55 protein-coding genes and 3 tRNA genes (1 of these 58 only partly in view) are annotated in these 54033 nt (G+C 64.9%); 27 read left to right on the top strand and 31 right to left on the bottom strand.

Annotation, left to right across the window (positions count from 1 at the left end):
• Positions 1-887, top strand: the 3' portion of a protein-coding gene (locus HNS03_RS17700) for a 2-hydroxyacid dehydrogenase (RefSeq protein WP_367197214.1). The gene continues 109 nt to the left of window position 1, outside the view; the window shows 887 of its 996 coding nt (coding positions 110-996); its start codon lies off the left edge, out of view; the stop codon is at positions 885-887.
• A gap of 122 nt (positions 888-1009) precedes the next feature.
• Here HNS03_RS17700 and HNS03_RS17695 read toward each other — a convergent pair whose 3' ends face one another.
• Positions 1010-1594, bottom strand: a complete 585-nt coding sequence (locus tag HNS03_RS17695) for an N-acetyltransferase family protein (RefSeq protein WP_367197212.1) — start codon at positions 1592-1594, stop codon at positions 1010-1012.
• Between the two features lie 415 nt (positions 1595-2009).
• Between HNS03_RS17695 and HNS03_RS17690 the strand changes: the two genes are divergently transcribed.
• Positions 2010-2531, top strand: coding sequence for an AprI/Inh family metalloprotease inhibitor (locus HNS03_RS17690; protein WP_367197210.1), 522 nt, complete (start codon positions 2010-2012; stop codon positions 2529-2531).
• A gap of 39 nt (positions 2532-2570) precedes the next feature.
• Entirely contained in the window at positions 2571-2978 is a 408-nt protein-coding gene (locus tag HNS03_RS17685) for a carboxymuconolactone decarboxylase family protein (protein ID WP_367197208.1), read from the top strand.
• Positions 2979-3095: 117 nt separating this feature from the next.
• On the opposite strand, the gene hslU is transcribed toward HNS03_RS17685, so the two are convergent.
• The 5 genes from hslU to dnaK form a co-directional block, all read right to left on the bottom strand.
• Positions 3096-4397, bottom strand: coding sequence for an ATP-dependent protease ATPase subunit HslU (gene hslU, locus HNS03_RS17680; RefSeq protein ID WP_367197206.1), 1302 nt, complete (start codon positions 4395-4397; stop codon positions 3096-3098).
• A 129-nt stretch (positions 4398-4526) separates the two neighbouring features.
• Positions 4527-5087, bottom strand: a complete 561-nt coding sequence (gene hslV / locus HNS03_RS17675; protein WP_367197205.1) for an ATP-dependent protease subunit HslV — start codon at positions 5085-5087, stop codon at positions 4527-4529.
• Positions 5088-5272: 185 nt separating this feature from the next.
• On the bottom strand, positions 5273-5911 hold the full coding sequence (locus tag HNS03_RS17670) for a class I SAM-dependent methyltransferase (RefSeq protein WP_367197203.1): 639 nt from the start codon (positions 5909-5911) through the stop codon (positions 5273-5275).
• Positions 5912-5965: 54 nt separating this feature from the next.
• Positions 5966-7102 carry a molecular chaperone DnaJ gene (gene dnaJ / locus HNS03_RS17665; RefSeq protein WP_367197201.1) on the bottom strand — a complete coding sequence of 379 codons (1137 nt, stop codon included), beginning with the start codon at positions 7100-7102 and terminating at the stop codon, positions 5966-5968.
• A 204-nt stretch (positions 7103-7306) separates the two neighbouring features.
• The gene (dnaK, locus tag HNS03_RS17660; protein ID WP_367197199.1) at positions 7307-9220 is read right to left on the bottom strand and encodes a molecular chaperone DnaK; all 1914 of its coding nucleotides are present in this window, start codon (positions 9218-9220) and stop codon (positions 7307-7309) included.
• A 277-nt stretch (positions 9221-9497) separates the two neighbouring features.
• Here dnaK and HNS03_RS17655 point away from each other — a divergent pair, with 277 nt between their 5' ends.
• On the top strand, positions 9498-10112 hold the full coding sequence (locus tag HNS03_RS17655) for an alpha-ketoglutarate-dependent dioxygenase AlkB (protein ID WP_367197197.1): 615 nt from the start codon (positions 9498-9500) through the stop codon (positions 10110-10112).
• A gap of 52 nt (positions 10113-10164) precedes the next feature.
• On the opposite strand, the gene HNS03_RS17650 is transcribed toward HNS03_RS17655, so the two are convergent.
• From HNS03_RS17650 to HNS03_RS17640, 3 genes are read right to left on the bottom strand one after another with little or no spacing between them, the layout of a single operon-like run.
• A complete protein-coding gene (locus HNS03_RS17650) occupies positions 10165-11457 on the bottom strand; it encodes a TRAP transporter large permease (protein ID WP_367197196.1) in 1293 nt (430 codons plus the stop codon).
• A 7-nt stretch (positions 11458-11464) separates the two neighbouring features.
• On the bottom strand, positions 11465-11983 hold the full coding sequence (locus HNS03_RS17645) for a TRAP transporter small permease (protein ID WP_367197194.1): 519 nt from the start codon (positions 11981-11983) through the stop codon (positions 11465-11467).
• On the bottom strand, positions 11980-13014 hold the full coding sequence (locus HNS03_RS17640) for a TRAP transporter substrate-binding protein (protein WP_367197192.1): 1035 nt from the start codon (positions 13012-13014) through the stop codon (positions 11980-11982). The genes HNS03_RS17645 and HNS03_RS17640 overlap by 4 nt, the downstream gene beginning before the upstream one ends.
• Before the next feature lie 525 nt (positions 13015-13539).
• On the opposite strand from HNS03_RS17640, the gene HNS03_RS17635 reads away from it, so the two are divergent.
• From HNS03_RS17635 to HNS03_RS17615, 5 genes are read left to right on the top strand one after another with little or no spacing between them, the layout of a single operon-like run.
• A complete protein-coding gene (locus tag HNS03_RS17635) occupies positions 13540-14463 on the top strand; it encodes a branched-chain amino acid ABC transporter permease (protein WP_367197294.1) in 924 nt (307 codons plus the stop codon).
• Positions 14460-15455: a branched-chain amino acid ABC transporter permease gene (locus tag HNS03_RS17630; RefSeq protein ID WP_367197190.1), complete on the top strand. Its 996-nt coding sequence runs from the start codon at positions 14460-14462 to the stop codon at positions 15453-15455. The genes HNS03_RS17635 and HNS03_RS17630 overlap by 4 nt, the downstream gene beginning before the upstream one ends.
• Positions 15448-16197 (top strand): ABC transporter ATP-binding protein, encoded by a 750-nt coding sequence (locus HNS03_RS17625; RefSeq protein ID WP_367197188.1) that lies wholly within the window; start codon positions 15448-15450, stop codon positions 16195-16197. Before HNS03_RS17630 ends, HNS03_RS17625 begins: the two co-directional genes overlap by 8 nt.
• A gap of 23 nt (positions 16198-16220) precedes the next feature.
• A complete protein-coding gene (locus tag HNS03_RS17620; RefSeq protein ID WP_367197293.1) occupies positions 16221-16922 on the top strand; it encodes an ABC transporter ATP-binding protein in 702 nt (233 codons plus the stop codon).
• 27 nt (positions 16923-16949) lie between these two features.
• The gene (locus HNS03_RS17615; protein ID WP_367197186.1) at positions 16950-17186 is read left to right on the top strand and encodes a hypothetical protein; all 237 of its coding nucleotides are present in this window, start codon (positions 16950-16952) and stop codon (positions 17184-17186) included.
• Between the two features lie 59 nt (positions 17187-17245).
• Here the strand turns inward: HNS03_RS17615 and HNS03_RS17610 are convergent, their stop codons facing one another.
• Together HNS03_RS17610 and HNS03_RS17605 are read right to left on the bottom strand one after the other, a co-directional pair.
• Positions 17246-18472: a glycoside hydrolase family 3 N-terminal domain-containing protein gene (locus HNS03_RS17610; protein ID WP_367197184.1), complete on the bottom strand. Its 1227-nt coding sequence runs from the start codon at positions 18470-18472 to the stop codon at positions 17246-17248.
• A gap of 142 nt (positions 18473-18614) precedes the next feature.
• Positions 18615-20957: a bifunctional salicylyl-CoA 5-hydroxylase/oxidoreductase gene (locus HNS03_RS17605; protein ID WP_367197183.1), complete on the bottom strand. Its 2343-nt coding sequence runs from the start codon at positions 20955-20957 to the stop codon at positions 18615-18617.
• A gap of 253 nt (positions 20958-21210) precedes the next feature.
• Between HNS03_RS17605 and HNS03_RS17600 the strand changes: the two genes are divergently transcribed.
• The 6 genes from HNS03_RS17600 (at position 21211) to HNS03_RS17575 (ending at position 26807) form a co-directional block, all read left to right on the top strand.
• Entirely contained in the window at positions 21211-21948 is a 738-nt protein-coding gene (locus tag HNS03_RS17600; RefSeq protein WP_367197181.1) for an SDR family NAD(P)-dependent oxidoreductase, read from the top strand.
• Positions 21948-22469 (top strand): MarR family winged helix-turn-helix transcriptional regulator, encoded by a 522-nt coding sequence (locus HNS03_RS17595; RefSeq protein WP_367197179.1) that lies wholly within the window; start codon positions 21948-21950, stop codon positions 22467-22469. The genes HNS03_RS17600 and HNS03_RS17595 overlap by 1 nt, the downstream gene beginning before the upstream one ends.
• A complete protein-coding gene (locus HNS03_RS17590; protein ID WP_367197178.1) occupies positions 22466-23299 on the top strand; it encodes an enoyl-CoA hydratase family protein in 834 nt (277 codons plus the stop codon). Before HNS03_RS17595 ends, HNS03_RS17590 begins: the two co-directional genes overlap by 4 nt.
• 3 nt (positions 23300-23302) lie before the next feature.
• Positions 23303-24487: an acyl-CoA dehydrogenase family protein gene (locus HNS03_RS17585; protein WP_367197176.1), complete on the top strand. Its 1185-nt coding sequence runs from the start codon at positions 23303-23305 to the stop codon at positions 24485-24487.
• A 73-nt stretch (positions 24488-24560) separates the two neighbouring features.
• Positions 24561-26204 (top strand): AMP-binding protein, encoded by a 1644-nt coding sequence (locus HNS03_RS17580; protein WP_367197174.1) that lies wholly within the window; start codon positions 24561-24563, stop codon positions 26202-26204.
• Between the two features lie 150 nt (positions 26205-26354).
• The gene (locus tag HNS03_RS17575; protein ID WP_367197292.1) at positions 26355-26807 is read left to right on the top strand and encodes a RidA family protein; all 453 of its coding nucleotides are present in this window, start codon (positions 26355-26357) and stop codon (positions 26805-26807) included.
• Positions 26808-27045: 238 nt separating this feature from the next.
• Here the strand turns inward: HNS03_RS17575 and HNS03_RS17570 are convergent, their stop codons facing one another.
• Positions 27046-27240, bottom strand: coding sequence for a DUF1192 domain-containing protein (locus HNS03_RS17570; RefSeq protein WP_367197172.1), 195 nt, complete (start codon positions 27238-27240; stop codon positions 27046-27048).
• A gap of 219 nt (positions 27241-27459) precedes the next feature.
• Here HNS03_RS17570 and HNS03_RS17565 point away from each other — a divergent pair, with 219 nt between their 5' ends.
• Together HNS03_RS17565 and HNS03_RS17560 are read left to right on the top strand one after the other, a co-directional pair.
• Entirely contained in the window at positions 27460-28461 is a 1002-nt protein-coding gene (locus tag HNS03_RS17565) for an NAD(P)H-quinone oxidoreductase (RefSeq protein WP_367197290.1), read from the top strand.
• Between the two features lie 179 nt (positions 28462-28640).
• The gene (locus tag HNS03_RS17560) at positions 28641-29360 is read left to right on the top strand and encodes a DUF1013 domain-containing protein (protein WP_367197171.1); all 720 of its coding nucleotides are present in this window, start codon (positions 28641-28643) and stop codon (positions 29358-29360) included.
• A gap of 254 nt (positions 29361-29614) precedes the next feature.
• Here the strand turns inward: HNS03_RS17560 and HNS03_RS17555 are convergent, their stop codons facing one another.
• The 6 genes from HNS03_RS17555 to lgt form a co-directional block, all read right to left on the bottom strand.
• Complete coding sequence (locus HNS03_RS17555) at positions 29615-30547, bottom strand: ribose-phosphate pyrophosphokinase (protein WP_367197169.1); 933 nt, start codon at positions 30545-30547, stop codon at positions 29615-29617.
• 130 nt (positions 30548-30677) lie between these two features.
• The gene (locus HNS03_RS17550; protein ID WP_367197167.1) at positions 30678-31205 is read right to left on the bottom strand and encodes a hypothetical protein; all 528 of its coding nucleotides are present in this window, start codon (positions 31203-31205) and stop codon (positions 30678-30680) included.
• Positions 31206-31357: 152 nt separating this feature from the next.
• A complete protein-coding gene (locus HNS03_RS17545) occupies positions 31358-32512 on the bottom strand; it encodes a M24 family metallopeptidase (RefSeq protein WP_367197165.1) in 1155 nt (384 codons plus the stop codon).
• 63 nt (positions 32513-32575) lie between these two features.
• Entirely contained in the window at positions 32576-33349 is a 774-nt protein-coding gene (pgeF, locus tag HNS03_RS17540) for a peptidoglycan editing factor PgeF (protein ID WP_367197163.1), read from the bottom strand.
• 160 nt (positions 33350-33509) lie between these two features.
• On the bottom strand, positions 33510-34586 hold the full coding sequence (locus HNS03_RS17535; RefSeq protein WP_367197161.1) for a class I SAM-dependent methyltransferase: 1077 nt from the start codon (positions 34584-34586) through the stop codon (positions 33510-33512).
• On the bottom strand, positions 34583-35470 hold the full coding sequence (lgt, locus tag HNS03_RS17530; protein WP_367197159.1) for a prolipoprotein diacylglyceryl transferase: 888 nt from the start codon (positions 35468-35470) through the stop codon (positions 34583-34585). The genes HNS03_RS17535 and lgt overlap by 4 nt, the downstream gene beginning before the upstream one ends.
• 204 nt (positions 35471-35674) lie before the next feature.
• Here lgt and HNS03_RS17525 point away from each other — a divergent pair, with 204 nt between their 5' ends.
• The 5 genes from HNS03_RS17525 (at position 35675) to HNS03_RS17505 (ending at position 38836) form a co-directional block, all read left to right on the top strand.
• Positions 35675-35995 carry an accessory factor UbiK family protein gene (locus HNS03_RS17525; RefSeq protein ID WP_367197157.1) on the top strand — a complete coding sequence of 107 codons (321 nt, stop codon included), beginning with the start codon at positions 35675-35677 and terminating at the stop codon, positions 35993-35995.
• A 177-nt stretch (positions 35996-36172) separates the two neighbouring features.
• Positions 36173-36673, top strand: coding sequence for a YbjN domain-containing protein (locus tag HNS03_RS17520; RefSeq protein ID WP_367197155.1), 501 nt, complete (start codon positions 36173-36175; stop codon positions 36671-36673).
• Positions 36670-37485 carry a pyrroline-5-carboxylate reductase gene (proC, locus tag HNS03_RS17515; RefSeq protein ID WP_367197154.1) on the top strand — a complete coding sequence of 272 codons (816 nt, stop codon included), beginning with the start codon at positions 36670-36672 and terminating at the stop codon, positions 37483-37485. Before HNS03_RS17520 ends, proC begins: the two co-directional genes overlap by 4 nt.
• 160 nt (positions 37486-37645) lie before the next feature.
• On the top strand, positions 37646-38308 hold the full coding sequence (locus HNS03_RS17510) for a TetR family transcriptional regulator (RefSeq protein ID WP_367197152.1): 663 nt from the start codon (positions 37646-37648) through the stop codon (positions 38306-38308).
• A gap of 168 nt (positions 38309-38476) precedes the next feature.
• On the top strand, positions 38477-38836 hold the full coding sequence (locus HNS03_RS17505; protein ID WP_367197151.1) for a tRNA-binding protein: 360 nt from the start codon (positions 38477-38479) through the stop codon (positions 38834-38836).
• Positions 38837-39071: 235 nt separating this feature from the next.
• On the opposite strand, the gene HNS03_RS17500 is transcribed toward HNS03_RS17505, so the two are convergent.
• The 3 genes from HNS03_RS17500 to HNS03_RS17490 all read right to left on the bottom strand — a co-directional run bounded on the left by HNS03_RS17500 (position 39072) and on the right by HNS03_RS17490 (position 41842).
• The gene (locus HNS03_RS17500) at positions 39072-40472 is read right to left on the bottom strand and encodes an ATP-binding protein (RefSeq protein ID WP_367197150.1); all 1401 of its coding nucleotides are present in this window, start codon (positions 40470-40472) and stop codon (positions 39072-39074) included.
• Between the two features lie 120 nt (positions 40473-40592).
• Positions 40593-41303: a response regulator gene (locus HNS03_RS17495; RefSeq protein WP_367197149.1), complete on the bottom strand. Its 711-nt coding sequence runs from the start codon at positions 41301-41303 to the stop codon at positions 40593-40595.
• Positions 41300-41842: a MarR family winged helix-turn-helix transcriptional regulator gene (locus HNS03_RS17490; protein WP_367197147.1), complete on the bottom strand. Its 543-nt coding sequence runs from the start codon at positions 41840-41842 to the stop codon at positions 41300-41302. Before HNS03_RS17490 ends, HNS03_RS17495 begins: the two co-directional genes overlap by 4 nt.
• A gap of 228 nt (positions 41843-42070) precedes the next feature.
• Here HNS03_RS17490 and HNS03_RS17485 point away from each other — a divergent pair, with 228 nt between their 5' ends.
• Positions 42071-42973, top strand: a complete 903-nt coding sequence (locus HNS03_RS17485; RefSeq protein WP_367197145.1) for a branched-chain amino acid aminotransferase — start codon at positions 42071-42073, stop codon at positions 42971-42973.
• Positions 42974-43354: 381 nt separating this feature from the next.
• On the opposite strand, the gene HNS03_RS17480 is transcribed toward HNS03_RS17485, so the two are convergent.
• The 6 genes from HNS03_RS17480 to HNS03_RS17455 all read right to left on the bottom strand — a co-directional run bounded on the left by HNS03_RS17480 (position 43355) and on the right by HNS03_RS17455 (position 49233).
• Positions 43355-44347: a branched-chain amino acid ABC transporter permease gene (locus HNS03_RS17480; RefSeq protein ID WP_367197143.1), complete on the bottom strand. Its 993-nt coding sequence runs from the start codon at positions 44345-44347 to the stop codon at positions 43355-43357.
• A 100-nt stretch (positions 44348-44447) separates the two neighbouring features.
• Positions 44448-45317 (bottom strand): branched-chain amino acid ABC transporter permease, encoded by an 870-nt coding sequence (locus HNS03_RS17475; protein WP_367197289.1) that lies wholly within the window; start codon positions 45315-45317, stop codon positions 44448-44450.
• A gap of 102 nt (positions 45318-45419) precedes the next feature.
• Entirely contained in the window at positions 45420-46136 is a 717-nt protein-coding gene (locus HNS03_RS17470) for an ABC transporter ATP-binding protein (RefSeq protein ID WP_367197141.1), read from the bottom strand.
• Positions 46137-46155: 19 nt separating this feature from the next.
• Positions 46156-46920 carry an ABC transporter ATP-binding protein gene (locus HNS03_RS17465; RefSeq protein WP_367197139.1) on the bottom strand — a complete coding sequence of 255 codons (765 nt, stop codon included), beginning with the start codon at positions 46918-46920 and terminating at the stop codon, positions 46156-46158.
• Between the two features lie 79 nt (positions 46921-46999).
• Complete coding sequence (locus HNS03_RS17460; protein ID WP_367197137.1) at positions 47000-48214, bottom strand: ABC transporter substrate-binding protein; 1215 nt, start codon at positions 48212-48214, stop codon at positions 47000-47002.
• Between the two features lie 566 nt (positions 48215-48780).
• A complete protein-coding gene (locus HNS03_RS17455) occupies positions 48781-49233 on the bottom strand; it encodes an Lrp/AsnC family transcriptional regulator (RefSeq protein ID WP_367197135.1) in 453 nt (150 codons plus the stop codon).
• A gap of 176 nt (positions 49234-49409) precedes the next feature.
• On the opposite strand from HNS03_RS17455, the gene HNS03_RS17450 reads away from it, so the two are divergent.
• Positions 49410-50867, top strand: coding sequence for an aminotransferase class V-fold PLP-dependent enzyme (locus HNS03_RS17450; protein ID WP_367197133.1), 1458 nt, complete (start codon positions 49410-49412; stop codon positions 50865-50867).
• A 289-nt stretch (positions 50868-51156) separates the two neighbouring features.
• A complete protein-coding gene (locus HNS03_RS17445; protein WP_367197131.1) occupies positions 51157-51558 on the top strand; it encodes a YbaN family protein in 402 nt (133 codons plus the stop codon).
• Positions 51559-51629: 71 nt separating this feature from the next.
• Here HNS03_RS17445 and HNS03_RS17440 read toward each other — a convergent pair.
• The 3 genes from HNS03_RS17440 to HNS03_RS17430 all read right to left on the bottom strand — a co-directional run bounded on the left by HNS03_RS17440 (position 51630) and on the right by HNS03_RS17430 (position 52841).
• Positions 51630-51705 (bottom strand) — tRNA-Thr (locus HNS03_RS17440).
• A gap of 64 nt (positions 51706-51769) precedes the next feature.
• Complete coding sequence (locus tag HNS03_RS17435; RefSeq protein ID WP_367197130.1) at positions 51770-52558, bottom strand: TrmH family RNA methyltransferase; 789 nt, start codon at positions 52556-52558, stop codon at positions 51770-51772.
• A gap of 124 nt (positions 52559-52682) precedes the next feature.
• Entirely contained in the window at positions 52683-52841 is a 159-nt protein-coding gene (locus HNS03_RS17430; RefSeq protein ID WP_367197128.1) for a hypothetical protein, read from the bottom strand.
• Between HNS03_RS17430 and HNS03_RS17425 the strand changes: the two genes are divergently transcribed.
• A tRNA-Tyr gene (locus HNS03_RS17425) sits at positions 52842-52926 on the top strand.
• A gap of 192 nt (positions 52927-53118) precedes the next feature.
• Here HNS03_RS17425 and HNS03_RS17420 read toward each other — a convergent pair.
• A complete protein-coding gene (locus HNS03_RS17420; protein WP_367197126.1) occupies positions 53119-53466 on the bottom strand; it encodes a VOC family protein in 348 nt (115 codons plus the stop codon).
• A gap of 283 nt (positions 53467-53749) precedes the next feature.
• Here HNS03_RS17420 and HNS03_RS17415 point away from each other — a divergent pair.
• A tRNA-Gly gene (locus HNS03_RS17415) sits at positions 53750-53823 on the top strand.
• The last annotated feature ends 210 nt before the right edge of the window (positions 53824-54033 follow it).

The following is a 54033-nucleotide window of genomic DNA, read 5'->3' as shown; positions in this document are numbered from 1 at the left end:
TGACCCAGGCCGAGCTGGTGGAAGCCGTGAAGACGGCCGACGTGCTGGTGCCCACAATCACAGATAAGATCGACGCTGCGGTTCTATCTCAGGCCGGGGACAGCCTGCGGCTGATCGCCAACTTCGGAAACGGCGTCGACAATATCGACGTGTCCACGGCGAACAATCGCGGCATCACCGTCACCAACACGCCGGGTGTTCTGACGGAAGATACCGCCGACATGACCATGGGCTTGATGCTGGCGGTGCCGCGCCGGCTCGCCGATGGCATTCGGGCGATCGATTCGGGCGATTGGGGCGGCTGGTCGCCGACCTGGATGCTCGGCCGGCGGATTTCCGGCAAACGGCTCGGAATCGTCGGCATGGGGCGGATCGGCACGGCGGTCGCGCGCCGGGCCAAGGCCTTCGGCATGTCGATCCACTATCACAATCGCCGTCGTGTCGCCGCGAGCTTGGAAGAGGAGATGGAGGCGACCTATTGGGACAGCCTCGATCAGATGCTCGCGCGCATGGACGTGGTGTCGATCCATTGCCCGCGCACGCCGGCAACCTTCCATCTGCTGTCCGCGCGTCGGCTGAAGCTGATGCGGCCGGAGGCCTATATCGTCAACACGGCCCGTGGCGAGGTGTTGGACGAGACCGCCCTCGTGCGCATGCTGGAATCCGGCGAGCTGGCCGGGGCGGGGCTCGACGTGTTCGAGCACGAGCCGGCGATCAATCCGAAGCTGATGGCGCTGGCCAAGGCCGGCAAGGTGATCCTGCTGCCGCATATGGGGTCGGCGACCATTGAGGGCCGCATCGACATGGGCGAGAAGGTCATCATCAACATCCGGACCTTTATGGACGGCCATCGCCCGCCGGATCGCATCCTGCCCTCAATGCTGTAATCCGGGCGACGCCCGCATGGGTTTTGCGCGGGCTTTGTTCGGTGTCCTCACGAAGCCGAGCGGGAAGCGAACCGGTTGGAGCGGAAAGAAAAATAATTGTTTCCGCTTCGCCTGGAATCGCTCTACCGCGCCGTGAAAGCCCGACCGGCATCGAACATGACGCTCGCGACGCCGTAGCTGTCCTCGATCGCCTCGCGGGCGTAGGTGAAGGCCGTCGGACGGGGCGTTGCCATCTGGCCGACGACCTCGTCGCCCAGGATTTCGAGCTTGGCGGAGAACGCGGTCGCCAGCCGGCGCATGGTCCGGTTCGACGCCTGGCAGGTGACGATCACCCGCTCGATGTTGCGGGCGCAGGCGGCCGACAGGATCCGCTCCATCAGCGTGCTGCCGATGCCACGGCCCTGCCAGTCGGCTTCGACGGAGAAGGCGGCCTCTGCGGTGGCGATGTCTTGCCCCGTGAGCGGGTGCAGTTCGGCCACGCCGCGCAGGACTCCGTCTTCGAAATAGCCGTCCAGCACGGCATCGCTCGTGGCCGTTGTCGTGGCGTAACCGGCAATGAAGTGATCGGAAACCGCCAGGCCGAACCGACCGCGACGGGTTACGGGGTCAAGGCGCAATAGATGGGCGCGATAGGCGTCCTCGTCGCTGCGCCGGAGACGGCGATTGATCCCGGACACGGCCGGGTCGGATTTTGTGCGGTGCGGCATCATTTACTCTAGCATCCGTGGGCAAACAGCCGCTCCTCGGAGATGTTCCTACCTATTTTTCGCAGAATGGCGGGAAAATTCCCGGAATCCGCGGACGCGAACCGAGTCGTCGCGCACCGTTGGATATATTGTGCAATGCACCCTAAAACAATGGCGAGAGAGCGGTGCGGAGGCCTGATGTGCACCGATTGCATGGCTTTGAAGCCATGGAAGCGAAACCGGATCTGCGCGTCGGCCGCAGGGCTCCAATTTCCATCCCGCGTTGCGACTTGATTTGGGTTATGGTGCCCACCCGCGCCGGCAAGCTAAGGACGCAGGGCGAAAGCGATACGTCGCGTCAAGAATAGGTAAACCTTATCCGGTCACACACGTTGTCGGGTCGGTTACGGCAAGCGGAAACGGGAACTCGATTATTATGGCCTGCAAGACTTGGATCCTCGCCTTCGCAGCCGTCGGCGTCGCCGTCGGCGGGTGCTCGAGCACGTCCGGAAGATACGCCTCGCCGCTGCCGGCAGCGCCGAGCCAGCCGGTCGCGTCCGGCCAGCTTCAGCCGATCGAGCCCGCGCCGGCGCCGGTCGAGCAGCCGTTGGAAGAGCCGACCGATACGGGAATGGAGACCCAGGTCGCGTCGCTTCCGGATCAGACCTCGGCGCTTGAGCTGCAGAAAAACGATCTCCTCGGCGGCTGGGGCATCACCTCGGCGGGGGAGACCTGCCAGCTCTTCATGACGCTCACCACGTGGACGGGCGGCTATCGTGCCTCCACGCGCGGCTGCCAGGGCGAGGAGCTGTCGACCATCTCCGCCTGGGAGCTGTCGGGCAAGCAGATCGTCTTGAAGAATGGCGACGGTGCCAACGTGGCGACGCTGCTTGCGATCGAACCCGGCAAGTTTAACGGCGCCACGGTTACCGGCCGCGGGATTACGGTGTTCCGCTAAAGCGCTGCCAGGATGTGCGGCGAAAGGGAGGGCACTGCCATGTCAATCATGCCGGTCTTGAGCGACGAGGAGGCGGGCGCTGCCGCCCGCGCCGTATTCGACGACATCCGGGACACGCGCCAGACCGATTTCGTCAACAATTTCTGGCGCGTGCTGGCCAACGATCCGGCCTTGCTCGCGCGAACCTGGGACAAGCTCAAGGCGGTGATGGGGCCGGGATCGATCGATCCGCTGGTCAAGGAGATGATCTACGTCGCCGTCTCGGTGACGAACGGTTGCCAATATTGCATCCACTCGCACACCGCTGCCGCCCGCGCCAAGGGCATGACCGACCAGCAGCTTATGGAGTTGATGGCCGTGGTCGGTGCTGCCAACGAGACCAACCGGCTGGTCAACGGCCTTCAAGTCCCTGTCGACGAGGCCTTCTTGAGCGATCCGAAGGCGTGATCGAAGGCTTCGATGTTTTGGAGATCGTGCGCAGCCAGCGCGCGACCGCGCGCCGGCCGGGCAGACCGCCCCCTCGCGGAGCCGCGAGCGGAGCGAGTTGGTGTGAGCGAATAGGTCCTAAAGGATAAACCGGCTCAGGTCGGTGTTCTTGGCGAGCTCGCCGAGATTGTCGTGCACGTAGGCTGCGTCGATGGTGACGGTGTCGCCGGCGCGGTCGGAGGCGGTGTAAGAGATCTCGTCCAGCACCCGCTCCATCACCGTCTGCAGCCGCCGGGCGCCGATATTCTCCACCGTCGCGTTGATCTCGACCGCGACCTCCGCAATGGCGTCGATGGCGTCCTCGGTAAAGACGAGAGTTACGTCTTCCGTCTTCATCAGCGCCACCGACTGGCGGATCAGGCTTGCCTCGGTCTCCGTCAGGATGGCGCGGAAGTCCTCGCGGGTGAGCGGTTTCAGCTCGACGCGGATCGGCAGCCGGCCCTGCAGCTCCGGCAACAGGTCGGACGGGCTGGAGACATGGAACGCGCCTGAGGCGACGAACAGGATATGGTCCGTCTTGACCGCGCCGTGCTTGGTCTGAACCGTGGTGCCTTCGACCAACGGCAGGAGATCGCGCTGCACGCCCTCTCGAGAGACGTCGCCGGAGACCTTGCCGCCACGGGCCGTCACCTTGTCGATCTCGTCCAGGAACACGATGCCGTTGCCCTGAACCTCCGCGATCGCTTCCTGGGTCAAGCTCTCTTCGTCGAGCAGCCGGTCGGACTCCTCGTTGATAAGCAACTCGTAGGAGGCCTTCACGGTGGTCTTGCGGGTCTTCTTGACGCCGCCGAACGCCTTGCCCAGCACGTCGGAAAGGTTCATCACGCCGACATTCGCGCCCATGCCCGGAATGTCGAAACTCGGCATCGAAGGCGCCTGAGTCACCTCGATCTCGATCTCCTTGTCGTCGAGCTCGCCGGCGCGCAGCCGCTTGCGGAAGGAGTCCCGCGTGGCAGGGCTCGCATTTTTGCCGACCAGGGCGTCAAGCACGCGCTCTTCGGCCGCCAAGTGCGCAGTTGCGCGCACGTCCTTGCGGCGACGTTCGCGCACTTGCGCAATCCCGATCTCCAACAGATCGCGAATGATAGATTCCACGTCGCGGCCGACATAGCCGACCTCGGTGAATTTGGTGGCCTCCACCTTGATGAAGGGGGCGTTGGCGAGCTTGGCGAGACGGCGGGAGATCTCCGTCTTGCCGACACCCGTCGGACCGATCATCAAGATGTTCTTCGGCATCACCTCGTCGCGGATGTCGTCTTCGAGCTGCTGCCGACGCCAGCGGTTCCTGAGCGCGATGGAAACGGCGCGCTTGGCGGCATGTTGGCCGACGATGAAGCGGTCCAATTCGGAGACGATCTCGCGCGGGGAGAAATTGCTCATAGTCTGCGTCTCCGTTCGATCCGAACCGGGCTGCCGCTCGTGTCCGGTCGGCTCGTCGTCCTCGATGTTCGGTGCAAGTGCCATATCGGCCTTTCCGTCGGGCTGTTGTTTTGCGGGCAGGGCGGGCCTCTAGCCGCTGGCGCCGAGGCGCTCCACCACCAGGTGTCCATTGGTGTAGACGCAGATATCGGCGGCGATCGCCATGGCGCGCCGCGCGATCGCTTCGGCGTCCATGTCGGTGTCCATCAGCGCGCGGGCCGCGGACAGCGCGTAAAGTCCGCCGGATCCGATGCCGACGACGCCGTCTTCCGGCTCCAGCACGTCGCCGTTGCCGGTCAGCACCAGCGTCTGCTTGCGGTCGGCGACGATCATCATCGCCTCCAGGCGGCGCAGATAGCGGTCGGTGCGCCAGTCCTTGGCGAGCTCCACGCAGGCACGCAGGAGCTGCCCGCGATACTGGTCCAGCTTCTGTTCCAGCCGCTCCAGCAGCGTGAAGGCGTCGGCGGTGGCGCCGGCGAAGCCGGAGATCACGTCGCCGTCGCCGAGCGGGCGCACCTTGCGCGCGTTGTTCTTCATCACCGTCTGGCCGAACGAAACCTGGCCGTCACCGGCAATCACGATCTCGTCGCCCTTGCGGACGGCCAGAATCGTGGTGCCGTGCCAGCCGATCGGATCTGCGGGAGACGTCATCTGGACCTCGCGTTGAACGCAGGAAGAAGGCTCGGGCGAGATGCCCGGAACCAAAGGGTCGCGACCTGATGTATGTTTGCTGCCGCAGAATGCAAACGCCAGGACACCGATGGGCGGGGGGAACGCAGTTCCATTCAAGATGGAAGGCGGCTTTCCGTCCGCAAACGACATCGGCCGGCGAAGCGTCAGGCCGCGACGAGGGAGGAGCCGTCGGCCTTGTCGACCACGCGGCGATAAAGCCACACGCGCGCCGGCGGCACGTTGCGCACCACCCAGGAGGTGCGGGTCACGCCATATTGGCCGTCGACTTCCGGCACAGGCGGCACCAGGGCATAGGAGAACTGGATGAAAGGCGCGCCGGGCGACATCAGCTCCAGTGCGTCCTCGATCAGCTTTTGTCGCATCTCCAAAGGTCGGGTGAAGAGCGGGAGGCTGGAGACCACGCCGGCAAGCGAACCGGAAACCGGGTTGCCGATCACATCGGCCATGGCATAGGCGTCGCCCTGGATCACGGTTGCCCGCGGGAAGCGCTCCGACAGGAGCGCGCAGAAGTCCGGGCTGTACTCGATCAGGATCAGCCGCGCTTCGTCGATGCCGCGCTTGACCAGCGCGTCGGTGACGACGCCGGTGCCCGGACCCAGCTCGACGATCGGTCCGGGACAGTCGGCATCCACGAAGCTTGCCATCAGCCGCGACAGGGTCGCTCCGGAGGGGGCGACGGCGCCCGTGGTGAGCGGCCGCTCGACCCACGCTCGCAAGAACCGTACTTCGTCGACGAAGCGGTTGGAGAAATTCCGGGCGTGGGTTCGGGCAATGGCGAGCATGGGTAGCCTTCGTGTTCCAATCGGCGGATCCGGCAGTACGCCGGCGACAACCTGTTATCCTCCCAGGCTGTCGAAAAAGTCCTTCACCCTGGAAAAGAAGCCGTGTGAATCAGGATGATTATCCTGAGAGGCCTCTTCTTCAAAGGCTTCTAACAGCTCACGCTGTCGTTTGGTCAAGTTGCGCGGCGTCTCGACAACAACCTGGATGTACATATCGCCGAACTGGGGGCTGCGAATGATCGGCATCCCCTTCGACTTCAGGCGGAACTGGCGCCCGGTCTGGGTGCCTTCCGGCACCTTCACGCGCGTCTTTTCGCCGGAGACGGTCGGGACCTCGAATTCGCCGCCGAGCGCCGCCGTGGTCATCGAAATCGGCACGCGGCAGGCTATGTCGGCGCCTTCGCGCTGGAAGAAGGCGTGCGGCTTGATCGACAGGAAGATGTAGAGGTCGCCCGCGGGTCCGCCCATCGCGCCGGCTTCGCCTTCCCCGGCCAGCCGAATGCGCGTGCCGTCTTCGATGCCGGCAGGAATGTTGACGGACAGCTTGCGCTCTTCGGAGATGCGACCCTGGCCGGAACAGACCTCACAGGGATCGGTGACGATGGAGCCGCGCCCGTGGCAGGTCGGGCAGGTCCGTTCCAGCGTGAAGAAGCCCTGTGTCGCCCGCACCCGGCCGGCGCCCTTACAGGTCTGGCAGGTGGTGGGGGAGGTGCCCGGCTTGGCACCGGAGCCGGAGCAGGTCACGCAGGTGACGGAGGTCGGCACTTCGATCTCCACCGTCTTGCCGGTGAAGGCCTCTTCCAGCTCGATTTCGAGATTGTAGCGCAGATCCGCGCCGCGTTCGCGCCCGCCGGCGCCGGAGCGGCGGCGCTGGCCCATGCCGAAAAATTCGTCGAAGATATCCGACATCGCCGAGGCGAAGTCGCCGTTGAAGCCTGGTCCGTCGCCGCCGCCGAAGCCGCCGCCCTCGAAGGCGGCATGCCCGAATCGGTCATAGGCGGCCCGCCGCTGCGGATCCTTGAGGACGTCGTAAGCCTCGCTGATCTCCTTGAAGCGGTGCTCGGCGTCTGCGTTCCCCGGATTGCGGTCCGGGTGATACTGCATGGCGAGCTTGCGGTAGGCGCTCTTCAACTCGGTTTCGGTCACCTGAGCGTGGACGCCGAGAACCTCGTAGTAGTCGCGCTTGGCCATCGGGTTCGTAACTCTGCTTGCGAAATATCGGGCCGCGTGAGCGAAATCCGGGCTGAGATGGGGGCTTGCGCTCCACCCGCCTCGTCCACCCGGGACGAGGTCATCCCTCGGAAGATACGGCCAATACGTGAAACATCAGTTCATATGAAAGATGCGGCACACCGCTGACGGTGTGCCGCATCCGAGACTTATCCGCGGAAGCCGTTATGCGCTCCGCTTGTCGTCGTCGTCCTTCACCTCTTCGAAGTCGGCGTCGACGACGTCCTCGTTCTGCTCCGAGCCGGCCGAACCCTGCTCGGCCGACGCCTGACCTTCGTCGCTCTGGTAGAGGCTCTCGCCGAGCTTCATGGAAGCCTGGGCCAGCGCCTGGCTCTTGGTCTCGATCGCGGCCGGATCGTCGCCGGCAATGGCCTGCTTCAGGTCGTCAAGCGCAGCCTGAACCGTCGACTTGTCGGACTCGGCAAGCTTTTCGCCATTCTCCGAAAGCATCTTCTCGGTCGAATGGACCAGCGCCTCGGCCTGGTTGCGGGCCTCCACGAGCGAGCGCCGCTTCTTGTCCTCGTCGGCGTGGCTCTCCGCGTCCTTGACCATCTGCTCGATGTCGGCGTCGGAAAGGCCGCCGGAGGCCTGGATGCGGATCTGCTGCTCCTTGCCGGTGCCCTTGTCCTTGGCGGACACGTTGACGATGCCGTTGGCGTCGATGTCGAAGGTGACCTCGATCTGCGGCACGCCGCGCGGAGCCGGCGGGATACCGACGAGATCGAACTGGCCGAGCATCTTGTTGTCGGCCGCCATCTCGCGCTCGCCCTGGAACACGCGGATCGTTACCGCGGTCTGGCCGTCTTCGGCGGTGGAGAAGGTCTGCGACTTCTTGGTCGGGATCGTCGTGTTGCGGTCGATCAGACGGGTGAATACGCCACCCAGCGTCTCGATGCCCAGCGACAGCGGCGTCACGTCGAGCAGCAGCACGTCCTTGACGTCGCCCTGGAGCACGCCGGCCTGGATCGCCGCACCGATGGCGACCACCTCGTCCGGGTTCACGCCCTTGTGCGGCTCCTTGCCGAAGAACTGCTTCACCTGCTCCTGGATCTTCGGCATGCGGGTCATGCCGCCGACGAGAACGACCTCGTCGATCTGGCCGGCCTGCAGCTCGGCATCCTTGAGGGCGTTGCGGCAGGGCTCGATGGTACGCGCAACCAGATCCTCCACCAGGCTTTCGAACTTGGAGCGCGAAAGCTTCATGGTGAGGTGCTTCGGACCGGACTGGTCGGCCGTGATGAAGGGCAGGTTGATCTCGGTCTGCTGGGCGGACGACAGCTCGATCTTCGCCTTCTCAGCAGCCTCCTTCAGGCGCTGCAGCGCGAGCTTGTCCTTGCGCAGGTCGATTCCCTGCTCCTTCCGGAACTCCTCGGCGAAATAATCGACGAGGCGCATGTCGAAGTCCTCGCCGCCGAGGAAGGTATCGCCGTTGGTCGACTTCACCTCGAACACGCCGTCACCGATCTCCAGGATCGAAATGTCGAACGTGCCGCCACCGAGGTCGTAGACCGCAATGGTCTTGCCCTCGGTCTTATCGAGACCGTAGGCGAGCGCGGCCGCGGTCGGTTCGTTGATGATGCGCAGCACTTCCAGGCCGGCGATCTTGCCGGCGTCCTTGGTGGCCTGACGCTGAGAATCATTGAAGTAGGCGGGAACGGTAATGACGGCCTGGGTCACCTCGGAGCCGAGATGGGCTTCCGCCGTCTCCTTCATCTTCTGCAGGATGAAGGCGGAGATCTGCGAGGGCGAATAGGACTTGTCGTCCACCTCGACCCACGCGTCGCCGTTGTCGGCGCGCACGATCTTGTAGGGAACCAGGTCCTTGTCCTTGCCCACCGTCGGGTCTTCGAAGCGGCGTCCGATCAACCGCTTCACCGCGAACAGGGTGCGCTCCGGGTTGGTCACAGCCTGGCGTTTCGCCGGCTGGCCGACCAGGCGTTCGCCTTCGTCGGTGAACGCGACCATCGACGGCGTGGTGCGCATGCCCTCTGCGTTCTCGATGACCTTGGCCTGTTTGCCGTCCATCACCGCGACGCACGAGTTCGTCGTGCCGAGGTCGATGCCAATGACCTTGCTCATGTCAGTCTCTCTCCTTCTGGCAGACCGGTCGGACCCGGAACGGCGTCCGACTTTGCCGACGAGATCGTCGGCCGGCCCCCTTGTCGTTTCGGCGCAATACCAATGATGCGGGGCCCCGATGGGCCAAATCGCTGGGAGCTATATAAGAAGGTGGAAAATCGGCCGCAAGCCGGGCAGGGCGGGAAGTGTGCCGCGCCCACAAGCGGATCTTACTTTCCAGCCGCCGTCGTGATCTTCGATGGTGGACCTTTTTATTGTCGGGCCTCAGATAGAGGCCATGAGCGTTGAGATCTATCCCGAGCGCCTGGACAAGGCGACCCAGCGTGCCCTGCTTGCCGATCTGATCTCGGTGGTCGACGAGGCACCCTTCTTCCTGCCGCGAATGCCGCGCACCGGCAAGCCGTTCTCGGTCCGCATGACCAATTGCGGGTCGCTCGGCTGGGTGTCGGACGTGGCCGGCTACCGCTACCAGCCAACCCATCCGGAGACCGGCCGACCGTGGCCGCCGATCCCGGAGCGGCTGTTGATCCTCTGGCACGAGGTGGCCGGCATCTCCGCGCCGCCGGAGGCCTGTCTCGTGAACCAATATGCCGCAGGCGCGCGCATGGGCTTGCACCAGGATCGCGACGAGGAAACCTTCGCCGCACCTGTCGTGTCGGTGTCGCTCGGGGACACGGCGGTGTTTCGGATCGGAGGCACCACCCGCAAAGGGCCGACCCGCTCGCTGCGGCTTGCCTCCGGCGACGTCATCGTGTTCGGCGGCGACGACCGGCTCGCCTATCACGGCATCGACCGCGTGATCGCCGGATCCTCGAGCCTTCTTCCCGAAGGTGGGCGCATCAACCTGACGCTCCGCCGGGTGACGAAGTTCGGGGACTGCAAGGGCCGCTGAATCCGGCTTTTGGTTCCGGACGGCGACCCGGTTGCGGCTTCGCCGGATTTATCTACCCCATCAGCGTCGGCAGCCCGAGCGCAAGGACCGGGAAGGCGAGCAGCAGCACCATCCGCAGGATGTCGGCGAGAATGAACGGCATCACGCCCTTGAAGATCGTGCCGACGGGTACGTCCGGCAGCACCGTCTTCAAGACGAACACGTTGAGGCCGACCGGCGGGGTGATCAGCGAAATTTCCGTCATGATCACCACCACGATCCCGAACCAGACCAGATCGTAGCCCAGAGAGCCGATCAGCGGCGCGAAGATCGGCACCGTCAGCAACACCATCGACAGGCTCTCCAGCACCATTCCGAGCAGGAGATAGACGAACAGGATGCCGAGGAGAATTACGAACGGCGGCACGTCGGCGCCGGTGGCGAAGGACGTCAGGTCGTCCGGCAGGCCGGCGATGTTGACGTAGTTGGCAAACACCAAGGCGCCGATCAGGACGGCGAACATCATCGTGGTGGTGGCAGCGGTCTCCGCCAGGATCTCGCCCAGGATCCGCAATGTCAGCGCTCGCCGGGCGAGGGCGATCAGGAATGCTCCGAACGCGCCCATGCCGGCCGCCTCGGTTGCGGTGAAGGCGCCGACATAGATGCCGCCGATGACCAGCACGAACAGGCCCATGATGCCGAGCACGCCGCGCGTCGCCCGCAGCTTCTCCGCCATCGGGACGAGCGGGCCGCGCGGTCCTTTCTCCGGATCGAGCGCGCACACCACGCGCACGGCGCCCATGTAGCAGAGAATGCCGATCAGGCCCGGCACGATACCGGCGACGAACAGCTTGCCGATGTCCTGCTGGGTGGTGACGCCGTAGATGACCAGGATCACGCTCGGCGGGATCAGGATGCCGAGCGTGCCGCCGGCCGCGATGACGCCCGAAGCCAGGCTGTCGTCGTAGCGATATTTCCGCATCTGCGGCAGCGCGACCTTGCCCATGGTGGCGGCGGTGGCGAGCGAGGAGCCGCAAACGGCGGAAAAGCCGCCGCAGGCCACGGCCGTCGCCATTGCCAGCCCGCCGGGTCGGCGGCCGAGCCAGGCATGGCAGGCGGCATAGAGCTCGTCGGACAGGCCGGCGCGGGTGACGAAATTCCCCATCAGGATGAACAGCGGCACCACGGACAGGGAATAGGATAGGCCGGTGTCGAAGATGGTCTGGCCGACCATCGCGAGCGCGCCTTGCGGGCCGATGATGACGATGAGACCGACTGCTCCCACGAGACCCATCGCGATCGCGATCGGCACGCCGGCGAACAGCAGGGCGAGAAGGGCGATCAGCCCCGGAACCCAGGCATCCATGGGCGGATCAGGCCTCTTCGCTGCGCTTGAAGACGGCAATCGCTGCGACGACGGTCGCGATTGCGCAAAGGGCGGACATGGCGAAGGCGACCGGTGCGAGCGGGATACGAAGAATCACGGTCGTGTCTCCATAGGAGGTCAGCTCGACGGCCTTGTGGTAGAGCAGCCAGCTCGCCACCCCGAGGCCGAACGCCATCAGCACCCGCGCCCCCATGCGCAAGATGGCTTGAAGGAAGGGCGGGGTCCGGTCGTAGAAAAGCAGCACCGAGACGTGCTCGTTTCGGGCCGTCACGATCGGCAGGCCCACGAACACGATCAGCACGAGCATGACTTCCGTCGCCTCGAAGGCGCCGGGAACGGGTGCGGTGAAGATGTAGCGACCGATCACGTCGACGACGGTCAGAAGCATCATCGTGAACAGCAAGATGCCCGCGATGACATTGAGGAGGCCCGCGCAGATGGCGGGAAGACGCGCCGCGAAAGGGCGGCGCGTCTGATGCGAGTGGAGCGCGTCGTTCGCGTTCACTTGCTTTCCTTGGCCACTTCTTCCTTAAGCATCTTCAAGGCGGCCTCACCGTCGACGCCCTTTTCCTTGGCGGCGTCGAGGAAGACCGACTGGATCCCGTCCAGCTTCTCGTGGAGCGTCTTCATGAAGGCGTCGTCCGCCTCGATGATCTTGATGCCCTCCGATTCCATCTTCTTCACGCCCGCGGCGTCGGCGTTGTCCCAGGCCTGGCCGGCGATCCGCGCCAGCGCCTCACCGGAGACCTTGTCGATCGCGGCCTGATCCTCCGCCGACAGGCTGTCCCAGGTCTTCCGGTTCATGATGATGAAGAAGCTGGTGTTGTAGAGCCCGCCGTCGACGCTGGTGCCGTTCTTGATCACCGTGTCGATCTTGAAGAAGGGCACGGATTCCGCCGGGAACAGGATGCCGTCGGCCACACCGTTCGACAGGATCTCGTAGACCTGCGGCGAGGGCGCGCTGACCGGCACGATGCCGAGATCCTCAGCCACCGTGTTGGCGAGACCGCCGCCGACGCGGTACTTCGCGCCTTCCAACTGGCTCGCTTCGGTGACCGGACCCTGGGTGGTGTAGATTTCGCCGGGGCCATGGGTGAACAGGGTGATCACCTTCACCCCTTCATGCTCGTTGGCGGCCTTCAGATACTTCTCGTAGACGCGCCAGTAGGCGACGGAGAGCGCCTCCGACGTGTTGGACTGGAACGGCAGTTCCACCAGCGAGGTCAGCGAGAAGCGGTTCGGGGTGTAGCCGTGCACGCCATAGGCGACATCGGCTGCACCGTTGCGGATCAGGTCATACTGGGCCGGCGGCTTGCCGATCGGGGCCTTCATCACGTCGACCGTCACCCGGCCGTCGGTGGCTTCCGCAACCTTCTTGCCCCAAGGCTCGATGATCTCCGTGACCAACGGATGTCCCGGCGGCAGCCAGTTCGAGACGCGCAGCACGGTATCGGCGTTCGCCTGGCCGACAGCGGCCGCCAGGCTCATCGCGACCGCGATGGCGCCAATCCTCATTCGGGTTCCAACGACGGACATGCTCCGATTCTCCCTCTGTCCGGTTGCAATCAATCTTGTCCGCGTCGCCTGCAACTCGTGCGCCATATCCGGGTGCGAGGCGGATGGCGTCGGCGAGCAAAGCTGCGCGCGGGGCTTCACAACAGAGATATTTCAAACCTAAAATGTCGACGGTGTCGACCGGCGAACGTCTAGTTTCGCAAAATGCGTAAGCAGACGGTGTGCCGCACAAAAAAACAGCAGGCACCTTCCAGAGAACCGTGGGGATCGACTGTCATGTCGGAAGTGACGAAAGGTGGGGTCGCGTCGCCGACCCGGATACCGAGCCGGATCGGTGTCGGTTGTCGTGCCAGGATCGATCGAAAGACGGCGCGGGCACATGCCGGCCGGCGATCGCACAAGGCGAGCCCAATTCTCGACAGGCCGTAGCCGCGGCCCCCGCCCGCTTCTCGGGCGCTTGGCCCCGGCCATGCAAAAGCTGCGCGAGATCCGGTTCGCGACGTCGCATCCGCCTCATTCGTTTCCAGCGAGGTTTCCCCCTTGTCGATGATGCTTTTCGCCGTTCAGCTTTTGAACGGCCTGCAGCTCGGCGTGCTCCTGTTTCTTGTCGCCGCCGGTTTGACGCTGGTGTTCGGCGTGATGGATTTCGTCAATCTCGCCCATGGCGTCCAATATATGGTCGGCGCCTATCTCGCGGTGCTGTTCACCGGGCTGGTGGGGAACTTCTTCCTGGCCCTGCTTCTGGCCATGGCCGCAGCCCTTGTGATCGGCCTGCTTCTTGAGGTGCTGATCTACCGCCATCTCTACGAGCGAGATCATCTCGACCAGGTGCTCGCGACCTTCGGCGTCATCCTGTTCTTGAACGAGGCCGTGCGTGTTCTGTTCGGGTCGGCGCCGCTGTCGGTGGCGATGCCGGAAACGCTGTCCGGCGGGGTCGTCCTCATGAACGGCCTGCTCTACCCGGTGTACCGGATCGCGCTCATCCTGGTCGGCCTCGGCGTTGCCGTGCTGCTGTGGGTGCTCGTTACCCGCACGCGGATCGGAATGCTGGTGCGGGCGGGGGCGACCAACGCCCAGATGGTTTCCGCGCTCGGGATCAACATTCGCCGCCTGTTCATGATCGTGTTCGGCTTCGGGGTGATGCTGGCCGGCTTTGCCGGCTTTCTGGCCGCGCCGATCCTGTCGGTCGAGCCCGGCATGGGCGACAGCCTGCTGATTCTCGCCTTCGTGGTGATCGTGATCGGGGGGATTGGCTCGATACGCGGCGCCTTCTTCGCCGCCATCATCGTCGGGCTGGTGGATACGCTGGGGCGCACCTTCATGACCGACATTGCCAAGCTGGTCATGTCGCCGTCGACGGCGACGGACGTCGGCCCGGCGGTCGCCTCCATGCTGATCTACGTATTGATGGCTGCGGTCCTGTTCTTCAGACCCACCGGGCTTTTCCCCGCAAAGGGGCAGCAGGCATGAGCGACACGCCAACCCTGACCACCGCCTCTGCCGGTCGCACTCCCGCGAGCCCGCGCCTTTTGGGATTGCGGCTGCCAATCGCGATTTTCGTTCTGCTGGCGCTGGTGCCGGCGCTCGCGACCGTGCTCGACGACAGCTTCATCACGTTGTTCGTCATTCGCGTCATGATCTTCGCGATCGCCGCCGTCAGCCTTGATCTGATCCTCGGCTACGGCGCGCTGGTCTCGTTTGGGCATGCCGCGTTCCTGGGGATCGGCGCCTACGGCATCGGCATTCTATCGGCCGAGGGCATCTATGACGGGCTGGTGGCGATCCCGGTCGCGCTCGTCGCAGCAGGCCTGTTCGCGCTCGTCACCGGCGCGATCTCGCTGAAAACCCGTGGCGTCTACTTCATCATGATCACGTTGGCCTTCGCCCAGATGGCCTACTACACGACCACCAGCCTGTCGGCCTATGGCGGCGACGATGGGCTCACCATCTGGCGACGCACGGAGTTTTTCGGCACGGGCCCGCTCGACGATCGCCTCACCTTCTTCTACGTGACCTTCGGTTGCCTGCTGGCGGTCTATCTTCTGTGCAGGATGATCGTGGCGTCTCGCTTCGGCCGGGTGCTGACCGGCGCGAAGCAGAGCGAGATCCGGCTACGGGCGATCGGTATCGATCCCTATCCTTACCGGCTCGTGGCCTATGTGATCGCCGCCATGATCTGTGCGCTTGCCGGCGTGCTGCTCGCCAACCAGACCGAGTTCGTCAGCCCCGCCTATATGGGTTGGCACCGCTCCGGCGAATTGATCGTCATGGTGGTGCTGGGTGGGATCGGTACGCTGCACGGCGCAATCATCGGCGCGGCCGCGTATCTGCTGCTGGAATCGCTGCTTCAAGATGTCACTCACCACTGGCAGTTGATCTTCGGGCCTTTCCTCGTCCTGGTCGTTCTGTACGGCAAAGGTGGGCTGGTGCGCCTGATCACGGGAGTGCGCGCCCATGGCTGACGCGATCCTTCGGCTCGAGCGGCTGTCGAAGCATTTCGGGGCGCTTCGGGTCACCAACGAGCTCTCCCTGGATATCCTGCGGGGGGAAGTTCACGCGATCATCGGCCCCAACGGGGCCGGTAAGACCACGCTGATCAGCCAGATTTCCGGGGCGCTCAAGCCGGACCATGGCCGCATCACGTTCGACGGGCGCGACGTCACCGGCCTCTCCATGGCCCAGCGGGCCCGGCTCGGCCTGGCCCGCTCGTTTCAGATCACCACGGTGCTGCCCGACTTCACGGTTCTGGACAACGTGGCGCTCGCCGTCCAGGCGCGGCAGGGGCACTCCTTCCGCTTTATAAAGGCGGTGGCACGGGATATCGGCCTTTCCAAGCGGGCGCTCCAGCATCTGGAAATCGTTGGGCTCGCCGATCGGGCCCATATGCAAGCCGGACGTCTGTCCCACGGCGAAAAGCGGAGCCTGGAACTGGCCATCGCGCTCGCCACCGAGCCCAAGCTTCTGCTCCTCGACGAGCCCATGGCCGGCACCGGCAAGGAGGAGACCGAGCGCCTGGTGACGGTTTTGAAGCGGCTTGCCGCCGACTACACCATGCTACTGGTCGAGCACGACATGGCGGCCGTTTTTGCGCTGGCCGACCGGATCTCCGTCCTTGTCTATGGCGAGGTGATTGCAACCGGTGCGCCGGCTGACATCCGAACCAACGAGAAGGTCCGCAAGGCCTATCTCGGGGAGGAGGCCTGATGGACGCGCGCGCGACCCGAACCATGCTGGCCGTCGACGGCCTCGAAGCGGCCTATGGCGACAGCCAGGTTCTGTTCGGCATCGATCTGAGGCTCGAAGAGGGCGAGGCGGTGACGCTGCTCGGCCGCAACGGCATGGGCAAGACCACGACGATCCACACCATCATGGGGCTGCTCTCCCCCAAGGCGGGGCGGGTCGTGATCGGCGGAACCGACCTCACGGGCGCGCCCGCCTATCGCATTGCCCAAGCCGGCCTGGGCCTTGTCCCGGAGGGCCGGCAGATCTTTCCGACCCTGTCGGTGGAGGAAAATCTGGTCGCCACGTCCGCCAATCGCGGTGGCGGCAAACCGCGCTGGACGCTTGCGGAGGTCTATCGCTTCTTCCCGCGGCTTGCGGAACGGCGCAACAACTCCGGCAAACAGCTCTCCGGCGGCGAGCAGCAAATGCTGGCGATCGGCCGCGCCTTGATGACCAACCCCAAGCTCCTGATCCTCGACGAGGCCACAGAAGGACTCGCGCCGCTGATCCGCGAAGAGATCTGGAGCGTGCTGGAAACCTTGAAGAAGGAAGGCCAATCGATCCTGATTGTCGACAAGAATATCGACGCTCTGTCGCGCTTCGCCGATCGCCACGTGGTTATCGAGAAGGGGCTGGTAGTGTGGGCCGGGACGACGGCGGACCTTGCGGCCGACCCCACCGTCACCGAGCGCTATCTTTCGGTTTGAGGGATTGGATGCAATTGTTGGCAGATCATGACGGTGGAACTCGAGCTTTCTCCAACTCTGCACCAGCGGGTCGCGGCAATTGCGGCGCGATCCGGGATGACCGTGTCGCAGGTCATTGCCGATGCCCTGGAGAATAGCCGTTCTCTGGAATGGCAGGAGCAGTCTCGCCGTCGTTCATGCGGCAAGACGGTGACGGTGGCCCGACGCCTTTCGGTCGCGTTCCAGAGCCGGTCAGCTTTCAATGGAATAGCTGAACGGCTCTAACTCCTCGTTTTGGCGCATTTCCGGACGGCGAACCGGTTCCCACGTCGCCTGGAAATGCTCTACAGCCCCGTCGGGGCGCCGACTTTCCGCTTCAGGGCCATCACCCGAGCATAGGACTGGGCGAGCGACTGACGGAAGGCGGGATCCTCGGCTGCGGCAGCCGCCACGGCGGCGATCGCCTTCTGCGGGAAATCCGACCCCGTCGAGCCGTCGCCGGAGACGACGGCAATGTCGTTGCCTGCTTTGAGGGCCGCCACGACCGCGTCCACGGCGCTCATCCGGTTTCGGATCGCACGCATAATGAGATCGTCGGTCATCACGACGCCTTTGAAGCAAAGCTGGTCGCGCAAGAGGCCCTGGATCACCGCCGGCGAAATCGAGGCCGGAAGCGTGTCGCCGTAGCCCGGTCGCGCCAGCCGGAGATGGCCGACCATGATCAGATCGGCGACCCCGTCGGAGATGAGCGTGCGATAGGGGATCAGCTCCGCCTTGCTCCACGTCTTGGTGATGTCGACGGCCCCGTTGTGGCTGTCGCCCGCCGACGAGCCGTGGCCGGGGAAGTGCTTGAGCGAAGCGGCGACGCCGGCCGCACGATGGGCCTTCACGAAGGCCTCGTCATAGGCCGCGACCACCGCCGGATCGCTGGAGAAGGCGCGGTCGGCCTTGGCAATCACCGGGTTTGCGGGATTGACCGCCACGTCGGCGACCGGTGCCAGATTGACGTTGAAGCCCCATGCCTTCAGCGCGTCCGCCATCTTGCGATAGAGCGTTTGCGCTTCGCCGGGCGAATAGTGCTTGGCCACATAGGCGGCCGACGGGGTCGAGGGAAAGCCCATGGAGGCGGTCAGCCGTTGGACCTTGCCGCCTTCCTGATCGATCATTAGGAGCGCGGGCGTCGACCCGGACGCGGCCTGGAAATCGGCGGCGAGCCGCTTGACGTTTGCTGCAGAGCTGACGTTGTGGCGCAAGAACAGGACGCCGCCGACGCGTCCGGCCGCGAGATCGTCGCGAACCGCGGCGGCCGAAGCCGACCCCGACGACGATCCGCTGAAGCCCACAACGAGAAGCTGCCCGATCATCCGCTCCAGCGCGACGTCGCTCGGCGCCGGCGCGGCGGGTGCGGCACAGCTCGCCGCTGTGGTCGTTCCTGTCGCCATCGGGATCGGGGCATCCCCGGTCGCCATGCACGCGGTTGTGGTGAGTAGGACGAGGGCGGCAAGTAGCGGCCGGAACACTCTCATCGGCGGGACGATCTCCATGGCGGCGACAAGCCACGCACGGCCCATCACGGCCCCGTACCTGCCCGCTCCCTGCGCACCGATCAACACTTCATTTGCGTAAGGCTGGGGATGGGCGGGGGAAAAGAAAACGGCCGGATCGCACGTGCGACCCGGCCGGTGATCAGGTTTCAGCCTTCGCGGAAGCGCTCTACTCTGCCGCCTGCTTGCGGGCGTCGGTGTAGTGGTGCCGCGGTCGCGCCTTCAGCTTCAGCTCCTTCAGCTCCTCGCGGTCGCGTTGGGCGGTGCGCAGGGCTTGCTGGTAGCCGGCGAGATATTGCGGCGGGCAGTACATCTCGGAGAAGCCGTAGGTCGCCGCCGAGTCCAACCCAACGGCGGGATCGAGCAGGTGCGGACGTCCCATGGCGACGAGATCGGCGCGGCCGGCGGCCAGAATGGTGTTCACCTGATCCGCCGTGGTGATGTTGCCGACCGCGATCGTCTTCACGCCGGCCTCGTTGCGGATTTGCTCGGCAAACGGGGTCTGGAACATGCGGCCGAAGATCGGCTTGGCGTCCGGCACGGTCTGGCCGGTGGAGACGTCCACCAGGTCGGCGCCGTGCTCCAGGAACGCCTGGGAGATCGCGACGGAATCGTCGCCCGTGATGCCACCTTCCTTCCAGTCCGTTGCCGACAGGCGCACCGACATCGGCTTTTCGTTCGGCCAGATGGCCCGGACCGCATCGAACACCTCCAGCGGGTAGCGCAGCCGATTTTCCAACGAGCCGCCATATTCGTCGTCGCGGGTGTTGGTGAGCGGCGACAGGAAGCTTGCCAGCAGATAGCCGTGGGCGCAGTGGAGCTCGAGCATGTCGAAGCCGGCGCTGTTGGCCCGCTTCGCGGCCGCGACGAACTCGCCCTTGATCCAGTCCATGTCCTCGCGGGTCATGACATGGGGCACGGGGCTGTTCTCGAAATAGGGCAGGGCCGAGGGGGCGACCACGTCCCAGCCGCCTTCCTCCAGCGGCTGATCGATGCCTTCCCACATCAGCTTGGTCGAGCCCTTGCGGCCGGAATGGCCGATCTGCATGCAGAACTTCGCGTGGGAGTTCTTGTGCACGAAGTCGACGATGCGGGACCAGGCGGCTTCCTGCTCGTCGGTGTAGATGCCGGCGCAGCCCGGCGTGATCCGACCTTTTTCCGATACGCAGGTCATCTCGGTGTAGAGAAGGCCGGCGCCGCCCATGGCACGTGCCCCGTAGTGCACGAGGTGGAAGTCCTGAGGCACGCCTTCGACCGCCGAATAGGTGTCCATCGGTGACACCACCAGACGGTTCTCCACCACCATGTCGCGCATGCGCAAAGGGTGGAACATCGGGGCCGGCGGGTTCTCCAGGTCCACCTCGAAGCCTTCCGCCGCGACCTGCTTGGCGAACATCTTGTCGACGGCGCGCACGAACGGCTCTTCGCGCAGCTCCAAATTGTCGTAGGTGATCGCCTTGGACCGCGTCATCAGCCCGAACGCGAACTGAACCGGATCCATGTCCCAGTAGCGGTCGACGTGTTCGAACCAGACCAGCGACACTTCGGCCGCATGCTGGATCTTCTCCACGTCCTCGCGGCGCTGGGATTCGAAGGCGGCGAGCGCATCGGCCACGGACGCATTTGCCCGGAACGCCTCGAACAGGGCGATGGCATCTTCCATCGCCAACTTCGTACCGGAGCCGATCGAGAAGTGCGCAGTCGACTTGGCGTCGCCGAGCAGGACGATGTTGTCCTTATACCAGTGCTTGTTCCGAATGGCGGGGAAGTTGCGCCAATAGGACCGGTTGATCAGGAGCGGATGCCCTTCGAGCTGCTTGGCGAACACCTTCTCCAAGAACTTGGCCGATTCCGGCTCGTTCATCTTGTCGAGGCCGGCGCGCGCCCAGGTGTCCGGATCGGTCTCCATCACCCAGGTCGAGAGGCCCGGCTCGTACTGGTAGGTGTGCGCGATGAAGATGCCGTACTCGGTCTCTTCGAAGAAGAAGGTGAAGGCGTCCAGCGGTTTGGTGGAGCCCATCCAGGCGAACTTGTTGGGCCGCAGGTCGACTTCCGGCTGGAAGTGATCCTTGTAGGTCTCGCGCACCAGCGAGTTGATGCCGTCGGAGGCCACCACCAGGTCGGACTCGCGCATCAGGCGCTCGAAATCGGTGACGTCGGTCTCGAACAGAAGCTCGATGCCGAGTTCGCGGGCGCGCTGATGGAGCAGGATCAGAAGCTGCTTGCGCGAGGTGCCGCAAAAGCCGTTGCCGCCGATCCGGTACACGTTGTCCTTGAAGTGGATCTCGATGTCGTCCCAGTAGGCGAAGTGGTCTGTGATCGCCTGGTAGCTCTCGAAGTCATAGGCTTCGAAAGTCTGTAGCGTCTCGTCGGAGAACACCACCCCGAATCCGAACGTATCGTCCGGCCGGTTGCGCTCAAAAACCGTGATGCGCGCGGCCGGATAGGACTTCTTCATCAGAATGGCGAAATAAAGCCCGGCAGGCCCGCCACCCATCACGGAAATTTTCATGACACGTCTCCCGATAAAGCGGTGAAGCATTGGGCCCGAACTTGCCGGAACGGTCACCCTTGTGCCCCCAGGGAAGATATTTTAAGCTTGAAACAATTTCCCGTGCAAGCGATGAAAACGCGCCGCCGGGAGCCGAGAATGCCTGCGGGTGGCAGCTTGCCAGCCCGCCTAATGACATGCGCCGCTGTCCGTTGGCGGCGGGAACTTGGAGCGAGAGGCAAGCGTGGGCGACGGTTCGAGCGATCGGCATGTAATGATCACCGGAGGCGGTACCGGCATCGGCGCGGCGATCGCAAAAACCCTGAAAGATCAAGGGTTCAAGGTGAGCCTTGTGGGACGTCGGCGCGAACCGCTCGATCAAACCGCCGAGGCCATCGGCGGGGCGGCTGTGTTTCCGGCGGACGTGACCGAGCCTGAGGCGATCGGTCGCGTGGTGGGCGAAGCGGTCGGTGCGAACGGGGCGATCGATGTCCTAGTCAATTCCGCGGGGCTCGCGCGGACGGCGCCCTTTATGAAGACCGATGCCGCGATGCTGCGCCAGTTGTTCCAGGTCAACGTGGAGGGAGTCGTCACCTGCGCCCAGGCGGTGTTGCCGGCGATGCTCGAAGCCGGCTTTGGGCGCATCGTTAACATTGCCTCCACTGCCGGCCTGAAAGGCTACGCCTACACGTCCGCCTATGTCGTCTCCAAGCACGCGGTCGTCGGCTTGACGCGCGCGCTTGCGCTGGAGACCGCCGGCAAGGGCGTGACGGTGAATGCGGTGTGTCCGGGCTTCACCGATACCGATTTGACCGCTGAGAGCATTGACCGGATCGTGTCGCTGACCGGCCGTAGTGCCGAGGAGGCGCGTGCCACGCTATCGGAAACGAATCCGCTTAAGCGGCTGATCCGGCCGGAAGAGGTGGCTGACGCGGTGCAATGGCTGGTTGGGCGCGATGCCGGCGCGGTGACCGGCCAGTCCATCGTGGTCGCCGGCGGCGAGGTGATGTGATGCGGGCGATCACGGAGACTGCCGCGCTTGATGCCGAGACGCGGGCACTGGAGCGCCCGCGCGATCACACAAGCGAATTGCGCCTGTGGCTGCGCATGCTGGCGTGCACCAACATGATCGAGACGGAGATCCGCCGCCGGCTGCGCGAGCGTTTCGACGTGACGCTGCCGCGCTTCGATCTGATGGCCCAGCTCGACAAGGCGCCCGAAGGACTCAGCCTGGGCGAGATCTCGCGTCGGATGATGGTGTCCAACGGCAACGTGACCGGCTTGGTGGAGCGTTTGACCGAGGACGGCCTGGTGGAGCGCCGTGCTTCCGATACCGACCGTCGCTCCACTTTCGTGAGGCTGACGCCGGATGGCCGGGCGGCGTTCCGCCAGATGGCCGATGAGCACGCGGACTGGATCGGCGAATTGTTCGGCGATCTATCGGCCGACGACATCGAGGTCCTGCTCGACCAGCTCGGTCAGGCCAAGGCCTCGGTGCTTTCGCATTCCAAAAAAGGAGAGGGGGCGCGATGAGCGACCGGTTCCAGATCGAGTTGCCGCTCAAGGACTACAAGCCGGAACACTTCCTGCTGACGGTCGAAGGACCGGTTGCGACCATCACCTTGAACCGCCCCGAGCGGAAAAATCCGCTGACGTTCGAGAGCTATGCGGAGCTGCGTGACACCTTTCGGGCGCTGCGCCATGAGACCGAGGTCAAGACCATCGTGGTAACCGGTGCCGGCGGCAATTTCTGCTCCGGCGGCGACGTGTTCGAGATCATCCAGCCGCTGCTTGAGCGCGATATGGTCGGTCTGCTCGACTTCACCCAGATGACCGGCGATCTGGTCAAGGCCATGCGGGCGTGTCCGCAGCCGATCGTCGCCGCCATTGATGGCGTATGCGTGGGCGCGGGGGCCATCATCGCCATGGCCTCCGATGTCCGCTTCGGCACCGAGGCCGCCAAGGTCGCCTTCCTGTTCACCAAGGTCGGCCTTGCCGGCTGCGATATGGGCGCGTGCGGGATCCTGCCGCGCATTATCGGCTTTGGGCGTGCGGCGGAGCTACTTTATTCCGGCCGCGTCATGCGCGGCGACGAGGCGGAGCGCTGGGGGTTTTTCAACCGGCTGCTGGCGTCCGACGCGGTGCTGGCCGAGGCGCAGAGCTTCGCCGCCGAGCTCGCCAAAGGACCGACCTTCGCCCACGGGATCACCAAGAAGATGATGCACATGGAGTGGGACATGTCGGTGGATCAGCTCATCGACGCGGAGGCGCTCGCCCAGTCCGTTTGCATGCAGACGGAGGACTATCGCCGCGCCTTCGAAGCGTTCGCGGCGAAGAAGACGCCGGTGTTCGAGGGCAACTGAGCCATGGCGGACAAGAGCTTTCTCGACTGGCCGTTCTTTGAGGAGCGCCATCGCGCCTTTGCCGCCGAACTCGATGGCTGGGCCGCCAAGACGGTACCCGGGCTTATCGATCACCACGATGTCGACGGAAGCTGTCGTCGCCTTGTCGGGGCGTTGGGCGAGGCCGGCTTCCTGAAGCACACGGTCGTGGCGCCGCACGGCGGGGCGGCCGAGACGCTGGACGTGCGCACGCTTTGCATCGCGCGCGAGACCTTGGGGCGTCATCACGCGCTTGCCGATTTCGCCTTCGCCATGCAGGGGCTCGGCACCGGCTCGATCAGCCTTTACGGAAGCGACGATCAGAAGGCGCGGTTTCTGCCGAAGGTCGGCGCCGGCGCGGCGATCGCTGCCTTCGCGTTGACGGAACCTGCCGCCGGATCGGATGTGGCGGCACTTGCGACCACCGCCGAGCCCGATGGCAACGGCAATATCCGCATCTCCGGCGAGAAGACCTGGATCTCCAACGGTGGCATCGCCGACCAGTATGTGGTGTTCGCCCGCACGGGCGAGGCGCCGGGTGCGCGCGGCCTGTCGGCGTTCGTGGTCGAGGCGGACCGGCCGGGCTTCACGGTTGCCGAACGGCTGGACACCATCGCGCCGCATCCGCTCGGCCGGCTCGTGCTGGAGGACGTGACGGTGCCGGAGGCGAACCGGCTCGGGAAGCCGGGCGAGGGCTTCAAGATCGCCATGGCGACGCTCGACGTGTTTCGCTCCACCGTTGGGGCGGCCGCGCTCGGATTTGCCCGCGCGGCCCTGGAGGAGGGGCTGAACCGGGCGAGTTCGCGTCATCTCTTCGGTGCGCCGCTTGCCGATCTGCAGCTGACCCAGGCCGCGCTCGCCGACATGGCGCTCGATGTCGATGCCGCGGCCCTTCTGGTCTACCGCGCGGCTTGGACCAAGGACCAAGGTGCCCCGCGCATCACCCGCGAGGCGGCCATGGCGAAGCTTTACGCCACCGAGGCGGCTCAGCGGGTGATTGACAAATCCGTGCAGATCCACGGTGGCGACGGCGTGCGCTGCGGCACGCGGGTGGAGGAACTCTATCGGGATATCCGTGCGCTCCGGATCTACGAGGGAGCGAGCGAGGTGCAGAAAATCGTGATCGCGCGCCAGGCGCTTCAGGCCTTTGCGGCGGACGCTTTTAACTAACCTTCAAGGGCAGGAACGAGCTCACAAGGACAGGCTGAAATATAAAACACCTTCCGTGTTGAGAGGACTGAAGATGGGAACTGAATCCGCGCACGTTGATACCTTTGCTCGGGACAATCTTCCGCCGCTGGACCAGTGGCCGGAGTTCCCGAATCTGGAAAAGCTTGGCTATCCCGACCGCATGAACTGCGCTGTCGAGCTGATCGACAAGAATGTTGCGGAAGGTCGCGGTGACAACATCGCGCTGATCGGACCGGACGTGACCTGGACCTATGCGGATCTGGTCAAGGTCGTGGACAAGATCGCCCACGTGCTGGTCGACAAGTACGGGCTGAAGTCCGGCAACCGGGTGCTGCTGCGCTCCGCCAACAACCCGATGATGACGGCGGTCTACTTCGCCATCATCAAGGCCGGCGGCATCGTGGTGGCGACGATGCCGTTGCTCAGAGCGAAGGAGCTTTCCGTCCTGGTGGACAAGGCGGAGATCCGCCTGGGCGTGTGCGACAAGAAGCTCAGCGACGAAATGGAGAAGACCCGGGTCGCCGCGCCGCGGATGACCGACATTCTCTATTTCGGCACCGATGCGCCGGATGGGCTGGAAGCCCAGATGGCGCAGTATGATGCGCCGTTCGAGGCCTGCGATACCTCGCGCGACGACATTTGCCTGATCGGGTTCACCTCGGGCACCACGGGCCAGCCCAAGGGCACCATCCACTTCCATCGCGACATGCTCGCGATCTGCGACTGCTACGGCAAGCAGGTGCTGCAGCCGCGCGAGGACGATCGCTTCGTCGGGTCTCCGCCGCTGGCGTTCACCTTCGGGCTGGGCGGCCTCGTGCTGTTTCCGTTCCGGGTCGGGGCGGCGGGCATTCTTCTGGAGCGTGCCGGTCCCGACGACCTCCTGGAGGCGATCAGCAAATATAAAGCGACCGTCACCTTTACCGCGCCGACCGCGTACCGGGTGATGCTGACCAAGCTCGACCAGGCCGATATCTCCAGCCTGCGCAAATGCGTCTCGGCCGGGGAGACGCTGCCGAAACCGACTTGGGATGCCTGGTACGAGAAGACCGGTATCAAGTTGATGGACGGCATCGGCGGCACGGAGATGCTGCATATCTTCATCGCCGCGCGCGAGGAGGAAATCCGGCCGGGCTCTACCGGTAAGCCGGTTCCCTTCTACGAGGCGAAGGTGATCGACGAGCAGGGCAACACCTGCCCGCCGGGCGTGCCGGGCCGGCTTGCCGTGCGCGGTCCGACGGGTTGTCGCTATCTCGCCGACGATCGTCAGACCAAGTACGTCCAGAACGGCTGGAACCTCACCGGCGATACCTTCGAAATGGATGAGGACGGCTATTTCTGGTACAAGGCGCGCTCCGACGACATGATCATCTCGTCCGGCTACAACATCGCCGGTCCCGAGGTCGAGAGCACGCTTCTGGCCCATCCGGCGGTGGCGGAATGCGGGGTCGTCGCCGCCCCTGATCCCGATCGCGGCCACATCGTCAAAGCCTATGTCGTTCTTGAGGACGGCTTTACGGGCGATGCCGCGCTGGTGAAAGAGCTGCAGGACTACGTCAAGGCGGAGCTTGCACCCTACAAGTATCCGCGTGCGATCGAGTTCGTGACGCAGTTGCCGCGCACGGAGACCGGAAAGCTGCAGCGTTTCCAGCTTCGCCAATTCGCCGAGTCGGAAGCTGCCGCTCCGGCTGCCAAGTAGAGCCTTTTCCGGTCGGGTTGAAACGCCTGATCGGAAGCCGGCCCGGTGCGGGCCGCGATTGTTTCCTTCGGACGGATGGGGCGGGGCTGCGGTCCGCGCTCCGTTCTGCCCCCGTCCAGCCATGTCATTGGAGGTGACGCCTTGAGCCAAGTGGATGTCGACGGCACGAAAGCCACGCCCCAGCAGCCCGCCCGTGTGATGTCGCCGCTGAAAGCGGTACAGCCGGAGGGATGGGCGGAGCCCAGGGGCTATGCCAACGGTATGGTTGGAGAGGGCCGGGTGCTGTTTGTCGGCGGGCAGATCGGATGGACGGTCGACGGCAAGTTCCCTGCCGATTTCCTGGGTCAGGTGGGCCAGGCGCTCCGGAACATCCTTGATGTGGTGGAGGCTGCTGGCGGCGGACCGGAGCACATTGCGCGGCTGACCTGGTATGTCACCGACATCGATACCTATCGCGCGTCGCTGAAGGAGCTTGGGCCGGTGTATCGCTCGGTGCTCGGTAAGCATTTCCCGGCGATGGCACTGGTGCAGGTGGCGGCGCTGGTGGAGGCGGAGGCGCAGGTGGAAATCGAGGCCACCGCCGTCTTGCCGACGGAAGGCTGATCGAACGCGCCCTTCGCACAAGAAAAAATGGCCGCCCGTCGAGGGCGGCCGAAGTCACTTGGAGGGGTCAGGTGGAGCGGCACGTGTCGCTCCCGGTCAAGAAAACCGATCCAGCGAAACTGGATGAGTCAGTTATCCTTAATTAACCTTAACAATCGGTAAACGGGGGAAGGCGTTCGCAAACCGGCCGGGGGCGGATGGCGAGCTCGAACGCTTCCGCTTGGCCTGGAAATGCTCTTTAGGTCTTGAAGAAGCTGTCGGCGGCGGCGCGGCTGGCGCTCTTCGCCTCGCTGAGGCGATCGATGCGTTCGATCTCCTCTTCCAACGCGGCTCGCCGGTCGGCGAGCTCTTCCAGCGAATGCGCGGAAAGATCCTCGCCGATCACGATCGCGGCGGGGCGTTGCGGACGGTCATCGTCGCCGATCAGACTCATGAACGCATGGCCTTCGTCTTTTTCGACCAAGCGAAGTCTAACCGAAACGGCCGACGAAGGGAAATCCCGAGCCTTGGGAAAGGCGAAGGAAAACAAGCGCGTGTGCCGGAACGGCTGGAACGGAACAGGATTCTGGCGTCGAGGTGCCGATCGGCGTTGGCCTCGCGGACCTGGCGGGCTATGTCCGAGATCAGCAATAAAATCGGGAGATGGACGATGGTGGATCGAGTGCCGGAGACGATGACCGCGATCGCGATACGCGAGCCGGGCGGGCCTGAGGTTCTGGTTCCCGTGACGCGGCCGGTGCCGCGGCCCGATGCCGGCGAGGTGCTGATCAAGGTCGAAGCCGCCGGCGTCAATCGACCCGACGTGTTTCAGCGCCAGGGCAATTATCCGCCGCCGAAAGGGGTGACCGACATCCCCGGCCTGGAGATCGCCGGCACCGTGGTCGCCATCGGCGACGATGTGGAGACCGTGGCGGTTGGCGACAGCGTGCTGTCGCTTGTGCCCGGTGGTGGCTACGCGGAATATTGCGTCGCTGCGGAGGAGACCGTTCTGCCGGTGCCCTCGGGACTTTCGATGGTGGAAGCCGCCGCCGTTCCGGAGACCTTCTTCACCGTCTGGTCCAACGTGTTCGATCGCGGCAAGCTCAAGCCCGGCGAGCGGTTTCTGGTCCATGGCGGGACCTCCGGCATCGGCACCACGGCGATCCAGCTTGCCAAGGCATTTGGCGCGTTCGTGATCGCGACCGCCGGCTCCGACGACAAGCTCGTCGCTTGCCGCGAGCTCGGCGCCGACGTGGCGATCAACTACCGCACCAGCGATTTCGTTTCCGTGGTCAAGGAGGAAACCGAGGGCCGCGGCGCGGATCTCATTCTCGATATGGTCGGCGGCAGCTATGTGGAGCGCAACTGGCAGGCGGCGGCCGTCGAGGGACGCATCGTCCAGATCGCGGTGCTGCAAGGTCCGAGCGAGCATGTGGATTTCCGGCGCTTGATGATGAAGCGGCTGACCCACACCGGCTCGACGCTCAGGGCGCGGGAAATCGCCTTCAAGGGCCTGATTGCCGAAGCGCTGGAAGGCAATGTCTGGCCACTTCTGGCGGACCGGACCGTATGCCCGGTAATCGATTCGACCTTCGCGCTGCAGGCGGCGGCCGATGCCCATGCACGGATGGAAAGCTCGGGCCACGTCGGCAAGATCGTGCTCACCGTCGGCTAGGGCAGCAATCGCGGCGGCCACCGATCGTCGGTTGTGCCCTCGCAGGCGGAGGGTGCAACCTAAACGCACGGTTTGCGTCGGCCGCGCTTGCGGTCTATATCTCCTGTCTCAATCCCCTACATTCGGTGGAAAAGGGCTTTCCCGGCGCGAGGCCGGGCAAGCAAACAGGAGGAATTTGAATGGCGATCGGGCAAAACGCTCCGCTCATGCCTAAGGCGACCGCGGTTTGGCTGGTCGACAACACGGCGTTGTCCTTCGATCAGATCGCGGCGTTCTGCAAGCTGCATCCGCTCGAGGTGAAGGCGATCGCCGATGGGGACTCGGCTCAGGGGATCAAGGGGCTCGATCCGGTTCTGACCGGCCAGCTTACGCGCGACGAGCTGGATAAGGCCGAGGCTGACCCGAATCATCGCCTCAAGCTGGCGCCGCCGAAGGTGCGGGTGCCGGAATCGAAGAAGCGCGGCCCGCGTTACACGCCGGTGTCCAAGCGTCAGGACCGGCCGAATGCGATCCTGTGGCTGTTGCGCAATCACCCGGAACTGAAGGATGCGCAGGTCATGCGCCTCGTCGGCACCACCAAGTCGACGATTCAGGCGATTCGCGACCGCACCCATTGGAATGCGCCGAACCTGCAGCCGGCGGATCCGGTGACGCTTGGTCTGTGCACCCAGATCGAACTCGATCTCGAAGTTGAGAAGGCGGCGGCGGAAGCCGGGCCTGGCGGCGAAGATCGCACCGAGCCGGCGACGCTCCTGTCGGTGGACGAATCGCTCGCTCCGGCGTCGCGTCCGGACGAGGAGGACGAGGACGTCGATCCGGATTCGGTCTTCTCCGGCCTGAAGGCCTGGCGCAAAGGCGGTGAGGGCGACGAGGAAGACGACGAAGGACAGGGCAGCTAGAGCGTTTCCAGGAAAAGTGGGTACCGGTTTTCCGTCCGGAAACGCGTTGAAACCATAACTCAGCCCCGCTCCGTGCTTTCGATAAAAGCGGAACGGGTCTGGAGCGTTTCCAGGAAAAGTGGGTACCGGTTTTCCGTCCGGAAACGCGCCGAAATAACAGCTTGGAGCCGTTCGGCGATTCTGGGGAAACGGAACGGCTCCCGTCTAACGAGAATTCGGGTCGAGCGGCCCGAATTCTCCATGTCCGTACCGGATCAGTCGAACAGGCTGGAGACGGATTCTTCCAAGGCGGTTCGGCTGATGGCCTCGCCGATCAGCGGAGCGATCGAAACGCTGCGGACGTTCGGCGCCGCGATCATGGCCTCTGTCGCTTCGATCGAGTTGGAGATCACGAGCTCGGTCAGGCGCGAGTTGGCGACCCGCGCCACTGCCCCGCCGGACAGCACGCCATGGGTGATGTAAGCGGTGACGCTGGTGGCGCCCTGGGCAAGCAGCGCATCGGCCGCGTTGCACAGCGTGCCGCCGGAATCGACGATGTCGTCGACCAGGATGCAGTCGCGTCCTTCCGGCGAGCCGATGACGTTCATCACCTCCGATTCGCCGGGGCGCTCGCGCCGCTTGTCGACGATGGCGAGCGGGGCATCGATGCGCTTGGCCAGCGCCCGGGCGCGCACCACGCCGCCAACGTCCGGCGACACCACCATGATATTGCCGAGTTCGTAGCGCTCCTTGATGTCGCGAGTGAACACCGGCGCGGCAAACAGATTGTCCGTCGGGATGTCGAAGAAGCCCTGGATCTGACCGGCGTGCAGGTCCAGCGTCAGCACGCGGTCGGCGCCTGCGCGCACGATCAGGTTGGCGACGAGCTTGGCGGAGATCGGCGTGCGGGGCCCGGCTTTGCGATCCTGCCGGGCGTAGCCGTAGTAAGGAATAACGGCCGTGACCCGTCGGGCGGAGGCGCGGCGCAGCGCATCCGTGAGGATCAGAAGCTCCATCAAGTGATCGTTAGCCGGATAGCTCGTCGACTGGATGACGAAGACGTCCTCGCCGCGGACATTTTCCTGAACCTCGACGAAGATCTCCTGGTCGGCGAACCGACGGACCAGACATTGGGTGAGAGGCACTTCGAGGTAGGCGGAGATCTGTTCGGCGAGTGATTTGTTCGAATTTCCCGCCACGAGCTTCATGGGGCGCGCCTCTATCAAAATCCTGGGAGCCGGACCGGCCGGACGGTAACTAGCAATGTGCCACCCTCTCGGCAACATGTGCGCGTCGCCGAAGCCGGGGATTGTGCGCGCCGGCCCGGTGAGGGGACGGCTATTTCGCTCCGCCGCCGAGCCAGGCGTCGAGCTCACCCACCACGTCAATGGCGATGTTGTTCAAGGCGTCTTCGTTGACGCCCGACCAGGGATCGCCGGAAGTGATGCCGGCGGACTCGTGGCCGGTGATGCGGTGGAGCCGCGTACCCTCGGCCGTGAAGACGTCGAAGACGTAGACGATGTTCGCCGCATTGTCGGAGCTGACGGCGGAAAGGAAGCCTTTCACCCGGTAGGTCGCCGGCGCGCCCACGCGCTTGACGAGCTGTAGGTTGTGGATCGCCGCTTCGTCCGCGATTTGTTGTGCCAGAGTGTCGGCGATGTTGCCCGGCATGCCCGTGAACGGCTCGAAGGCGAACGTCACGTCCTGCTTGCTGACCGGTGCGGTCGCGGACCCTGGCGTGCCCGGAAAGTTCACCACACCCGACAGATCCGCCGTCCCGCAGCCGGCAAGCAGAAGCACCGCGACGATGGCGGTGAGGTGTCGGGCGGTTCGGCCGCGTGGGCGCGCGGAGACCAGTGCTCCCATGTTCCGAGGCTCCCTCAGATCACAATGCGTTTCCGGCAGGTCGTTCGCCAATCGGGTTCCCGCACGAGGTGCGAGGCGAAATCCCTATCGTTGTCTAGCCGGGCCGGATCTCGAAATCCAGCCGGGGTGTCGATCGGGCTCGCAGGCGGGCTTCAGCCGCGGTCGATCAGGGCGACAGGGTGGCGTGACAACGGCTCGGGCGCGCCGTCGGTGGTCAGGTAGCTGCGTCCCAGCGTCATCGCGGTTCCGCTGTCGCTGTCCATTAGAATCATGTGCGCGAACAGCACCATATCGGGAGCGATCTCGGTCGGGTTGCCGCGGTAGAACATCGGCGGGTCCATCCAGGATGGAGCGTAGCGGGTGCCGAGGGAATAGCCGCAAGCGTTCATGCGGTGCGGCTGCATGCCGGCCGCGTCGACCACCTTGGCGTGGGCGTCGAACACGTCGCCGAACGTACGTCCCGGCTGCATCGCGTCCTCCACGGCGGAAAGGGCTGCCTCCGCGGCGTCGAACAGCTCGCGGTGGCGCAGGGTGCCGCCACCGATGGTCACGGTCGCCATCATGGCGGCGTGGTAGTGGCGATAGGCGCCGGCGAACTCCAGCGTGATCTGGTCGGAGGGCGACAAAGTCCGCCGTCCGGACTTGGTCCGGCACAGAAGCGCGTCGCGGTCGGACCCGATGATGAACCCGTTGCCGGGATAGTCGCCACCACCGGCGAACACCGCCCCCTGCATGGCCGCCAGGATGCGGCCTTCGTCCGCGCCGGGCCGGATCTCGGCGAGACCGGCTTCCCAGGCGTCGTCGCAGAGGGCTGCGGCGGTGCGGACATAGGCGATCTCGGCCGCGCTTTTCACCGACCGCAGGGTCGGCACCAGATCGGAGGCGTCCTCGGCCGTGGCGAACGACTGCAGCGCTTCGTCGAGCAGCTTTCCGTTGGCGGCCGTCAGACCGTGGGTGTCGGTTTCCACCCCGATGCAGGCGCCCAGCAGGTCGAATTCGAACAGGATATCGATCAGCCGCTTGGTCGGGTTCGCGCCGCCTTCGTCGACCCAGACACGGATATCTTCCACCAGTGAGGTGTGCTGCGCCTGTCTGAGGTCCGGCAGACGGGTCATCAGGACGAGGCGGCCGTCCTTGGTCAGCACCAGACACTGGAAATAGCAGTAGCCGAAAGTGTCGTAGCCCGTGAGCCAGAAGTGGCTTTCCGGCGCGAACATGAGCAGAGCGTCCAGGCCACGATCCGCCATTTCGGCCAAAACCGCGGCCTTGCGTCGGTCATATTCGTCGCGCTCGAAGGCAAGTGCCATGGCGTACGGTCCTTGTGGTGGGTGTGCCGGCCGAATGTCGCAAACGCGGATGGGCGGGCCGGCCTATCGATCCGCCGCGATCGCGATTGCAGAGACCAGGCGGCCATAGTCCGGCTCGTTTTGATGTTGTGAGCGGCGATAGGAGAAGAAGCGGTCGGGATCGCGGTAGGTGCAGAGATCGAGGCGGGAGGCGTTGGCAAGCCCGGCCACCTGCAGTCGGTCGACGATGTAGCGCGGCAGGTCGAAAAAGGCGTGGCCGCGCCGCTCGCTGTCGGCGAAATAGGTCTCGTTCGCGCGGTCCGCGTCCAGGAATCGCTCGACGAATTCCGGTCCGACCTCGTAGGCGTCCTGGGAAATCGTCGGTCCCAGCACGGCAATGATGCGGCTGCGCTCGGCACCGAGATCCTCCATGGCGGCGAGCGTCGCTTCCAGAACCCCGTCGAACGCCCCGCGCCAACCGGCGTGGGCGGCCGCAATCACGCCCGCGTCCGCGTCCGCGAACAGCACCGGTCCGCAATCCGCCGTCGAGACCCCGACCGCAACGCCCGGCGTGGCCGTCACCACGGCATCGCCGCGCGGACGGTCTTCTTCGGGCCAAGGACCATCGACCACCAGGGCGGTCGCCGAATGAACCTGATAGGGGGTCACGAGCCGATCGGCGGCGACCCCGAGCGCGCCGGCGACCCGCTCGCGATTCTCCCGCACCGTCTCCGGGTTGTCGCGGGAGCCGAGGCCGACATTCAGGCTTGCATAGATCCCTTCGGATTTGCCGCCCTCACGCGTGAAAAAGCCATGCCGGATGCCATCGGCACCCGAAAGGTCCGACGCTGTGATCATCGGGACCTGCCAATGCGGGATGTGAGTCGAGCAGGCAAGAAGTCTCTCATCGATGGTCGCCTCCCGTCGCGCCGATGCAAAACGACGCGTTTTTGAGACTATCCCAACAGCATGGCGGGTGCGTAAAGCCACTTTGTGGCGGAGGGTCGATCTCGCTCGATCAGAACGGGGGTGGCCGGATCCCCGGCGACGTGACCGCGAGGACCTTGAAGAGCTCGCCCATTTCTTCGGCGCCGGCGAGGCGGTTGAGGGCCGCTTCGAGAGTGGCGAACGCGGTATCGTCCTTGCCGGCGGCAAGCTTTTGGGCGCGCTCCACCAGGCCCAGCGCCAGCAAAAAGGCGGCTTGGGTCATGGGGCCATGGGCGACCGCGCCGGAGCATTCGGCCGCACCTGCCAGCGCGGCGAAGTTAACGTGGGCAGTGAGGTCGGCCTCGCCCGGTGTTTCCAGAACGGGAGCGTAGGCGTGAGATTTGACGGCTTGCAGCGTGTCGCCGAAGCCGGGTCGGAGATAGCCGTAGTCGATCGCCAGCAGCGCCCCGCCCTCGGTCGCGATTCGTGTCGCCAGTGTCGCCATGATCGCATCCGCGATCGGCTGGCGTTCCAGGATCGTGCCTGGCTGGGCGGACGGCAGGCCGGTGAGCGCGGCATCGTCCAACCTCGCCGGGCCGAGCCCGAAGGCAAGCGCGCCGGTGTCGTCGAGCCCGATCACGCGTTCGTGCCAATCCGTCTCGGTGCGCATGAACTGACGAATCGGCAGGGCGTCGAAAAATTCGTTTGCGACCACGAATGCCGGGCCGCCTGGCACCTCCTCGATCCGCTCGTGCCAGGTGATCGGGCAGGGGGCGTCGGCGAGCCGGTCGCGCTGGGCGTCGCGCAGGCGCGGGCTCGTCTCCACCAGATCGACATGGGTCGCCTGAAGAAAACCGGGCCGGAGCCGGGCAACCCGCAGGATGTCGGCCATCAGCGTGCCGCGGCCCGGTCCGAGTTCGACCAGCCGAACTGGGGAGGGGGCACCCTGGTCTTCCCACGCCGCAATCAGCCAGGCTCCGATCAGCTCGCCGAACACCTGCGAGACCTCCGGGGCGGTGACGAAATCGCCGTCTTGGCCGAACGGAATCCGGGTCGTGTAATAGCCGTGGCGCGGATCGCCAAGGCAGCGCGCCATGTAGCGCGCGATCGAGATCGGACCGTCGGCGGCAATTTCGGCAGCGATCTCGCGGGCAAGCGGCGTGGTCATTTGCGGCCCGCGTCGGCGCTTCCCTCGGCTTCTGTCGGCGCCGGCCGCGACAGCGCCCGCCAGATCGCCCAGGCGCCGGCGAGGATCATCGGGATCGACAGGAGCATGCCCATCGTGAGCCCGCCGGTGAGGAAGCCGATCTGAACGTCCGGCATGCGGAACTGCTCGCCGACGATGCGCGCGATGCCGTAGCCGGCGGCAAACGCGCCCGCGGTCAGGCCCGGGCGCTTGAGCGTGCGGAAGTGGTGGGTCAGCAGGCGCAGGACGAGGAACAGCATCAAGCCCTCCAGCGCGGCTTCGTAAAGCTGGCTCGGGTGGCGCACGACTTCGGTGCCAAAATAGATCCACTCTTGGGTCTGCGAGTTCCATGTTGGGAACTTCATGCCCCAGGACACATCAGTGGGGCGGCCCCAGAGCTCGCCGTTGATGAAATTGGCGATGCGGCCGAAGAACAGGCCGATCGGGGTCGCCGCACCGGCCAGGTCGAACAGCGTCCAGGTGGCGATGCCCCGGCTGCGGGCAAACAGGATCATTGCGATCACGACGCCCAAAAAGCCGCCGTGGAAGGACATGCCGCCCTCCCACAGCGCGAGCGCCTCGGCGGGATGGGCAAGGTAGTAGTCGAAGTTGTAGAACAGCACGAAGCCGAGGCGACCGCCCACCACGATGCCAATCGTGGCCCACAACACGAAGTCGTCGATGGCGGCCGGGCTCGGCCTGGAGAGAGGCCCCCACAGCCGGTCCGTCTGCACCAGCCGGCGGATGTACCACCACCCCAACAGGATGCCCGCGATATAAGCGAGCGCATACCAACGCACCGCGAACGGACCGAGTTCGACGAGCACGGGGTCGATCGTGGGGTAGGGAATCACGAACACGGGCATGCGATCGTCCCTGGATGGGCCTCGTGAGGGCGGCGGGATCGGCGCGCGTGGGCGCGGCCCCGGGGTCGACAAGGTCCGGCGGCGGGCGGACAGTGGGCCGAGGCTCGCCGCCGCGTCAAGGCGACATCGCGCCTACCGTCTTGTTCCGGACGCAACGGCTCCCCATAGTCTCCCGCAGCAACGTTCGCTTCAGGGACAGGTACCATGACCCAGGGCTCCAATCGGCTCTTCGACGACTTCGCCAAGCTCGCCACCGACGCCTCCACGGTGATGCAATCGTTCCGCCGGGAGGCGGAAGGCATCGTGCGCGCCCAGGCCGAGCGCTTTCTGGCCGATATGGATCTGGTCCAACGCGACGAGCACGAGGCGGTGAAGCAGATGGCCGTCACGGCGAGCGATCAGGTGGACGCCCTTCAGACGCGGATTGCCGCGCTGGAAGCGCGGGTTGCGGCGCTGGAGGCGGGGTCCGGTCCGGCGTCGTCCGGCTCGTCCGAAAGTGACGGCTCGTCCACACCTTCCTTCTGACCGGCTCGCCGAAGCGCGTTTGCGTCGATATACTCGAACCGATAGAGATTCGCGTGTCGCGCGCAGCGCGCGCCGAACCGGCGCCGGCCAGCGCACCGCCGACGATACCCGTTTGCGCCCCTCTGGGAGGCTGCAGCCGCCTTCGTCTCCCCCGCCACGGCACCGCGAGGATCGGTCATGACATTCATCGACACCGAATTGGACCGCGCACACAACCCGGTCGATCAGATCGAGCACATCGCTGTTGCCAACGACTGGCTGTTCGACCGCTCCGGCGATGACGAGATAACGATCTCCATCTCCGGCCACTGGTGCGACTATCACGTCTCGTTCACCTGGATGGACGAGTTCGAGGCGCTGCATCTCGCCGCTGCCTTCGATCTGAAGGTGACCGAGCCGCGCCACACCGAGGTCGTGCGTCTGCTCGCCCTCGTCAATGAGCGGCTGTGGATGGGCCACTTCGACTTGTGGAGCAAGGAAGGGGTGGTGATCTTCCGCCATGCCCAGCTTCTCTCCGGCGACGCCATGCCGACGCCGTCACAGATCGAAGGCATGCTCGGCCATGCGATCGAGATGTGCGAACGCCACTACCAGGCCTTCCAGTTCGTCGTCTGGGCCGGCAAGTCGGCCTCCGACGCGCTGGATACGGCGCTGTTTGAGACGGCAGGCGAGGCATGAGCGAGCCGGTGAACCGGCCGATTGTTCTCGTCGGAGCCGGCAAGATGGGCGGCGCCATGCTGATCGGCTGGGGGCGCACGCCGCCAGCCGCACCGGTCGTGGTCGTCGATCCCGCGCCCTCCGACGAGGTGAAAGCCACCGCTGAGGCGATGGGGGCGACCGTGACGGAGACGCCGCCGGCCGATATGCGCGCCGGCGTGCTGATCCTGGCCGTCAAGCCGCAGGCCATGGCCGACGTGCTGCCCACCCTTGAGAGCTTGCGCGATGCGGAGACCACGGTCGTGTCTGTGGCCGCCGGTATCACGCTTGCTACTTTGGAAGCTGCGCTCGGGCCGGGTCCCGTCATCCGTACCATTCCGAATACGCCAGCCCAGATCGGACGTGGTGTGACGGTGGCGGTGGGCAACGCCGCCGTCGGTAACGACGAACGCGCGGCGGCAACCACGCTTCTGGGCGCGATCGGCAGCGTGGAGTGGGTTGAGGACGAGGCGCTGATCGACGCGGCAACAGCCGTCTCCGGCTCAGGCCCGGCCTACGTCTTCCATATGGTGGAGTGCCTCGCCGAAGCCGGGCGCCAGGCCGGCCTGCCTGAGGATCTCTCCATGCGCATCGCTCGCGGCACGGTAACCGGTGCCGGCGCGCTGCTGGACGCCAGCGAGGCGGATGCGGAGACCCTGCGCCGCAATGTTACTTCGCCTGGCGGAACGACAGCGGCCGCGCTTTCCGTCCTGATGGAGGATGAAGCGCTCCAGCGTCTGTTCGTCGATGCCGTCGCGGCGGCGACCAAGCGGGCCCGCGAACTCGGGAACTAGGGCGATTCCAGGCAAAGTGGAAGCCGGTTCCCACTTTTCTGCATCCCGCTCGTGCCCGGTTTGGATTGCCAAGGGGCGGCCCCTATCTCCTGAGGCAGGCTTGAACGGAGTGTGAGCTCCCAGATTTTCTGGGCTCACCGGCCGAGAAAAGGAATTCGCCATGGTGACCAAGGAGCAACGCCGGTCGATCGTGGATGCTTTGCTCGCGCTTCTGGAGGAGCGCGGATGGGAAGAGATCGGCCTCGACGATGTCGCCCGCCAGGCCGGGATTTCGCTTGCGGACCTGCGCGCCGGCTTCGACGGCAAGATGGCGATCCTGGAGGCCTTCGTCCGCGAGATCGATGCCGAGGTTTTGGCGGAGGACGTCTCCGACATGGCCGACGAGCCGCCGCGCGAGCGCTTGTTCGACGTGCTGATGCGCCGGCTGGATGCGCTGGTGCCGCATAAGGCCGCCCTGCGAGGGCTCGCCGCCTCCGCGCGACGCGATCCAACCCTTGCTGCCGGCCTCAACAAGATCGCCTTCGTCTCCCAGCGCTGGATGCTGACGGCGGCGGGCATCCGTATCGAAGGCCTGCTCGGCGCGGCCGCGACCGAAGGCCTCGTCGTCGCGTTCGCGCGGGTCATGCGGGTGTTTCTCACGGAAGACGATCCGGGGATGCCGCGCACCATGGCGGCGCTGGACAAGGAGCTACGCCGCTCCGAGCAGATCTTCGTCCGCCTGGAGCGGGCCACCCGGCTGTTTCGCCGTCCGCCGCGCCGGCCAATGCGCCGACCCGATCGCGAGGCGCCTGAGGAAAGCGATCCGCCCGCGGCGCCAGTTTAGGTCATGGCCCCATAAATGCGGGCGAGTCGATCGGAGCTTTCTGCGTCGAGCCGCTCGGACGGGGGAAAGGCCCGGCCCGTCGCGGCTCTTCGGGCATCTCTTTGCCGTTTCAGGCTCCGGATCGTCCGGATTTATGAGCTCCTGACCTAGATCACGAAAGGGACCTTGATGAGCGAGACCGCGCTGAGCGCCGACACGATCGGCTTCGACGACTTCCTGAAGGTCGACATCCGGGCCGGAACGATCGTCGAAGCGGCGCCGTTTCCGGAGGCCCGCAAGCCGGCGTTCAAGCTGATGATCGATTTCGGGCCGGAGATCGGGATCAAGAAATCGTCCGCCCAGATCACCGAGCACTACACGCCGGAAGAACTTGTCGGCCGCCAGGTGATGGCGGTGGTCAACTTCCCGCCGCGCCAGATCGGTCCGATCCGCTCCGAGGTCCTGACCCTGGGCTTTCCCGACGAGGCCGGACGTGTCGTGCTTGCGGCGATCGACAAGCGCGTCGCAAACGGCGTCCGGATGTTCTGAGCGCCGGGCGAAAAAGTGGGTACCGGTTTTTCGCAGCAACCGGCGCGACGTAAAATTGGCGCCGGGCGAAAAAGTGGGTACCGGTTTTTCGCAGGTGCTGCGGGAAACTCTAAGCCCAGCCACTCACTTCGCTCATTCCCGCTTTCGCGGGAATGAGCGGCAAAGGAGAAGTCGCGCGCTGGCTTCGCGTTTTAGACGAAGCGGAAATCAGGTCGCAAAGTGTGCTTGAGATTGTTCACGCCGGCAGGTGAACTCGCGCCCTCAATCCGCCCAACGGGGCGTCCGCAAGCATGATGTCGCCACCGTGGCCACGGATGGCATCGCGGGCGATGGCGAGGCCGAGTCCGGTGCCGCTGACATCCTGGTTGCGGGCCGTGTCGAGCCGGAAGAACGGGCGGAACACGTCTTCGCGGGCGGCGGCCGGAATACCCGGGCCGTCGTCGTCGATGGTGATGGTGACCCAGCCGTCGAGGTTGCGGCCGGCGATCTGCACCGTCTTGCCGTAGCGCGCGGCGTTCATCGCAAGATTGTGGAGCCCGCGCTTGAGCGCGTTGGGTTTGGCTTCGATTTCGCGGTCGCCCTCGAAGGTGACCGTGGTATCCGCGCCGTGGCGGCGGCACTCGGCGGCCAAATCGTCCAGCAGGTCGGCAAGATCGAGGGTTTCGGAGCTCTCGTCGATGTCGGTGCGGGCGAAGGTGAGATAGCCCTCCAACATGGCCTGCATGGCGTCGACGTCCTTTTTCAGGGCGTCGGTCTCCTCGCTTTCGGGCAGGAAGGCGAGCTCCAGCTTGAAGCGCGTCAGGATCGTGCGCAGGTCGTGGGACACGCCGGCGAGCATGGCCGTGCGCTGTTCCATCTGGCGCTCGATGCGTCGCCTCATTTCGATAAAAGCGCGCGAGGCTTGGCGCACCTCGGTCGCACCACGCGGGCGGAACCCTTCGATCGGCCGCCCCCGGCCGAAGCTTTCGGCCGCTTCGGCCAGGCGCTGGATCGGGCGGATCTGGTTGCGCAGGAACAAAGTCGCGATCGACAGCAGCACCACCGATGTGCCCGCCATCCAGACCAGTGTGATGTGGGAGTTGGTGGCGTAGGCCTGGCTGCGGCGGACCACGACCTTCAGGATGCCGGCGTTCAGCTTGACCTGGATCTCTACGAATTTGGCTTCGTTGATGATCTCGATCGCGAACGGCCGGCCGACCCGGTCGCGCACGCTGGCGCTCAAGGTACGGTCCAGGAGCGAGAAGAACGGCTTGGGGGCCGGGGGTGGCAGCTTGCCGTCCGGTTCCAGCGTCGCGGAGACGAACATCTGGGAGGAGGCGGCGTAGACGATTGCCTGAGCTTCGGCGCGGGTCGGCGCGCGCTCGATCAGGGTCGCAAGCGTGGCGACCTCCGCAGCGGTGGTCTCCGAAAGCCGGCTGGTGACGTTCTGCCAATGCCGGTCCATGAACACGAAAGCGACGACCGACTGCAGCAGCACCATCGGAATCAGGATGATCAGCAGCGAGCGCGGAAACAGCCCGTGCGGCATCTGCCGGCGCAGCCAGCGGCCGACCGGTGGCGGTAACCCGCCGGACCGCAGCACCCGTTGCCACAAGGGCCGGGTCGGGGTCGGTGAGGAATCGTCAAGCGTGGCCATGTCGCTCCGGATGCCGATCCGTCAAACAGCGCGCCTCGTCCGCAGGAGAGAGCGGCGCACATCTCTTCACGCTGCACCCGGATTTGGGCGGCAGCAAGGGCGGGGCGAACGGCGAAGGCGTCAATCTCTGGGGTCCGCCATCAGCCGGTAGCCGACCCCTCGGATCGTCTGAAGGTAGCGCGGGTTACCCGGGTCCTCCTCGATCTTTCGCCTGAGCCGGTTGATCTGTACGTCCACCGTTCGCTCGCTCATCCGGGTCTCGTCGGTGACCAGGAGGTGGCGGGCGATCGTCTCGCCGGGCTGTTGGGCAAAGGTTTTCATGAGAGCCCGTTCGCGGTCGGTAAGCCGGATCACCTCGTCGCCGGCGCGCAGCTCCTCGCGCTCGATGGAGAAGACGAAGCGGCCGAACCGCACCGCGCCGTGCCATTGCTTCTGGGCGCCGCGCCGCGACAGGATCCGGGCGATCCGCAGCACCAGCTCGCGCGGTTCGAACGGCTTGGGCACATAGTCGTCGGCACCGAGCTCCAGCCCGTTGATGCGGTCCGGGCTGTCGCCGAGCGCCGTCAGCATGATCACTGGGATGTCCTTGCCGGCAAGCGTCGAGCGCATCAGGTCGAAGCCGCTTTCGCTGGGCATCATGACATCGAGAATGACGAGGTCGAAGGCGAAGGTCTGCAGCTTGCGCCGGGCTTCGGCAGCATCGGCCGCCTCGCTCACCCGGTAACCTTCGTTCGCCAGATAGCGATGCAGAAGGCTGCGGATGCGGCTGTCGTCGTCGACCACCAGAATATGGGCGGCATCGTCACGCGGTGTGGGGGCAGGTGTCGTCATTCCGTCGGTCCAGAGGGGCGGCGGGTCAGGCGTGCGACGCTGGCGCGCTCGTCGGCATTGACCAGCGAGGTGAGAAAGATGCGGGCGGTTTCCGCCGCTTCCGGGCCGAGCTCGGCAAGGGCGGCGGAAATCCGGGCGTCCTGCAGGCTGGAGAGCTTGTAGGCGAGCGCATGGCCGGCCTCGGTGGCGTAGAGCAGCCGCTGGCGGCGATCTTCCGCCCCCGTGCGCTGCTCGATATAGCCCTTGTCGACCAACTCCTTCAGCACCCGACCGAGGCTTTGCTTGGTGATCTGGAGGATCCCCAGAAGCTCGGCAACCCGGATGCCGGGATTGCGATGCACGAAATGCAGAACCCGGTGATGGGCCCGCCAGAAGCCATACTCGGCAAGCACGGAATCCGCCTCGCCGACAAAGTCGCGGTACGCGAAGAACAGAAGTTCGATCAGGTCGTAGCGCAGCTCCTCTCCCTCCGGTTCCGTCTCGGACGGCCGGGCCTTGAGTCGCGGCGATGCGAACCGACTAGAAATTATGTCAGCCATATTGACATATTGCGTTTGCGATTGTTACGAAACAGGGTCTCTTGACGAAACAATCCTTCGAGAGTGATCTCGGGCGGCAGTAGGACCGCCTGCGCCGAAGCCGAGTGGCCGGCGGTGACCTTAAGGGGTTACGGTCGTCAAGCAAAGCCGACACTCCTCGGTCATATTATGGCCGAAGGGATTGTGCCGGATCGGAAAACAAGCAGAACCGATAAGGAGATATCGATCATGGCTGGCGTGCCTTTCGACCAACGCGACGGCGAGATCTGGTACAATGGTGAATTCGTGCCGTGGAGCGACGCCAAGGTGCACGTGCTCACCCATGGGCTGCACTATGGCAGCTCGGTGTTCGAAGGCGAGCGCGCCTATGGCGGTGTAATCTTCCGGCTGGAAGATCACACCGATCGGCTGATCCGTTCCGGCGAAATCCTGGGCTTCAAGATCCCTTACACCGCGGAAGAACTGAACGCCGCACAGCGCGAGCTGCTCGCTCGCTCCGGGCTGGTGGATGCCTATCTGCGCCCGGTGGCCTGGCGCGGCAGCGAGATGATGGGCGTGTCGGCGCAGTCCAATCGCATCAACGTGGCGATCGCGTGCTGGGAATGGCCGAGCTACTTCGATCCGGCCGAGCGGCTGAAGGGCATTCGGTTGGCGATGGCGAAATATCGCCGCCCCGACCCGCAGACCGCGCCGTCGACTGCGAAGGCGGCCGGCCTCTACATGATCTGCACGCTCTCCAAGCACGAGGCGGAGGCGCAGGGCTATGCCGACGCGCTCATGCTGGACTGGCGCGGCCATGTGGCCGAGACCACCGGCGCGAACGTGTTCTTCGTCAAGGACGGCGTTCTGCACACCCCGGTTGCGGACTGCTTCTTGGCCGGTATCACCCGCGACACGGTGATCAAGCTCGCCAAGGCGCGGGGAATCGAGGTGCGCGAGCGCACGATCCTGCCGGAGGAAATGGCGGACTTCGAGCAATGCTTCCTGACCGGCACGGCCGCCGAGGTGACCCCGGTCTCCGAGATCGGCCCGTACCGGTTCGAAGTCGGCGAGATCACTCGCACGCTGATGACCGACTATCTGAACGAGGTCCAGCCGAAGCACGACTTGAAGCTCGCCGCAGCGGGCTAAAGCAAATCCAGGAAAAGTGGGAACCGGTTTTCCGTCCGGATTTGCAGGAGAGAAGTTAAATCCAGGAAAAGTGGGAACCGGTTTTCTTGGGCTTCCGCTCACGACAGTCGCGCATTGCGCGATGTCTCCGCGAGGGCAGCCTCCAGCCGGCGCGCGGTCGCGCTTTGGCTTCGCAAATCCAGGAAAAGTGGGAACCGGTTTTCCGTCCGGATTTGCGTTGAACAATAGGCGCCCACGCCACTCGATGTGCTCGCGGTTTCGTCCGGAGCGGACGTCTCAATATCCTGAAAACAAAAGGCCCCGCGCTCAGTGTTGAGTGCGGGGCTTTTTGTCGGCTGCAAAACGCCTGCGGGATGGGAGGTGCCCCTCGCGCGAAAGCTCCTATACGGAGGTGACCCTCAGCATCCGGCCGATTTCGCCGACGATGCCGCGGCGGAACAGAAGCACGCAGAGAATAAAGATCGCGCCGATCACGACCTGCACCCAGGAGCCCATGAAGCTCAGCTCGTGCTGTAGCGTGACGATGGTGACCGCGCCCACGGCGGGACCGAAGATCGTGCCCATGCCGCCGAGCAGCGTCATCAGGATCACTTCGCCGGAGGTCTGCCAGTGGACGTCGGTCAGCGACGCGAACTGGAACACCACCGCCTTGGTGCCCCCGGCCACGCCGGACAGCGTTGCCGACAGCACGAATGCCATCAGCTTGAAGCGATCGATGTTGTAGCCGAGCGACAAGGCTCGCGGCTCGTTCTCCCGGATCGCCTGCAATACCTGTCCGAATGGCGAGTGCACGGTGCGATAGATGATCAGAAAACCGATCAGGAAAATCGCCGCCACGAAGCAGTACATCGCCATCGGCTGGCTGAGATCGATGATGCCGAACAGGTGCCCGCGCGGGATGCCCTGTAGTCCGTTTTCGCCGCCGGTGAACGGAAGTTGGAGGGCGAAGAAGTAGACGATCTGGGCCAGCGCCAGCGTAATCATGGCGAAGTAGATGCCTTGGCGGCGGATGGCGAGCGCGCCGATCAGGTAGCCGAGAACCGCCGCCGCCAGCGCGCCGACCAGGATTCCGGCGAGCGGGGAGAGGCCCCACACCTTGATGACGTGACCGGCGACATAGGCCGCCCCGCCGAAAAAGGCCGCATGACCGAAGGAGAGCAGCCCGGTGAAGCCGATCAAAAGGTTGAAGGCGCAGGCAAACAGCGCGAAGCACAGGATCTGCATCACGAAGACGGGATAGAGGAAGAACGGGGCCACCACGACGGCCGCGATCAACGCCACCCACATCAAGATCTGCGCCACGCGCGAGCGTTGAGAGCGTCCGGTCGAAGCGGCCGCAGACAGGTCCCCGGCGTCGGCCACGGCGTCGTTCATCGTCATTTCCTCAGCTCTGGTCCTCGGATCATCGTCCGATGATTTTTTGTGTCGCGCCGATTGTCGCGAAAAACCGGTCCCCACGTTTTGGCCCGGCGGTCTAACTCTGGCGTCCGAACAGGCCGGCCGGCCGCACCAGGAGGACGACCACCATCAGGAAGAAAATCACCGTGCTTGCCGCCGGCGCGTAGAAGACCTTGGTCATGCCTTCGATGAGGCCGAGCGCCAGGCCCGAGACCACCGCGCCGAGGATGGAGCCCATGCCTCCGATCACCACCACGGCGAAGACGACGATGATGAGGTCGGCGCCCATCAGCGGGCTGACCGAATAAATCGGTGCCGCCAGCACACCCGCGAGCCCGGCAAGCCCGGTGCCGAAACCGAAGGTCAGCGTCACCATCAGTGGCACGTTGATGCCGAACGCCTGGACGAGCTCGGGTTTCTCGGTTCCTGCCCGCAGCACCGAACCGATGCGGGTTCGCTCGATGACGAACCAGACGGCGAAGCAGACGATCACCGAAAACACGATCGCGAACAGCCGGAATTTCGGAAACACCATGAAGCCGAGATTGACGACGCCGCGCAGGGACTCCGGCTGTCCCGGGTAGGGCGTTCCGGAGACGTTGAAATAGTTGATGAAGATGCCCTGCAGAACGAGCGCGACCCCGAAGGTGAGCAGCAGGCTGTAGATCGGGTCGTAGCGGTAGAGCCAGCGCAACAAAAGGCGCTCGATCAGCATGCCGAACGAGCCGACCACCAGCGGTGCGATGATCAGCGCCGGCCAGAAGCCGATGTGCAGCCACTCCATCCCCAACCAGACGCCGAGAAAGGAATAGAGGATCAACGCCACGAACGCGCCGGTCATATAGAGCGCGCCATGGGCGAAGTTGATGACGTTGAGAAGGCCGAAGATGATCGCAAGTCCAAGGCTCAGCATGGCGTAGAACACGCCATTGTTGAGGCCGAGCATGGCTTGGGCGAGAATGAGCTTGATGTTCACGTCCACGGCGCAGCCCTCTCTGTCATCACGTCGTCTCCCGCCTCAAGCGACTTTCGGCCAATCGGGCCCATTCTACACGCTCAGATAGTGGTTCAGCCGGTCCATGTTGGCCTCCACCTGATCCGCCTCGAAACAGTCCACCACGCGGCCGTGCTCGATGACGTAGTGCCGGTCCGCCAGCGGCGCGGCGAAGCGGAAATTCTGCTCCACCAGCACGATGGTGAAGCCCTTTTCCTTCAAGCGGCGGGTGACCGTATCGAGCGTTTTCACTATTACGGGCGCGAGCCCTTCGGTGATTTCGTCCAGAAGCAGCAGCCGCGCGCCGGTTCTGAGAATGCGGGCGATCGCCAGCATCTGCTGTTCGCCGCCGGAAAGGCTTGTGCCCATGCGCCGGCGTGCCTCCAACAGGTTCGGAAACATGTCGTAGATTTCGTCGAGGCTCATGCCGCCGCTGGAGAGGGCGGGCGGCAGCAGCAGGTTTTCTTCCGCATTCAGCGTGGCGAAGATGCCGCGCTCCTCCGGGCAGTAGCCGATCAGCCCGCGCGGTGCGATGCGATGGGCGGGCATGTTGATCATCTCTTCGCCGTCGATCTGGATCGAGCCGGAGCGGCGGTCGACCATGCCCATGATGGAGCGTAGCGTGGTTGTCCGCCCGGCACCGTTCCGGCCGAGCAGCGTGATGATCTCGCCCTTGCCGAGGGTGACGTCGATGCCGTGCAGGACGTGGGATTCGCCATACCAGGCATGCAGGTCACTGATGCGCAGATAGTCTTCCGCGGGTGCGTTCATCGCCGAGCGACCCGGATCGTCATGCCCCGACCTCTTCGATCTTGACGCCCATATAGGCCTCCATCACGGCTGGGTTCTTGGACACCTTCTCATACGGCCCCTCGGCCAACACCTCGCCACGGTTCAGGACCGTGATCGTGTCGGCAAGCTCCGCCACCACGCCGAGATTGTGCTCGACCATTACGATGGTTCGCCCGGCAGAGACTTTGCGAATGAGGTCGGTGACGAGACCGACATCCTCCGCCCCCATTCCCTGGGTCGGCTCGTCGAGCAGCATCAGCTCCGGATCGAGCCCCAGCGTCGTTGCGATCTCCAGCGCCCGCTTGCGGCCATAGGGAAGCTCGACGGCGCGCACGTGCGCGAACTTGTCGAGGCCGACCTGGCCGAGCCGTTCGATCGCCTCGTCGTCGAGCGCCTCCAGCACGCTCTTGGAGCGCCAGAAATGATAGCTCACGCCGAGCCGGCGCTGCAGCGCGAGCCGCACATTCTCAAGCGTCGTGAGGTGAGGAAACACCGCAGAAATCTGAAAGGAGCGAACGACGCCCATATTGGCGATTTCCGCCGGCTTGCGGTGTGTAATGTCCGTGCCGTTGAAGACGATCTTGCCCGAGGTCGGGGTCAAGAACTTGGTCAAAAGGTTGAAGAGCGTGGTCTTTCCCGCGCCGTTCGGGCCGATGATGGCGTGGATACGGCCGCGTTCCACGGAAAGATTGACGTTTTGAACGGCCGAAAAGCCGCGGAAACTCTTGTTGAGGTCGATCGCCTGCAGAATGGTGTCCGTCATCTATGCGATCCTGGCCACAGCGCCCGGCCGGTGGGCCGGGCCGAAGCGGCCGGCGCGCCGGCCGCTTCGCGTTTGGACGTTACTGGACGAGGGGGCAGCCGCTATCGGCCAACGAGGCATAGGCCTCGTCGCCCGGGATGGTGCGCACCACCTTGGCCACGTTCCAGGGATCGTCCGCGCCTTCCTGCACCTGCAGCAGGTACATGTCGTGCACGAGCAGGCCGTCCTCGCGGATCGTACCGCCTTTGGCGAAGAAGTCGTCGATCTTCATCTTGCCAAGCTCGGCGCGCACGGCGTCGCTGTCGTCGGTGCCGGCCGCCTTGATGGCGTTGAGATAGGCCATCGTCAGCGAATAGTCGGCCGCGTGCGGGAAGGTCGGTGCCGCGTCGTTGGAGTACTTCATGTACTTCTCTTTCCAGGCCCGCGACTCGTCATCGCCGTCCCAGTACCAGGCGGTGGTGAAGTTGAGGCCCTTGGCGACATCGGTGCCGAGGCTCTTCACGTCGGAGATCAGCACCAGCATGCCGGCGAGCTGCTGGCCCGCCTCGGTGATCCCAAACTCATGCGCCTGCTTGATCGAGTTGACCGTGTCCTGTCCGGCGTTGGCAAGGCCGATAACCTTGGCGCCCGAGGACTGGGCCTGCAGCAGATAGGACGAGAAGTCGGTGGTCGCGAGCGGCACCATCGAATCGCCGAGAACCTCGCCGCCCAGTGCTTTCACGACCTCGGACGTGTTGTTTTCCAGCGCGTGGCCGAAGGCGTAGTCGGCGGTGATGAAGTACCAGCTATCGCCGCCATTCTTCACGACCGCCGTGGCCGTGCCGACCGGCAGGGCGTGGGTGTCGTAGCCGTAGTGGATGCCGTACTTGGTGCAGGCCTTGCCGGTCAGGTCGCTGGTCGCGGCCCCGGTGGCCATGGTGATGACCTTCTTTTCCGAGGCAAGCTGCTGGACGGCGAGCGCGACCGCGGAGTTCGTCAGGTCGGTGATCATGTCGACCTGATCTTCGTCGATCCACTGGCGTGCGGTGGCCGACGCCACGTCCGCCTTGTTCTGGTGATCGGCGGAGATGACCTCGATCTTCTTGCCGAGCACGGTGCCGCCGAAGTCTTCCACGGCCATCTTGACCGCCGCGACGGCGCCTTCGCCGCTGAAGCCGGTCGAGTAGACCCCGGACATGTCGCCGAGAACGCCGATCTTCACGACGTCGTCGGACACGCCGTCCTGGGCGAGCGCGGGAGCGGCCGCCAGCGCGAGTGTGGCGACACCCAGTCCTGTAGAAAGTAACCGTTTCATGCTTCCTCCCTCCTTGCTGCTTTGCGCGCTTCCGTCATCGCCGCCGTTAAAGGCCTGACGACAGACGAGAAATCTCGTTTGGCAGGGGCTGTCCTGCGAGTGGATTGAAATCGGTTTGTCGGAAATTGGTGCGCCGAAAGGGCTTCGGCGCGCGCCGGCCGCAGGTGTCCGAATCGGGCCGGCTTACGGCCGGTGAGGACGCCGTCGGCAATCGGGATCGGGCGTTCGGTGGGATATGACGCTCCCCACGACCCGCCACCGGTTTCGGTCGCAGGATCCAGGAAGTTGCCCACCCGGTCGCTCCGCCTGTCGACCAGGAGGACGCAAAGACTGTGCCCGACCCCGAGCATGCGCGCTGTTCCTCTCCTGATTTTATCGTTTTCCTCAGCCTATACGCTCAGCACAGTGAGACTAGGGGATTGAGCGCGCAATGGTTGTGCAAATTTGCACATACTCTCGCCAGTCCGTCCCGCCGCGGAGCGGTTTTGAGCAGCCTCGGCCGATGGGGTAACGCAAATGCGGACGGCGAACCGGTGTCCGGTGTGTCGGGACGCGCTTGGCGCGATCTATCGCAACGGAAGCGGCCGATTGTCGAAGATGGCCTCCATGGCGAAATAGGAGGTCACATTGTCCAGCTCGATCTTCTCGATCAGGCGCTGATAGACGCGGTCGTAGTTCGCCATGTCGCGGGCTGCGATCTTCAGCATGTAGTCGTAGTCGCCGCTGATGCGGTAGAAGTCGATGACCTCCGGGATGGTGGCGACGTGGCGGCGGAATTTCTCCAGCCATTCGGCGGAATGGCTGCGCGTGCGGATCATGGCGAACACGATCAGGTCGAGGCCGAGCGCCTCCCGGTCGAGCCGCAGGCTGCGGCCGACGATCACGCCGCTGTCCTCAAGCTTTTTCAGCCGGCGCCAGCAGGCGTTCTGAGACAGGTTGATGCGCTCGGCGAGCTCGCGCTGGGAAAGATCCGGCGCGGCTTGAAGGGCCGCCAGAAGCTTTAGATCAGTTTCATCCATATCGGAAAATTTGTCGTTCATTTCATCGAATATAATGCCAATATGTGGGTCATTTCGACCAAAATCTCGGGTCTCTTTCGGCATTCTCATCCGGCTAAGCGAGCGGGATCGCGTAAGAGGTGGGGCGGTGCTCCGCCCGTCCCGCTCCGGATTGCCCTGATCCAGGAGAGCTCCCGATGACCCCGTTGATGCGTTTTCGCCATTCTCTCGAAACCACCGATCTGGTGGAGAGATTGCAGGCCGGCCTGATCGGCGAGGGGGTGGAGATCGAGACGCCGTTTGGCCGCAAGCCGCTGCTTTATGCCGACTACGTCGCCTCCGGGCGGGCGCTCGCCCAGATCGAGGACTTCGTCCGAGACGACGTGCTGCCTTTCTACGCCAACAGCCACACCGAGGCGTCCTTCTGCGGCGAGACGATGACCCGGATGCGCGGCGAGGCGCGGGCGATCGTCGCCGCGTCCGTGAACGCCGGCCCGGACGGCCATGTCGTGTTCACCGGCAGCGGCGCGACCTCGGGGATCAATCGGATCGTGGGCTTGCTCGATCTCGCCCGCAGATGCGCGCGCGGCGAGCGGATCGTGGTGCTGATCGGCCCTTACGAGCACCATTCCAACATTCTGCCCTGGCGCGAATGCGGGGCTGAGGTGCGCGAAATCCCCGAAACCGCCCAAGGGGGCGTGGATCTTCGTGCGCTGGAGGAGACACTCGCGGTGGCCGGCGGGGCCGACCTGATCGTGGGCAGTTTTTCCGCCGCCTCCAACGTGACCGGCATCGTTACGGACACTGTCGCGGTGACCCGGTGTCTCAAGGCCCATGGTGCCCTGTCGGTCTGGGACTATGCCGGTGGCGGGCCCTATCTGGCGATGGACATGGCGCCAGCGCCGGATGCGGAGAAGGACGCGATCGTTTTCTCTCCGCACAAGTTCGTCGGCGGGCCGGGGGCCTCCGGCGTGCTGGTGGCGCGCGATACCATCGTCTGTCGGTCGACGCCCACGGCCCCGGGCGGCGGGTCCGTTTCCTTCGTTTCGCCCTGGGGGCATGCTTATAGTTCGTCCGTGGAGGCGCGCGAGGAGGCGGGCACGCCCAACGTGGTCGGCGACATCCGCGCTGCCCTGGCCGTCATGGTGAAGGATGCGGTCGGCGCACAGTGGATTGCCGCGCGCAATCAGGCGCTTGTGGAGCGCGCGCTCGCGGTTTGGGGCGATGTTGACGAGATCCGGCTTCTGGGGCAGCCGGCCGTGCGCGAACGGCTGCCGATCTTCTCGTTTCAGGTCAGGCGCGCGGACGGGGGCTTTGTCCATCAACAGCTCTTCACCCGGATGCTGAGCGACGTGCTCGGTATCCAGGCCCGCGGCGGCTGCGCGTGTGCGGGTCCCTATGGCCATCGTCTTCTCGAGATCGACGAGGCGATGTCCGAACGGTTGTTCGGGCGGCTTCGAGCCGGCCACGAGTTGGAGAAGCCGGGCTGGGTCCGCCTGAATCTCTCCTATTTGATGTCGGACGAAAAAGCCGATGCCGTCATCGATGGAGTGGCTTGGCTTGCCCGCAATGCCGATCGCTTCGTCGAGCGCTACACGGCGGATCCCGCAACGGCCCGCTTCCGGGTGACCGCGGAGCCGTCGTTGGTCGGCTAGAAGCGTTTCCAGGCCAAGTGGAAACCGGTTGACCCTCCGGAAAACGCGTCGAAACAAGAACGTAGACCCGCTCCGTGAGGCCGAGGAAAGCGGAACGGGTAGAGAGCACCGGCGAAAAAGTGGGTGCCGGTTTTTCGCGGCAATCGGCGCGAAGCGTCCTTCATCGCGGTGTCCGCGCGCTCTTGCCGCGTGGCGGCGGGCTGTCCGATCCCCATATCGCTTCGATGCGACGGACGAACGGCCCCATAAACTTTGGTCGATCGGGACCGGCCCAACTCAGCCGAAGCCGATGAAGCGTATCGCCTTTTTGGTCTTGGGAATTTTTATGCTCGCGCTCGGCTTCGTCGGCGCGGTGCTGCCGGTATTGCCGACCACGCCGTTCGTGATCGTCGCGGCGGGATGCTTCGCCCGCTCTTCGCCCCGGTTGGAAGCCTGGCTGCTGGCCCATCCCCATCTCGGTCCGCCGCTTGGCAATTGGCGGACCCATGGCGCGATCTCGCCGCGCGCCAAGCGGGCGGCCTTCATCGGCATGGCGATCGGGTTTGCGGTGTTTCTTGTCGCCGCCCGACCGTCCTGGATGTTGGCGCTGTTGGTGGCCGGGCTGATGGGGGTGGGGGCCGCCTTCGTCGCAACGCGCCCGAATGGCCCGGCGAATGTCGCGGCCGCCCGCGATTCTTCCGATCGCGTCTAGCGCTTCCAGGCAGACCGGTTTTTCCCGCCGGCGCGGCGAGCAGATGTCCCGGAGCCGAAGCACAAGTGGGCTGGTGCCGGCAGAGGGGATCGAACCCCCGACCTACCGCTTACAAGGCGGTTGCTCTACCAGCTGAGCTATACCGGCTGACGCTTGGCTCGTATCACACGGAAGCTGGGAATGCACGCCATCGCTTCCCGGTGTCGACAGGTCATCGGGACGCGCCGTCGGCGTGCCGTTCCAGAAGCTGACGGCCGGCATAGAGCGACAGCACGCAGGCGTTGGAGACGTTCAGCGACTTGATCGGGCCGGGCATGTCGAGCCGGACCACGCGGTCGCAAGCGGCTTTCACGCCGGGTCGAACACCCTTGCCTTCCGCGCCCAGCACTAAAGCCAGCCGGTCGCAGCCAGGCGCGTCCTCGATCGGGCCGTCGCCGTCGGAATCGAGCGCCAGCCGCAGATAGCCCTTGGTGCCGAGCGCGTCCAAGGTGCGGGCGAGGTTCACCACGGTCAGCACCTTGATCAGATCCAGCGCGCCAGACGCGGCCTTGGCCATCACGCCGCTTTCGGTCGGGCTGTGGCGATTGGTGGTGATCACCGCATCCGCTCCCAACGCCGTCGCCGAACGCAGGATCGCGCCGACATTGTGCGGATCGGTGATCTGATCCAGGAGCACCACCAGGCGGGCGTCGCCGAGATCGTCCAGGTCGCCCGGCGGCAGCGGATCGGTCAACAGCGCGACCCCCTGATGCACCGCCTCTGGGCCCACCAGTTTGGCGATTGCGCGCGGGTCGAGGATCTCCGCCTCGCCGATCTCGCCGCCCACCTCGCCCTCAAGTCGAGTGAGTGCGTTGCGGGTCGCCACCAGCCGCCGCCGGCGGCGGGCGGGGTTGGCGAGCGCGGCCGCCACCGTGTGAAAGCCGTAGATCCACACCGGTCCGCTGTCCGCTTCCGGTGCGCGGGGGCGAGGCTTCTTGGGATGCGGTGAACCGTTGCTCATGGCACCTGGAGAGAGCTTGGGGAGGCGAGGGCGGGGCGGTCGCGACGGCCACGCTCGGGCACCGGCCGCTCCCCCTCCGGCCAGCTATAGGAGCTTCGCAGCGACAGATCGAGAGATCGTTGCCTTAAAAAGCGCCGCTGCGCCATCCCCGGTCGCGGCCGGCGTCTATCCACAGATCCTGTGTGGGCCCGTTGACAGCGCGCGGCCGCATCGCCATAACACCGCCCTCGACGGTCGAGCCGCCGTCGATCGCGCCGCCCGTCTGGGCGGCGGCGAACTTCATGGAGGGGTGCCCGAGTGGTTAAAGGGGGCGGACTGTAAATCCGCTGGCTCAGCCTACGTTGGTTCGAATCCAACCCCCTCCACCACCCTTCGCCTTCGGGCGCTACGGGTGGGCCGCTGGTCTCCGCGCCCAAACGCGGAGGGTACGACCCACAGTTCGCTCGCACGCGAAGGGAACGGCTCGAAAGCCTTCCACGTCCCTCATGAGCCGTTTTCGTCGACTTGGCCGTCGATCCCGGCGGGTGCTCCGACGCGTTTCCTCTTGCCCTGAAACGGCCTCAGCTTTCACTCCAAACCGCGAGCTCGTTGCCGGCGGGATCGGTGAAATGGAAGCGCCGGCCGCCGGGAAAGGCGAAGATCGGTCGGACGATCGTTCCGCCAGCTTCCACCACGGCAGCTTCCGTCGCTTCGAGATCGCTTGAATAGAGCACGGGCAGCGGTATTGTTGTCGCCTCGGCCGAGGTGCCGTCGAACCCGCCGTCGAGTCCTTCGCTGAAGGCGGCGTAGTCGGGCCCGTAGTCGGTGAAACTCCAGGCGAAGGCCCGCGCATAAAACGACTTCATGGTGTCGATGGTGCCGTTGGCGGCAGGGAGTTCCAAATAGTCGAGCTTACCGGTCTGGCGCATGCTGGCCTCCTAGAGGCTGTTCTGGACTTGGAACAAAGACTGCGTTGACAGCACTCCCGATACGCGCATCGATCTGCTCCTGCCGGAGCGAGGCAAGCGGCATCGTCGCGGCCCCATTCGAAGGTCATGACAGTCGATTGTTCCTGCTATGTTCTATCTCGTTGTCGATGTGGCGGCAAGTCGGGAAGGGCGCGTTTGCGCTCTCACACCGATTGATCGGTGCGCGAATGCGTTCGGCGGATTGTCAAGCGGCCCGATATTCGCTATCTGCCCGGACGGACCGGCGGGTGTAGCTCAATGGTAGAGCAGCAGCCTTCCAAGCTGACGACGAGGGTTCGATTCCCTTCACCCGCTCCAACACCATGCCCGCGCGCCGGATTTGCGCCTCCGTCACGACGGGTCTTGACGAGACTTCCGGTTCGGGCCAAGCCGTTCGGCCATTGAAACGCGCTCTTCCACCGCAACCTCCGGAACGAAAAAGTAGGGACATCGCCGATGGCGAAGGAGAAGTTTTCTCGCAGCAAGCCGCACGTGAACATCGGAACGATTGGGCACGTTGACCACGGC

The organism is Amorphus sp. 3PC139-8 (genome assembly GCF_040750475.1).
Taxonomy (GTDB): domain Bacteria; phylum Pseudomonadota; class Alphaproteobacteria; order Rhizobiales; family Amorphaceae; genus Amorphus.
This window is presented reverse-complemented; position numbering and strand designations above follow the sequence as displayed.

Excerpts from the sequence above, each read along its gene's own strand:
- HNS03_RS17695 (WP_367197212.1), bottom strand. The coding sequence starts at position 1,594 with ATGCCGCACCGCACAAAATCCGACCCGGCCGTGTCCGGGATCAATCGC.
- HNS03_RS17690 (WP_367197210.1), top strand. The coding sequence starts at position 2,010 with ATGGCCTGCAAGACTTGGATCCTCGCCTTCGCAGCCGTCGGCGTCGCC.
- HNS03_RS17685 (WP_367197208.1), top strand. The coding sequence starts at position 2,571 with ATGTCAATCATGCCGGTCTTGAGCGACGAGGAGGCGGGCGCTGCCGCC.
- hslU (WP_367197206.1), bottom strand. The coding sequence starts at position 4,397 with ATGAGCAATTTCTCCCCGCGCGAGATCGTCTCCGAATTGGACCGCTTC.
- hslV (WP_367197205.1), bottom strand. The coding sequence starts at position 5,087 with ATGACGTCTCCCGCAGATCCGATCGGCTGGCACGGCACCACGATTCTG.
- HNS03_RS17670 (WP_367197203.1), bottom strand. The coding sequence starts at position 5,911 with ATGCTCGCCATTGCCCGAACCCACGCCCGGAATTTCTCCAACCGCTTC.
- dnaJ (WP_367197201.1), bottom strand. The coding sequence starts at position 7,102 with ATGGCCAAGCGCGACTACTACGAGGTTCTCGGCGTCCACGCTCAGGTG.
- dnaK (WP_367197199.1), bottom strand. The coding sequence starts at position 9,220 with ATGAGCAAGGTCATTGGCATCGACCTCGGCACGACGAACTCGTGCGTC.
- HNS03_RS17655 (WP_367197197.1), top strand. The coding sequence starts at position 9,498 with ATGAGCGTTGAGATCTATCCCGAGCGCCTGGACAAGGCGACCCAGCGT.
- HNS03_RS17650 (WP_367197196.1), bottom strand. The coding sequence starts at position 11,457 with ATGGATGCCTGGGTTCCGGGGCTGATCGCCCTTCTCGCCCTGCTGTTC.
- HNS03_RS17640 (WP_367197192.1), bottom strand. The coding sequence starts at position 13,014 with ATGTCCGTCGTTGGAACCCGAATGAGGATTGGCGCCATCGCGGTCGCG.
- HNS03_RS17635 (WP_367197294.1), top strand. The coding sequence starts at position 13,540 with ATGATGCTTTTCGCCGTTCAGCTTTTGAACGGCCTGCAGCTCGGCGTG.
- HNS03_RS17630 (WP_367197190.1), top strand. The coding sequence starts at position 14,460 with ATGAGCGACACGCCAACCCTGACCACCGCCTCTGCCGGTCGCACTCCC.
- HNS03_RS17625 (WP_367197188.1), top strand. The coding sequence starts at position 15,448 with ATGGCTGACGCGATCCTTCGGCTCGAGCGGCTGTCGAAGCATTTCGGG.
- HNS03_RS17620 (WP_367197293.1), top strand. The coding sequence starts at position 16,221 with ATGCTGGCCGTCGACGGCCTCGAAGCGGCCTATGGCGACAGCCAGGTT.
- HNS03_RS17615 (WP_367197186.1), top strand. The coding sequence starts at position 16,950 with ATGACGGTGGAACTCGAGCTTTCTCCAACTCTGCACCAGCGGGTCGCG.
- HNS03_RS17610 (WP_367197184.1), bottom strand. The coding sequence starts at position 18,472 with ATGGGCCGTGCGTGGCTTGTCGCCGCCATGGAGATCGTCCCGCCGATG.
- HNS03_RS17605 (WP_367197183.1), bottom strand. The coding sequence starts at position 20,957 with ATGAAAATTTCCGTGATGGGTGGCGGGCCTGCCGGGCTTTATTTCGCC.
- HNS03_RS17600 (WP_367197181.1), top strand. The coding sequence starts at position 21,211 with ATGATCACCGGAGGCGGTACCGGCATCGGCGCGGCGATCGCAAAAACC.
- HNS03_RS17595 (WP_367197179.1), top strand. The coding sequence starts at position 21,948 with ATGCGGGCGATCACGGAGACTGCCGCGCTTGATGCCGAGACGCGGGCA.
- HNS03_RS17590 (WP_367197178.1), top strand. The coding sequence starts at position 22,466 with ATGAGCGACCGGTTCCAGATCGAGTTGCCGCTCAAGGACTACAAGCCG.
- HNS03_RS17585 (WP_367197176.1), top strand. The coding sequence starts at position 23,303 with ATGGCGGACAAGAGCTTTCTCGACTGGCCGTTCTTTGAGGAGCGCCAT.
- HNS03_RS17580 (WP_367197174.1), top strand. The coding sequence starts at position 24,561 with ATGGGAACTGAATCCGCGCACGTTGATACCTTTGCTCGGGACAATCTT.
- HNS03_RS17570 (WP_367197172.1), bottom strand. The coding sequence starts at position 27,240 with ATGAGTCTGATCGGCGACGATGACCGTCCGCAACGCCCCGCCGCGATC.
- HNS03_RS17560 (WP_367197171.1), top strand. The coding sequence starts at position 28,641 with ATGGCGATCGGGCAAAACGCTCCGCTCATGCCTAAGGCGACCGCGGTT.
- HNS03_RS17555 (WP_367197169.1), bottom strand. The coding sequence starts at position 30,547 with ATGAAGCTCGTGGCGGGAAATTCGAACAAATCACTCGCCGAACAGATC.
- HNS03_RS17550 (WP_367197167.1), bottom strand. The coding sequence starts at position 31,205 with ATGGGAGCACTGGTCTCCGCGCGCCCACGCGGCCGAACCGCCCGACAC.
- HNS03_RS17545 (WP_367197165.1), bottom strand. The coding sequence starts at position 32,512 with ATGGCACTTGCCTTCGAGCGCGACGAATATGACCGACGCAAGGCCGCG.
- pgeF (WP_367197163.1), bottom strand. The coding sequence starts at position 33,349 with ATGATCACAGCGTCGGACCTTTCGGGTGCCGATGGCATCCGGCATGGC.
- HNS03_RS17535 (WP_367197161.1), bottom strand. The coding sequence starts at position 34,586 with ATGACCACGCCGCTTGCCCGCGAGATCGCTGCCGAAATTGCCGCCGAC.
- lgt (WP_367197159.1), bottom strand. The coding sequence starts at position 35,470 with ATGCCCGTGTTCGTGATTCCCTACCCCACGATCGACCCCGTGCTCGTC.
- HNS03_RS17525 (WP_367197157.1), top strand. The coding sequence starts at position 35,675 with ATGACCCAGGGCTCCAATCGGCTCTTCGACGACTTCGCCAAGCTCGCC.
- HNS03_RS17520 (WP_367197155.1), top strand. The coding sequence starts at position 36,173 with ATGACATTCATCGACACCGAATTGGACCGCGCACACAACCCGGTCGAT.
- proC (WP_367197154.1), top strand. The coding sequence starts at position 36,670 with ATGAGCGAGCCGGTGAACCGGCCGATTGTTCTCGTCGGAGCCGGCAAG.
- HNS03_RS17510 (WP_367197152.1), top strand. The coding sequence starts at position 37,646 with ATGGTGACCAAGGAGCAACGCCGGTCGATCGTGGATGCTTTGCTCGCG.
- HNS03_RS17505 (WP_367197151.1), top strand. The coding sequence starts at position 38,477 with ATGAGCGAGACCGCGCTGAGCGCCGACACGATCGGCTTCGACGACTTC.
- HNS03_RS17500 (WP_367197150.1), bottom strand. The coding sequence starts at position 40,472 with ATGGCCACGCTTGACGATTCCTCACCGACCCCGACCCGGCCCTTGTGG.
- HNS03_RS17495 (WP_367197149.1), bottom strand. The coding sequence starts at position 41,303 with ATGACGACACCTGCCCCCACACCGCGTGACGATGCCGCCCATATTCTG.
- HNS03_RS17490 (WP_367197147.1), bottom strand. The coding sequence starts at position 41,842 with ATGGCTGACATAATTTCTAGTCGGTTCGCATCGCCGCGACTCAAGGCC.
- HNS03_RS17485 (WP_367197145.1), top strand. The coding sequence starts at position 42,071 with ATGGCTGGCGTGCCTTTCGACCAACGCGACGGCGAGATCTGGTACAAT.
- HNS03_RS17480 (WP_367197143.1), bottom strand. The coding sequence starts at position 44,347 with ATGAACGACGCCGTGGCCGACGCCGGGGACCTGTCTGCGGCCGCTTCG.
- HNS03_RS17475 (WP_367197289.1), bottom strand. The coding sequence starts at position 45,317 with ATGCTCGGCCTCAACAATGGCGTGTTCTACGCCATGCTGAGCCTTGGA.
- HNS03_RS17470 (WP_367197141.1), bottom strand. The coding sequence starts at position 46,136 with ATGAACGCACCCGCGGAAGACTATCTGCGCATCAGTGACCTGCATGCC.
- HNS03_RS17465 (WP_367197139.1), bottom strand. The coding sequence starts at position 46,920 with ATGACGGACACCATTCTGCAGGCGATCGACCTCAACAAGAGTTTCCGC.
- HNS03_RS17460 (WP_367197137.1), bottom strand. The coding sequence starts at position 48,214 with ATGAAACGGTTACTTTCTACAGGACTGGGTGTCGCCACACTCGCGCTG.
- HNS03_RS17455 (WP_367197135.1), bottom strand. The coding sequence starts at position 49,233 with ATGGATGAAACTGATCTAAAGCTTCTGGCGGCCCTTCAAGCCGCGCCG.
- HNS03_RS17450 (WP_367197133.1), top strand. The coding sequence starts at position 49,410 with ATGACCCCGTTGATGCGTTTTCGCCATTCTCTCGAAACCACCGATCTG.
- HNS03_RS17445 (WP_367197131.1), top strand. The coding sequence starts at position 51,157 with ATGAAGCGTATCGCCTTTTTGGTCTTGGGAATTTTTATGCTCGCGCTC.
- HNS03_RS17435 (WP_367197130.1), bottom strand. The coding sequence starts at position 52,558 with ATGAGCAACGGTTCACCGCATCCCAAGAAGCCTCGCCCCCGCGCACCG.
- HNS03_RS17430 (WP_367197128.1), bottom strand. The coding sequence starts at position 52,841 with ATGAAGTTCGCCGCCGCCCAGACGGGCGGCGCGATCGACGGCGGCTCG.
- HNS03_RS17420 (WP_367197126.1), bottom strand. The coding sequence starts at position 53,466 with ATGCGCCAGACCGGTAAGCTCGACTATTTGGAACTCCCTGCCGCCAAC.